Origin of the sequence: Limnohabitans sp. B9-3 (assembly GCF_002778325.1) — a bacterium.
Lineage (GTDB): Bacteria > Pseudomonadota > Gammaproteobacteria > Burkholderiales > Burkholderiaceae_C > Limnohabitans > Limnohabitans kasalickyi.
Genome location: NZ_NESI01000005.1, coordinates 114776 through 170467, shown reverse-complemented (window position 1 = coordinate 170467; position 55692 = coordinate 114776). Strand labels below are relative to the sequence as shown.

Genomic DNA, 55692 nt, shown 5'->3' with positions numbered 1-55692 from the left:
CAGTTCAAAAACTTTGATTACGTCAATCCGCTGGCCGCAAAAGGTGGTGAGTTGGTGTTAGTTCCGCCATCACGCTTGTCGAGCTTTGACAAATACAACCCCTTCACCCTCAAAGGCAATGCCGCGCCAGGCTTGGGCAGCTTGTTATTCGAATCGCTGCTCACCGGCACCTTGGATGAGTCTGCCACGGCTTATGGCTTGCTGGCTGAGGATGTGAGCGTGGCGAGCGATCGCCGCTCGGTTCAGTTTCGTTTGCGTCTAGAGGCTCGTTTCAGCAATGGTGACGCCGTCATGGCCGACGACGTGAAACACAGCTTTGAGACCTTGACCAGCAAGCAAGCGGCACCACAATTTCGCACTCTCTACAACGACGTTGCCGGCGTGGTGGTGATCAACCCACATACTGTCCGTTTCGACTTTAAAAGTGCCAATCCAGAGTTGCCGTTGATTGTGGGCGGCATGCCTGTGTTCAGCCGCGCTTGGGGTGTCAAGGATGGCGTTCGTCAACCCTTCGACAAAATAGTGACCGAGACACCGATTGGTAGCGGTCCTTACACAATTGGCCAAGTGGCGTTTGGCCGAGACATCAGTTACGAGCGTGAACCGAATTACTGGGCGAAGGATTTGAACGTGCGACTCGGGATGTTCAACTTTGACCGCATCACTTACCGACTCTACAAAGACAACACCGCACAACTCGAAGGTTTCAAGGCGGGGGAGTTTGATTTCATCCAGTCGTTCATCGCACGGGAGTGGGCGCGTGGCTATGTCGGTAAAGCGTTTGACAACGGCCAGCTGATCAAGCGCGAACTCAAGCACGGGAATGCGGGTGACTTTCAAGGATTCCTGTTCAACACCCGCTTGCCCAAGTTTCAAGACGCGCGGGTGCGTCAAGCCATCGGTTTGGCCATGGACTATGAGTGGATGAACCGACAGCTGTTTTACAACGCTTACCAGCGTGTGCGCGGCTATTTTGTGGCCAGCGACTTTGAAGCCAAGGGCTTGGCAGACGCTGCGGAGTTGGCCTTGCTCGAGCCACTGCGCCCACAACTGTCGCCTCAAGTATTCAACCAGCCTGTGCCTTTGCCCCCCTTCACCTCGCTAGACCCCAAGTCGGGCGACACCTTGCGTGACCATTTGCGTCAAGCCAAAGCCTTGCTCGCGGATGCCGGGTGGACCTACCGAGACGGTGCCTTGCGCAATGCTGCGGGTGAGGCGTTTCGCATTGAGTTTTTAGACAACTCGGGTTCTATGGGCCGCGTGGTGACCCCGTTTGCCAAGAACCTCGAAAAGCTGGGCTTTGTGGTGAATTACAAAGTGATTGACTTTGCTGTGCTCCAAAAGCGTTTGGACGTGTTTGATTTTGAAATCATCAGCAACCGCAACGTGGGTAGTGAGTCGCCGGGCACCGAGTTGTTGGAGCGTTTTGGTTCTCGCGCCGCTGTAACCGAGGGCTCGGGCAACTTCATCGGCTTAAAGGACCCTGCTGTGGATGCGTTGTTGGGCCATGTCACCGCTGCGAGAACGCGGCCCGAGTTGATCTCTGCTGCACGCGCGCTAGACCGTGTCTTGCGCCACGGCCATTACGCTGTGCCGCATTGGTATGGCGGCGTGCACCGCGTGTCTTGGCGCAGCGGCAAGTTTGAACAACCGGCCATCACGCCGCGGTTTTATCAGCCTGAGAGTTGGGTGACCTCTACCTGGTCAGCCACTTTGGATAACCGCGCTAACTTGGCTGCAGCGCAAAGGGCGGCGCGTTGACATGATGGCCTATATTTTCAAGCGCTTGCTGCTCATGGTGCCAACCCTGTTTGGGGTTTTGTTGCTGACTTTTGTCGTCATCCAGTTTGTGCCAGGAGGGCCTGTGGAGCAAATGGTGGCTCAGCTGCAAGGGCGCGACAGTGGCGGTGAGGGCGCTGCGGCTGGCGGTGCCGGCTATCGTGGCCGTCAAGGCGTGGATGCAGCCCGCATCGAAGAAATCAAGCAGCTGTATGGCTTTGACAAGCCCGCGCCCGAGCGTTTTTGGCAAATGGTCCAGCAGTTTGCACGTTTCGATTTAGGCAAGAGCTTTTACTATCCCAAAGACGTGTGGACCTTGGTGAAGGAAAAACTCCCTGTCTCGATCAGCTTGGGGCTGTGGACCTTCTTTTTAAGCTACCTCATATCCGTGCCCTTGGGTGTGGCCAAAGCCGTACGTTCTGGGTCACGTTTTGACACCTTGACGAGCTTGGTTGTGCTGACGGGCTATGCCATTCCCGGTTTTGTGCTCGGTGTGGCGCTGCTGGTGGTCTTTGGGGGGCAGTTGCAATGGTTTCCGTTGCGCGGTTTGACATCGACCAACTGGGAGCAACTGAGTTGGGGTGCGCGCATCGTTGATTACTTGTGGCACATCGTGCTGCCGATTACCGCCAGCGTGATGGGCGCATTTGCGGTCACCACCATGCTCACCAAAAACGCGATGCTGGAAGAGATCCGCAAGCAGTATGTGCTGACGGCGCGCGCCAAAGGTTTGTCGCAGCGTCGCGTGTTGTGGCGCCATGTGTTTCGTAATGCCCTGATTCCTTTGGTGACTGGGTTTCCCAGCGCCTTCATCGGTGCGTTTTTCACCGGCTCTTTGCTGATCGAAACTTTGTTTTCCTTGGACGGATTGGGGTTGCTGAGTTTCGAAAGTGTGATGCGACGCGACTATCCCGTGGTGTTGGGCACCTTGTATTTGTTCACGCTGATTGGTTTGGTCACCAAGTTGATCAGCGACCTTTGTTATGTCTGGGTGGACCCGCGTGTCAAATTCGACTGAACGTTCGGTATCGCCCAGCAGGCGGGCGTGGCAACGCTTTCGCACCAACCGTTTGGGGTTTGGCAGCTTGGTGTTGTTTGTGGCTTTGTTTGGCCTGAGCCTTTTGGCGGAAGTGCTGTCCAACGACAAGCCTTTGGTGGCGCGCTATCAGGGTCACTGGTATGCGCCCATTGTTCAAAACTTGCCCGAAACCACCTTTGGTGGTGACTTCGACAGCCCCACCGATTTTTTAGACCCCTTCATCCAAGCTCAGTTTGAGCAGCCCGGTAACTGGGCCTTGTACCCGCCCAATCCTTACCATCACACCACGCTGAACTACTTTGCCAAACAGCCCAACCCTGCGCCGCCGTCGTCGGACAACTGGTTAGGCACCGATGACCGAGGCCGCGATGTGGTCGCGCGTTTGTTGTATGGCTTTCGTTTGTCGGTGTTGTTTGCACTGGCCTTGACCCTATTTGGCACCGTGATTGGGGCGTTGACCGGCGCATTGCAAGGCTTCTTTGGTGGAAAGACTGACTTGGCGATGCAGCGCTTTATCGAAGTTTGGAGCGCCATGCCTGAGTTGTATTTGTTGATCATTTTCAGCGCTGTGTTTGACCCGAGCGTGACCTTGCTTTTGGTGCTCTTGGGTTTGTTCGGCTGGATGGGTTTGTCCGACTATGTGCGTGCCGAGTTCTTGCGCAATCGCCAACTTGATTACGTGCGCGCTGCGAGGGCCTTGGGCTTGTCCAACACACAAATTATTTGGCGCCATGTGTTGCCCAACAGTTTGACGCCGGTGGTGACCTTTTTACCGTTTCGCATGAGCGGTGCGATTTTGGCGTTGACGTCACTCGACTTTTTAGGCTTAGGCGTACCGCCGGGCACACCCAGCTTGGGCGAGCTCTTGGCTCAGGGCAAAAACAACATCGATGCATGGTGGATTTCTTTGTCCACCTTCGCTGTGTTGGTGGTCACGCTGATGTTGCTGACCTTCATGGGCGACGCCTTGCGCGATGCGCTCGACCCGCGAAAGGCGGACGCATGAAACTGCCTTTGCTTCAAGTGCGTGACCTTCATGTGCGTTTCGGTGGGAACGAGGTGGTGCATGGCGTGAATTTCAGCCTTGCATTGGGCGAAAAATTGGCGTTGGTGGGCGAGTCGGGATCGGGCAAAAGCGTTTTGGCTTTGAGCTTGGTCAAACTCGTCGAAGGTGCGCAGCTTTCGGGGCGGTGTTTGTGGACGGAACAAAACGTGGATGCACCGCACTTTGCCTCGGGAAACCCGTCAGACAAGGCCTCGGACGATGCCTCCGTCTCTGATCAGTCGGCGCCTGATCGCCTCGCACCTCAAATTCTCGATTTGGTGCAACTGACCGAACGTGAGTTGGTGCCCATTCGCGGGCAAGACATTGCGTATGTCTTTCAAGAGCCCATGACCGCACTCAATCCCTTGTTCACGGTGGGCGATCAAATTGCCGAGGTCTTGCGGGTCAAGCGCGGCTTGCGCCGCGATGAGGCCTGGCAAGAGGTGTTGGTTTTGCTGGAGCAAACGGGCATCCCTGAGCCCACGCGGCGTGCGCGGGCTTACCCGCACCAGTTGTCAGGCGGGCAGCGGCAGCGCGTTTTGATTGCCATGGCGCTGGCATGCAGACCGCGCCTGTTGGTGGCCGATGAGCCGACCACTGCGCTGGACGTAAGCTTGCGCGGGCAAATTTTGGATTTGCTCGACAGCTTGCAGCAGCGTTACGGCATGGCCGTTCTGCTCATTTCCCACGATTTAACGGCAGTGCGCCGTTTTGCCGACCGCGTGCTGGTCATGGAGCGTGGCTCGGTGGTAGAGGAGGGGGCGACGCACACGGTGCTTTCTTCTCCTCAGCACCCTTATACCCAAAAATTGCTCAACAGCCAACCCGTGCGTGATGTGCCTGCGCCGCTCAGCGACGCGCCCTTGGTGATGCAAGCGCAAGGCCTGCGTGTGAGTTACCCCATGCCACGGCCGGGTTGGCGGGGTTGGTTTGGGCGCGCTGAGTTTGTGGCGGTTCAAGGCGCTGACTTTGCGTTGGCAGCTGGGCAAACTTTGGGCGTGATGGGCGAGTCGGGCTCGGGCAAGTCCAGTTTAGCGTTGGCCGTCTTGGGGCTCATTCCCAGTCAGGGGCGTTTGAGCTTGGAGGGACAGTCGTGGTCAGGGCGCGCTGCAGCTGATTTGAATTTGAGACGTCGTGTGCAGGTGGTGTTTCAAGATCCTTATTCATCCCTGTCGCCACGCATGACCGTGGAGGCTTTGGTGGCGGAAGGCTTGACGCTGCATTTCCCCACGCTAGACGCCCCAAGTCGCCAGCAGCGCGTTCTGAATGCCTTGGCAGATGTGGGTCTGACCGAGATTGAATTTAAGGGGCTGTTGCAACGCTATCCCCACGAATTTTCTGGCGGCCAGCGTCAGCGCTTGGCCATTGCCCGCGCTTTGGTGGTGGAGCCGCAAATTTTGGTGCTCGACGAACCCACCAGCGCTTTAGATGTCACCACCCAAAAACAAGTGCTGCAACTGCTGCAGCAGTTGCAGAAGCAACGGGGTTTGAGTTACTTTTTGATCACCCATGATGTCGCTGTGATTCGTGCCATGGCACATCAGGTCTTGGTCATGCAATCGGGGCAAGTGCTGGAGGCGGGCGCTGTGGATCAAATCTTGCTGGCCCCCAAGCACGCCTACACCCAACTTTTGGTGAGCGCGTGAAGCAGAAAATCAGCTAAACCCTTGAAAATCAAGCATTTAGACGCTACAATGTGAGCTTCACGACCAAACGGGCGGGTAATTACCGCCCGTTTTTTTTGGTCGATCGTTTTTTGAACCCCACCATTTCAAGGCTTTTTGTCGACGTGAGCTTGCAGCAAACAGTAGAACAAACCGTGACCGGCTTAGGTTACGACCTGGTTGAGATTGAACGCTCAGCCGGTGGGCTTTTGCGCATCACCATCGACTGGCCGTGGCTGCCAGATGCCCCAGCTCAGATGATCAATGTGGAAGATTGCGAGCGCGTCACGCGTCAGCTGCAATTTGCCCTTGAGGTGGATGGTGCCGAATACAACCGGCTTGAGGTGTCCTCGCCTGGTATTGATCGTCCTTTGCGCCATGTGGCTGACTTCGAACGCTTTGTGGGTGAGGAAATTGACCTCACGCTGAAAGTGCCCATGGGTGTGGCGGCTGCAGGACAGGTGTCTGCCAATCGTAAAAAATTCCGAGGTGTCCTCGAGCGCACCGACGACGGCCAAGGCTGGCAAATCACATGGCGAGACGCTGTGAATGCCAAGCCAGGTCAAAAAATCAGTAAAAAAAGAGCCGAAACCCCGCTGCATGCGCTGGGTTTCACGCTGGACGAGTTGCGCGAAGCACGTCTGGCTCCGATTGTGGATTTCAAGGGCAGACAGCCCCGTTGAACTTTGGTCTTGAGAAGGAGTAGTCGTCATGAACCGCGAAATGTTGATGTTGGTTGAAGCCATCTCGCGCGAGAAAAACGTCGAGCGCGATGTGGTGTTTGGTGCTGTGGAGTCCGCCTTGGCTCAAGCCACCAAAAAGTTGTACGAAGGTGAAGTGGACATTCGCGTGGCCATGGACCGTGACAGTGGCGACTACGAAACTTTCCGTCGTTGGTTGGTGGTGCCTGATGAGGCGGGTTTGCAAAACCCAGAAGCCGAAGAGATGTTGATGGACGCCCGCGAGCGGGTGCCTGAAGCTGAAGAAGGCGAATACATCGAAGAAGCCATTGAGTCGCTCCCCATTGGGCGTATCGGTGCGATGGCTGCCAAACAAGTGATCTTGCAAAAAATTCGTGATGCTGAGCGCGAGATGTTGCTCAACGACTTCATGTCGCGCGGCGACAAGATTTTTGTGGGCACGGTCAAGCGCATGGACAAGGGCGACATCATTGTCGAATCGGGTCGCATCGAAGGCCGTCTGCGTCGCAGCGAAATGATCCCCAAAGAAAACCTCCGCAGTGGCGACCGTGTGCGCGCCATGATCATGGAAGTGGACTTGACTTTGCGTGGTGCCCCCATCATCTTGTCGCGTTCGGCGCCTGAGTTCATGGTGGAGTTGTTCCGCCACGAAGTGCCAGAAATCGAGCAAGGCATGTTGGAAATCAAATCATGCGCCCGTGACGCAGGTTCGCGTGCCAAGATTGCTGTGATCTCGCATGACAAGCGCGTAGACCCGATTGGCACTTGTGTTGGCGTGCGTGGCACCCGCGTGAATGCGGTCACCACCGAGCTCGCTGGTGAGCGCGTGGACATCGTGTTGTGGAGTGAAGATCCCGCCCAGTTCGTGATTGGTGCTTTGGCGCCAGCGAACGTCAGCTCCATCGTGGTAGACGAAGAAAAGCATGCCATGGACGTGGTGGTGGACGAGGAAAACCTTGCCATTGCCATCGGTCGTGGTGGTCAAAACGTGCGTTTGGCCTCTGAGTTGACCGGTTGGCGCATCAACATCATGGATGCGGCCGAATCGGCTCAAAAACAAGCGGATGAAACCCACACCATTCGCGCTTTGTTCATGGCCAAGTTGGACGTGGACCAAGAAGTGGCCGATATTTTGATCGACGAAGGGTTCACCAACCTTGAAGAAGTGGCTTATGTGCCATTGCAAGAGATGTTGGAAATCGAGAGCTTCGATGAAGACACCGTCAACGAGCTGCGCACACGTGCCAAGGATGCGCTGCTCACGCTGGAAATTGCACGCGAAGAGAGTGTCGAAGAAGTTTCGCAAGATTTGCGCGACCTTGAGGGCCTGAATGTTGAGCTCATTGCCAAGTTGGCAGAGGGCGGCGTCCATACCCGTGACGATTTGGCCGATTTGGCCGTAGATGAACTCACGGCCATCACTGGCCAGAGCGAAGAAGATGCCAAAGCCATGATCTTGAAGGCACGTGAACACTGGTTCACGGGTCAAGAGTAACGGTCATGGAGAGGAACACCACATATGTCAAGTACGACCGTCGCTGAATTTGCCAGCGAACTTAAAAAACCGACCGACACCTTGCTCGAGCAGCTCAAAGCTGCGGGCGTGTCGAAATCTTCGGCCAGCGATGCGCTGACCGACAGCGACAAACAAATGCTCTTGAGCCATTTGCAAGCCAGCCATGGCACCGTTTCTGCCGAGCGCAAAAAAATCACGTTGGTCAAAAAGTCGACCAGCGAGATCAAGCAAGCGGATGCCACCGGTAAAGCACGCACGATCCAAGTTGAAGTGCGCAAGAAACGCACCTTCGTCAAACGTGACGATGAGTTGGGTGATGCAGCTGCAGCTGCACCTGAGGCCTTTGAAGAGGCCGCTGCTCCTGCCATCGACCATGCTGAATTAGCCCGTCGTGAGGAAGAGGCTCGCCGTCAAGCCGAGTTGATTCGTCGACAAGAAGAAGAATTGGCTGAAAAACGCCGTCTGCGTGAAGCGCAAGAGGCCGCCGAGCGCGCCAAGGTGGCAGAAGCCAAAGCCGCGGCAGAAGCCGCACAAGCTGAGAGCGCGGCTGCTGCCGCCAAAGCAGCTGCCAGAGCCAACCCACCCGTGGTAGGTTCTCGCGTTTACGCCGAAACAAAACCTGAAGCGCCAGCCGCTCCCGCTGCACCTTCGCAAGCGCAAATCGATGCGCAAGCTTTGGTACAAGCCAAGGCTGATGCCGCTGAGACCGCTCGCCAAGACGCCGCTGCGGCCTCACAAGCCCGCGCCGATGAAGATGCTGCACGTGCCAAAGATTTAGACTCACGCCGTCGCAAAGCCTTGGCCGAAGCCGAAGCCATTCGCTTGATGATGAGCACGCCGCAAAAAGTGTTGGTGGCCAAAAAGCCGGAACCTGTGGCGGACCCTAAAGTGGTCATCAAAGGTACCTTGCACAAGCCTGCGGGTACACCGGGCGCCACACCGCGTCCAGGGACTGCACCGGCCGCAACCACCACGACGCCTGCAAACAAAGAAGTCAAAAGTGCCAAGCTGTCTTCCAGCTGGGCGGATGACCAAGCCAAAAAGAAAGCCATCAAAACACGTGGTGACACCAGTGGCGGCGTGGGGCGTAACAGCTGGCGTGGTGGTCCGCGTGGTCGCCGCGAACGCGGTGGGCGCGACGATGACCACACGTCGAACGCACAAACAGAAGCACGCGTGCTTGAAGTTCACGTGCCAGAAACCATCACTGTGGGTGAGTTGGCCCACAAAATGGCGGTCAAAGCCTCTGAAGTCATCAAACAGCTGATGAAGTTGGGCCAAATGGCCACCATCAACCAACCCTTGGACCAAGACACTGCCATGATTTTGGTGGAAGAGTTGGGTCACAAAGCGGTGGTGGCTGCACTGGATGATCCAGAAGCGTTCACTGAAGAAGAAGCATCAGGTCACCAAGCTGAATCCTTGACCCGCGCCCCCGTGGTGACGGTCATGGGCCACGTGGACCACGGTAAAACCTCGTTGCTGGACTACATCCGTCGCGCCAAAGTCGCTTCGGGCGAAGCCGGCGGCATTACCCAACACATCGGTGCCTATCACGTTGAAACGCCTCGCGGCATGATCTCTTTCTTGGACACCCCCGGTCACGAGGCCTTCACGGCCATGCGTGCTCGCGGTGCCAAAGCCACGGACATCGTCATCTTGGTGGTGGCGGCGGACGACGGCGTGATGCCACAAACCAAAGAAGCCATCAAGCATGCAAAAGCAGCAGGTGTGCCGATCGTGGTGGCGGTCAACAAAATTGACAAGCCTGGTGCCAACCCAGAGCGCGTCAAAGGCGAACTGGTGGCGGAAGAAGTCGTGCCCGAAGAGTTCGGTGGCGATTCACCTTTTGTCTTGGTCTCGGCCAAAACAGGTGTTGGCATTGATGACTTGCTTGAACAAGTTTTGCTGCAAGCCGAAGTGCTTGAACTCAAAGCGCCCGTCGACGCCATGGCCAAAGGTCTGGTGATCGAAGCGCGCTTGGACAAAGGTCGCGGTCCTGTGGCCACGGTGCTGGTTCAGTCCGGTACGCTCAATGTGGGCGATGTGGTCTTGGGTGGTCAAACCTATGGCCGCGTGCGCGCCATGTTGGACGAGAACGGCAAGACAATCAAGTCTGCTGGACCATCCATTCCTGTTGAGATTCAAGGTCTCACCGAAGTGCCGCAAGCGGGCGACGAATTCATGGTCATGTCCGACGAGCGTCGTGCCCGTGAGATCGCCACCTACCGTGCAGGCAAAGTTCGCAACACGAAGTTGGCGAAGCAACAAGCGTCCAAGTTGGAGAACATGTTCTCGGACATGACGTCCGGCGAAGTCAAACTCTTGCCCATCATCGTCAAAGCCGACGTGCAAGGTTCGCAAGAAGCTTTGGCTGCGTCCTTGCTCAAGTTGTCGACCGCAGAAGTCAAAGTTCAGTTGGTGTACGCCGCAGTGGGGGGCATCAGCGAAAGCGATGTCAACTTGTCGATCGCCTCTAAGGCCGTGATCATTGGTTTCAACACCCGTGCCGATGCTGGTGCGCGCAAGTTGGCCGAGAACAATGGCGTGGACATTCGTTACTACAACATCATTTATGACGCTGTGGACGAACTCAAAGCGGCCATGTCCGGCATGCTCACGCCTGACAAGAAAGAAGAAGTCATCGGTACCGCCGAGATTCGCCAAGTGCTGCGCGTCAGCAAGATTGGTGCGATCGCGGGTTGTATGGTCACCTCTGGTGTGGTCCGTCGTTCGGCCAAGTTGCGTTTGTTGCGCAACAACGTGGTTGTCTTCACTGGCGAACTCGACAGCTTGAAGCGATTCAAAGACGACGCCAAAGAAGTCAAAGAGAACTTCGAGTGCGGTTTGACCGTCAAGAACTACAACGATATCGTCGAAGGCGATGTGTTGGAATTCTTCGAAATCAAAGAAGTGGCACGTACGCTCTAAGGCGTGAGTGGCACTTTCACTAGGCAATCCAGCATGGCACGCAAACCGTCCAGCACTCCCAACCGCAGCTACCAAGTGGCCGACCAGATCCAGCGTGATCTGGCCGAGTTGATCGCGCGTGAGTTGAAAGACCCGCGCGTGGGTATGGTCACGTTGCAAGGCGTGGAAGTCACGCCCGATTACGCCCATGCCAAAGTGCATTACAGCGTGCTCACCGGCGACCCTGTGAAAACAGGCGAGGGCTTGAACCAAGCTGCAGGTTTCCTGCGCAATGGCTTGTTCAAGCGTTTGCACATCCACACCGTGCCTACCTTGCACTTTGTGTACGACCGCACGCCTGAGCGAGCCTCGGACATGAACGCCTTGATTGCCAAGGCAGTCGCTTCCAAAGCGAAGGACGACTGAGCATGAACGCGCCCCGCGTCAGGGTGCAGCGTCGCCCTGTACACGGGGTGTTGCTGCTCGACAAGCCCTACGGACTCTCCAGCAACGACGCCTTGCAAAAGGCGAAGTGGTTGTTGCGCGCCGAAAAAGCGGGTCATACGGGCACCTTGGATCCTTTGGCTACGGGCGTCTTGCCGTTGTGCTTTGGCGCTGCCACCAAATTCAGTCAATTGCATTTGGATGCGGACAAGTCCTACGAAGCCATTGCTGTTCTGGGCATTCAAACCAGCACCGGTGACCTTGAAGGTGAAGTCGTTCTTGAAAAGTCAGTGGATTTCACGCCTGAGCAATTGTTGGCCGTGCAAGCCCAATTCACAGGGCCGATCAGCCAAGTACCGCCCATGTACAGCGCCTTGAAAAAAGATGGCAAAGCCTTGTATGACTATGCGCGTGCAGGCATCGAGGTGGCGCGCGAAGCGCGTCCTGTCACGATTCATGCCCTGCAACTGGAAGAGATCGAACCTGAGAATGGCCATCGCCGTTTGAAGATCGTTGTCACGTGCAGCAAAGGCACGTACATCCGCACGTTGGGCGAAGACATCGCCATTGCCTTGGGCACCTGTGCCCATTTGGGCGCTTTACGTCGCACCGTGACCGGTCCTTTTGAGGCCAGTCAGTGCATCACCGTGGCTGAATTAGAAGCCCTCACCGAACAAGCGCGCGAAACGCGCCTGTTGCCCGTCGATGCCTTGCTCGACGGTCATACCCCTGTCACCTTGCCCCCAGAAGATGCGGGCAGATTCTTAAGCGGTGTGCGCCGCCGTGGCTCTTGGCCCGACAGTTCGCACATGGCTGTGTACGGTCAGACGCCGCACGCCCTCTTGGGCACTGCGCACGTCACGGCTGGTGAACTGATTCCCGGGCGCTTGTTGAGCCCGATCGAAATTCAAACCATATTGGAGTGTCAAGCATGAGTAAACAAATCCGTAACATCGCCATCATCGCCCACGTTGACCATGGCAAAACCACCATGGTCGACCAGTTGCTGCGTCAATCGGGCACCTTCGCCGATCACGAAAAAGTGGTCGACACCGTGATGGACAACAACGCCATCGAACGTGAGCGCGGCATCACCATCTTGGCCAAAAACTGCGCTGTGAGCTGGGAAGGCACCCACATCAACATCGTCGACACACCCGGCCACGCGGACTTCGGTGGTGAAGTGGAACGCGCCTTGTCTATGGTCGATGGTGTGGTTTTGCTGATCGACGCGCAAGAAGGCCCCATGCCTCAAACGCGTTTCGTGACCAAGAAGGCTTTGGCCTTGGGTTTGCGTCCGATTCTGGTCGTCAACAAAGTGGACAAGCCCGGTGCACGTCCTGACTTCGTGGTCAACGCCGCCTTCGACTTGTTTGACAAGCTCGGTGCCACCGACGAACAACTCGACTTCCCCGTGGTCTACGCCTCTGGCATCAACGGTTGGACCTCGATGGACGAAGGCACACCCGGTGAGCAGTGGGGCCCCGACATGTCGGCCCTGTTCAACACCGTGCTCAAGCACGTTCCCCCACAACAAGGTGACCCTGCCGCTCCTTTGCAATTGCAAATTTCTGCGCTCGACTTCTCGACCTTCGTCGGTCGTATCGGCGTGGGCCGTATCAGCCAAGGCACCATCAAGCCCCAAATGGATGTGGTGGTGATGGAAGGCCCAGACGGCAAAGCCATCAAAGGCCGTGTCAACCAAGTGCTCAAGTTCCAAGGTTTGGACCGCGTGCAAGTGACCGAAGCCGGCCCTGGCGACATCGTGTTGATCAACGGTATTGCTGACCTGAACATCGGTGTGACTGTGACGGACGTTGCCAATCCTGCACCTTTGCCCATGTTGAAGGTGGATGAGCCCACGCTGACCATGAACTTCTGCGTGAACACCAGCCCCTTGGCCGGTCGTGAAGGCAAGTTCGTGACCAGCCGTCAAATCTGGGACCGTTTGCAAAAAGAACTGCAACACAACGTGGCCTTGCGCGTCAAAGAAACCGACGAAGAAGGTATTTTCGAAGTCATGGGTCGCGGCGAATTGCACTTGACGATTTTGTTAGAAAACATGCGCCGTGAAGGCTACGAGTTGGCCGTGTCTAAGCCACGCGTGGTGTTCCGTGATGTGGACGGTGTGCGTCACGAGCCTATCGAGATGGTGACTGCTGACATCGAAGAAACCCATCAAGGCGGCGTCATGCAAGCCTTGGGCGAGCGCAAAGGCGAACTCGTGAACATGGAGCCAGATGGCCGTGGTCGCGTGCGTTTGGAATACCGCATTCCTGCGCGTGGTTTGATTGGTTTCACCAACGAGTTCTTGAACTTGACACGTGGTTCCGGTTTGATCTCCAACATCTTTGACAGCTACGAGCCTCACAAAGGTGACATCGGCGGACGTAAGAACGGGGTGTTGATCTCCATGGACGACGGTGAAATTTTCACCTACGCCCTGGGCAAATTGGACGACCGCGGCCGTATGTTCGTCAAGGCGAACGACCCTGTGTACGAAGGCATGATTGTGGGTATCCACAGCCGTGACAACGACTTGGTGGTGAACGCCACACGTACCAAGCAGCTGACCAACTTCCGTGTGTCCGGCAAAGAAGACGCGATCAAAATCACGCCTCCTATCGACTTGACCTTGGAGTACGGTGTTGAATTCATTGAGGACGACGAGTTGGTCGAAATCACACCCAAGAGCGTGCGTCTGCGTAAGCGTTTCTTGACCGAAAGCGAACGCAAGCGCAACAAGTAATCCTCTTTACCAAGCGCTTAAAGCAGATGCGTTGGACGCATGCCCGTGCAGTGTGGACCATGGTGGGGGTCACCGCCCTGTGGTCCATTGCGGGCATCGTGACACGTCAGCTAGAGAGTGCCCAGAGTTTTGAGGTCACGTTTTGGCGTAGCTTGTTCACCGTTGCTTCATTGCTGGTGATCTTGCCCCTCTATCAAGGCCGAGAGTTTTTCTCTCGGCTTTTTCACGCCCCGCGCGTCTTGTGGCTAAGTGGTGCTTGCTGGGCGGTGATGTTCACGGCCTTCATGGTGGCGCTCACGTTGGCTCCGGTGGCGGAGGTCTTGATCACCATGGCGGTAGGGCCGCTCATTTCTGCCCTTGTCGCCCGTATTTTCTTTGGCCAACGCATTGCTGCGCACACGGGTTTGTCGATTGCTTTGGCCTGCGCCGGTATGGCTTGGATGTTTGCAGGGCCGCTTGCAGATACCGGCTCACCCGGCGTCTCTTTGGGAACCTGGGTGGCCTTGTTGGTTCCCACGGCAGCTGCCGTGAATTGGAGTGTGGTGCAACACGCGCAAACCCGCGGGCAATCTCTGGACATGGTGCCAGCCGTCCTGGTCGGTGCAGTTTTGTCCGCCCTGTGTACCTTGCCTCTGGCATGGCCGCTGCGCGCCAGTGGATCCGATGTGGCCTGGTTGGCCTTGCTGGGTTTGGTGCAGTTGGCAGTGCCCTGTGTGCTGGTGGTGATTTGTGCGCGCGTGTTGCCCGCCCCCGAAATTTCTTTGCTGGCTTTGCTTGAAGTGTTATTCGGCATTGCTTTGGCGTGGCTGGGTGCGGATGAAGTTCCTAGTGCGCAAGTGCTCAGTGGTGGTGCCATGGTGGTTTTGGCTTTGCTGCTCAACGCTTGGTGGACACAGCGATCAACGACAGGACATAAAAAGACATGAACCTCTATACCGAAGATGTGCAACACCACTGTGTGGGCCACATTGGCTTGATTACTTTGAACCGTCCCAAGGCTTTGAATGCCTTGTCGTTGGACATGGTGCGTGAGTTGACCCATGTCCTGCAGATGTGGCAAAACGACCCTCAAGTTTGGGCCGTTGCGATTCGCGGCTGCAACAAAGAGGGACCTTTTGGCGCCTTTTGTGCAGGCGGTGATATTCGTTACTTTCACCAAGCCGCGCTGTCTGGCGACGCGAGTTTGGAAGACTTCTTCACGGAGGAGTACAGCCTCAATCATCTGATTCAGAACTATCCCAAGCCCTACATTGCTTTCATGGACGGCATTGTCATGGGCGGTGGCATGGGCGTGAGTCAAGGCGCGGCTTTGCGCATCGTCACGGAACGCACACTGATGGCCATGCCAGAAACGCATATTGGCCTGTTTCCTGATGTGGGTGGTGGCTACTTTTTGAGCCGCTGTGCCGGATCCATCGGCGAGTATTTGGCCCTGACGGGGCAGGTACTGCGCGGTGGCGAGGCTTTGACAGTGGACTTAGCCGATGCATGCGCAGCCTCCGCTGATTTGCCGGCCTTATGGCAAGGCTTGTCGGAAAAGAGTTGGTCTGATGCCGCAGCCATGTTGGCTTGGTTACGTGAGCAAACGCAGGCCACCACACAAGCAGCTGTCGCTCAGTCACCCGCTTGGAAGGCGCCAGCGCTGGATGCCGTTTTTTCCCTCCATACCATCACTGAGATGGTGCAGGCTCTGCAAGTTCAAATTCAAGATGAGCAAGCCAAAGCAACAGCAACAGATGATGGCAGCACTTGGGCCAGCCAAACTCTAGACGCTTTGCGTCACCGTTCGCCGCTGATGTTGCACGTCACCTTGGAGCTGGTGCGTCGCGGTCGCCAGATGAGCTTGGCTGAAGACTTACGCTTGGAGCGTGACTTGGTGCGTCACTGTTTCAACACGGACCATCTGGCTCGCCGTGGCGTGAGCAGCGAAACCGTGGAAGGCATCCGCGCTTTGGCGGTCGACAAAGACCGCCAGCCCAAGTGGCAGCCCAGTCGCATTGAAGAGGTCACCTCCGAGATGGTGCTCCCCTTTTTCGAAAGTCCTTGGCCCAGCAGTGCGCACCCTTTGCGCCATTTGAGCTGAAGCGTCCCGTTCAAAACTCAACCGTCCGTGTTGCGACGGGCGAAAAGTGGGCCAAGCGATGGCCCATGTCCCCGTGCCTAACGCGCCAACGAATGTAGCGGAATGTCTTTGCTCGCCGCCAAGCGGTCAAGCTGTTGGCGCGTTTGGGTGAGGAAGAAAGCTGCCAAGGCCTCATGCGTGGCCTTTTTCTGCATCTGTTTGGCAGGGTCTGTGCTGAGGCCTGCCGCTTCACACAAACGAGCGGCAAAGTGCGGTTCTAAAGCAGCCACGGCGACGCGACCGTTTTTGCAAGGGTAGACCTTGTAGCCAGCATGTGCACCGCCCACATCGCCTTGTGGCGTGGTCAAGCCCCAAGTGCGCGGCAGGGCCAAATAGGCGGCCGCATCACTCAGCGCGATTTCTTGAAACACGCCTTTGCCATGACTGCGTCCTGGGCGTTGGCGCAGCAGCAAAGCTTTTAACACCGCTTCGGTCGTGAGCAATGAGCCGCCCATGTCTGCATACAGCGTGGCCGGCAATTCGAGCCCTGTCACCAAGTGGTTTTCGGCCAAATACGTCAAATCATGACCAGGTTCTTCCGCCCGTTCGCCGGGTGAGCCCACGATCGCGATCATGCACAAAGCAGGGTAAGCGCGGTGCAAATCCGCCCAGTTCATTCCCAGTTTTTTCAGGGCCGAAGGGCGAAACGATGTGATCAAAACATCTGTTTGCGCCAGTTGTTTGTGCAGCGCCACTTGGCCACGCTCGGACTTTAAATCCGCCTGAACGACCTTCACACCTTGGTGCATCACCGCGTAGGCTTCAGGTTTGTAGAGCCCCATCGGGTCTAAGGTCGTGCCGCCAGCAGGAGGCAAGGGTTCGAGCTTGGTGCATTTGGCACCCATGGCCTGCAGTCGCATGACGGCAGCGGGGCCAGGCAAGTTCAGGGCAAGGGTTAAGACGCGCACCCCTTTGAGTGGGGTGATTGAAAGGGAGGGTGTGGCAGCAGTCATGCCGCCATTATCAATGTCAACGCGACGTCGCTGGATCTAAACCTGTCGCCCGCACGATGTTGGCCACAGCCGGCGAGGTGAAAAAACGCACCAAATGTTTGGCCGCTTCTTGCTCTTGCGAACCTTCCACCAAGGCGGAGGAGAAATAGATGGTTTGTTGCACCGACTCTGGCAAGGTGCCGATGAAGTCGAGTTCTTTGAAATAAATCAACTCACTCACTTGCTGAAAGCCCAACTCGGCATCGCCCCTTGCCACGACGGCTCCCACACGCTCGCTCATGATTTTCTTGGCCGTGTCTTTCAGCTGATCAGCCACGCCCAATTTAGGGAACAGCTCCGTCGACAAATAGGTGCCGCTCGCGCTGGCCGAATAGGCAATCGATTTGGCGTTGAGCAAGGTTTGCTTCAACGCATCCACCGTGCTGATGTCAGGTTTGGGGGTGCCTTTGCGAACTGCGGCGCCAATTTGAGAGCGCGCCAAATCGACACGGCTGCCTTTGACCAGCTTGCCATCCTTGGCCAAGGCTTCTAAGCCACCTTCAGACAAGATCACCAAGTCAAACTTTTCGCCACGCGCGAAACGGCTTGGGATGGAGTCAGGCGCATTGCCAATGGAGGCCCCAAATGCGCTGATCACTTTATGGCCAGACGCTTGCTCGTAAATAGGGATCAGTTGTTTGTAGGCTTCGGTGAATGCGCCCGAGGTGATGACGCGAATTTCGGCAGCGCTGGCGATTTGCGAGGCCAGCAGCAAAACGCCCAAGCCAAATAGTGCGGCACGTCGGGTGGTGTTTTGAAAGAGGGTCATGGGGTGTTTCGTGTTGTGTAGGTCAAGGTGATGCCATTTGAAAATTTATTCGCCCGTGATCTTGCGTTCCCGGATCACGCGGCCCCAAGTGGCTGTTTCTTTGGCCATGTATTTCGCCAATTCATCACGCGTACCTGGCAGTGGCGTCAGACCGTGGCTGTTGAGTTGCTCCACCACGTCGGGCGACTTCAACACTTTGACGAGCTCTGCATTCCAGCGATCCAAGATCGGTGCAGGCACTTTGGAGGAGGCCACAAAGGCATACCAGTTGGTGGCGCTGAAGCCAGGGTAGCCCGACTCTGCGATGGTTGGAATCTTGGGCAGCGATTTCAGGCGTTGCAGTCCTGTGCTGGCCAAAGGGATCAGCTTGCCGTTCTCAATGTAGGCCTGAGATGTTGACAAGGTGGAGTAGTAAGACGCCACCCGCTCGCCCAGCAAGTCTTGCAGCGCAGGTGCACCGCCTTTGTAGGGGATGTGCACCGTGTCGATGCCCGCCATGTCGTTCATCAATTCGCCCGCCAGGTGGGAGGCGGAACCGGGCCCCGTGGAGGCGAAGTCCAACTTGCCGGGGTTCTTTTTGGCGTAAGCGATGAATTCGGCAAACGTTTTGATACCCGTGCCCGCATGCACCACAAGCACGTTAGGAAAGTTCACACCCATGGTGATAGGTGCGAGGTCTTTGACCGGGTCGTAGGGCAGCTTCATCAAATGTTGCGCAATGGTCAGTGGACCCACGGAGCCAAACAAAATGGTGCTGCCATCGGTCGGGCCGTTGGCTGCGAATTGGTGGGCAATGTTGCCCCCAGCACCACCGCGGTTGTCAATCACCACTGACGCACCGATGTTGTCGCCCAATTTTTTGGCAATGATGCGTGCGGCTGTGTCTGCCGCACCGCCCGCTGCAAAACCGACCACCATAGTGATGGTTTTCTTCGGTGGAAATTCTTGGGCATGACCGCAAACGGCACTGAGGCCCAATGCCAAGGCCGCGCAGGTCCGGATGAAATGACGGGTGTTCATGGTCGGGTGTCCTTCTGAATTACTCACCGCCCAAGCCGAGTCGGTTGGGTTGACGTTTTTCAACGGCGAACCGCAGCAAGGCAGCCGTTCGGAAAATACCGTGGGCAAATTTGCCGTAGGGCAGGGTGGCAAATAGCGCCATCACAACGCCCAAGTGCAGTGCCAAGAGTGCAGGCATGGCATTGTGGCCTCTTGCCAACCAGAGGGCCAAGCCCGTGAGACTGGTCAAAAAGAGCAAGGCGATAAAGCCCAAGTCCATCGGCTTTTGTGCGGCATCGCTGTGCAAGGGGTGGCGTTGCAGTTTGAGCTTGAACAAGCCCAAAGTGCCCAGCAGCAAACTCACGCCGCCCACTGCGCCCAAAATTTTGGGCAAGCTGGGTAAGTCATAAGGCGCTTGCCAGCCGAACGCATAGTGATAGACCGTCGCCACACTGGTGGCCGCAAAGCACAGCATGAAGCCGTAGAAAGTGAGGTGGTGCGCGCGTTGGCGAGACAGGCTGAAGGCGTCGTCTTCGTTGTTACAACCTTCGCCGTGACCGCCGTCCAGATATTTCATGGTGAGCACAGCTTGTGTGGCCTCCTCGCCAGCGGGATAGCTGAGCGGTGCACCGCTGGTGGCTGGGGTGATGTCATGCCAAAAGCGCCGCACGCCCATGCCCAGCGCCAACGCTGCAAACAAAAAGACGGGCGCAAACATCGTGACCAGCAGGTTATGGGGAAACACGCTGTAAAAATTAGCGCCCACCTGCGCGGCAACTAAGGTGCCGTTCATGTGCAGTGCCAGCAGCAAAAACGCCGACAGCGCTGCGGCCAACGCCAGCGCAACAAACAAGCCATTGCGTTTGTACAGACCGCCCAACGCGGCAGGCCATGCGTAATCGGCGTAGGTTTGGCCACGCACTTGGGCCATTGCTTGCGGCACATTCACGGCAAATTCATGAGGAGGCGCATATTGACAGGCATGCAAACAGGCGCCGCAGTTGTGGCACAAATTGGCAAGGTAATGAATGTCTGCTTTGTCAAAAGCGAGTCGCCGTGTCATAGCCGGAAACATGGCGCAAAAACCCTCGCAGTATCGACAGGCGTTGCAGATTTGGAGCTGACGGGCCACCTCTGTTTCAGCGGCAGACAAAACCACGTCGCCGTTGGCCAAGGCGCGGGCGTCGCGCGTTAGTGCATCAAGCGTTTGCATGTGCGCCTCCTTGTGTCGTCAGGCGTGCGGCGGCTTGCGCTGCTTGGGTGCCCGCGATGCGACCAAAGGCGGTGCCAATCGACATGCCCACGCCCGCGGTGTAACCCTTGCCCAAAACGTTGCCAGACATCATTTCGCCCGCCACAAACAGGTTGTCGCTGGGCACATCGTTGAAGCGAACGGCAGTGGTTTCATCGGTTTTAAGGCCTAGGTAAGTGAAGGTGATGCCAGGTCGAACGGCGTAGCCATAAAACGGACCAATGTCGATGGTGCGTGCCCAGTGTGTTTTGGCCGGTGTCACGCCTTCGGTGTGGCAATCGTCCAAGGTGGTGTGGTCAAACGTGCCAACGCGACAGGCTTGGTTGTAGTCGTTCAGCGTTTGCATGAAGGTGTCGACCGGCAACCCGAGTTTTTGGGCAAGCTCAGGCAAGGTGTCGGCTTGAATGCCCGGGAAAACCGGTGGCATGAAACGACCAATGGCCTTGGCGTCAATGATGGAGTAGCCAATTTGGCCCGGTTGCTGGGCCACCAAACGGCCCCAAATGGCATAGCGCTTGGGCCAGAAGTCTTCGCCTTCGTCGTAAAAGCGTTCGCCATTGCGGTTGACCACGACGCCCAGCGACACACAATCGATGCGGGTACAAATGCCACCGTCGTACAGCGGTGCGCGCGCATCGATGGCCACCATGTGGGCTTGCGTTGGGTCGCCGATGCGATCTGCACCTTGCTCCAGCATATGTTTGAGCAACACGCCTTGGTTGTACTGCGTGCCTCGGATGAGGAAGTTGTCGGCAGGCCATTCACCTAGGGCGTTTTGCCCCCAAGCTTCACGCAGCCATTCAAGGTTGGACTCAAAACCACCTGCGGCCAAGACACAGGTTTTGGCCGTGATACGTTCATCGCCCATGTAGGCCGCCACAAAGCGCCCATCTTGGATGTCCAATCGATCCACGGTTGCGTTGTAACGGATTTGCACACCCAGCTTTTCAGCGCTACGGTAGTAGGCGTTGACCAAGGCTTTGCCGCCGCCCATGAAAAACGCGTTGGTGCGCGCCACATGCAGTGCACCAGAGAGTGGCGGCTGAAAGTGAACACCGTGGCTGCGCATCCAGTCGCGGCAGGTGGACGAGGCGCGAATGGCCAAGCGTGCCAGCTTTTCGTCCGTCAAACCACCCGTGACTTTGAGCAAGTCTTGCCAATATTCTTCTTCGGGGTAGGCGTCGATCAGCACGTCTTGGGGGGCATCGTGCATACAACGCAAATTGCGGGTGTGGCCCGAATTGCCACCACGCCATTCACGCGGGGCCGACTCCAGCATCAAGACACTTGCGCCAGCCTCTGCAGCCATCAGTGCCGCACACAACGCGGCGTTGCCACCACCAATCACCAGCACATCAGGGTGCATTGCTTTTCCTTAAGGTTTAGCTTGCTATTTTCTCTTTAAAAACCGCATGCCAGGAAAGCGCAATTTGGGACGATTTTCATTTGATTCCCACAGCGCGCGGCTTGGTGGGTGGTTCGGCCTGCCCGTTGTCGCGCGGGGCTTATTCCCCGAAGTTGAGGGGTAGGCCCACATAGTTTTCGGCCAACGCGCGGGATGCTGATTCGCTGTGGATCAGGTAGTCCAGTTCGGCTTCTTGGATTTTTTGACCAAAGCCAGCCGTTTCTGGAAACTGGTGCATGAGCGAGGTGAACCACCACGAAAAACGCTCGGCACGCCAAATGCGTCGCAGGCAACGTTGTGAATAGTGGTCGATGCCGGCGGGGCTCTTTTCGCCGTAATACTCGGTGATGGCATCGCTCAAATACTTCACGTCGGTGGCGGCCAAGTTCAGGCCTTTAGCCCCTGTGGGCGGCACGATGTGAGCGGCGTCACCGGCTAAGAACATGCGACCAAACCGCATGGGTTCTGCGACAAAGCTGCGCAAGGGCGCAATGCTTTTTTCAATCGACGGGCCGGTCACCAAGGATTCGCGGGCTTCTGGGTCGAGGTGATCTTTGAGGTCAGCCCAGAAGCGCTCGTCAGACCAAGCTTCCACTTTGTCGGTCAAAGGCACTTGCACGTAATACCGGCTGCGCGTGGCGCTGCGCATAGAGCACAAGGCAAAGCCTCGCTCGGTGTTGGCGTAAATCAATTCGTGCGAGACGGGCGGCACATCGGCCAACACGCCCAACCATCCGAAGGGGTAAACCTTTTCGTACTCTTTGATCGAGCCTTCCGGCACGCTGGCACGGCATACGCCGTGGAAACCATCACAACCCGCGATGAAGTCGCATTGCAGCGTGTGGCTTTGGCCATCTTTGGTGTAGGTGACCGAAGGGTTGGCGCTGTCAAAGTCGTGCACTTGCACGTTCTCGGCTTCGTAAATGGTGGTGAGGCCTTTGGCGGCACGGTCGTCCATCAGGTCGCGGGTGACTTCGGTTTGGCCATAGACCACGACCTGTTTGCCACCGGTGAGTTGGTGCATGTCGATGCGGTGGCGTTTGCCTGCAAACAGCAACTCAAAACCGCCATGCACCAAGCCTTCTTTGTGTAAGCGTTGGTCGACGCCGACTTCTTGCAGCAAGTCCACGGTGACTTGTTCCAGCACACCCGCGCGAATACGGCCCAACACATAGTCACCGCTTTGGCGCTCGACAATGACCGTGTCAATTCCCGCTTTGTGGAGCAAAGCGCCCAGCAAAAGCCCTGAGGGTCCCGCGCCAATGATCGCTACTTGTGTTCGCATGTATGTCTCCCAATTTAGATGGTGAAAGCATAGGGTTGATCTGCGTTAAATGAGGTGTCTTGCATTGAACCTTGTGCGATCATCGGCATGAATGTGCGATGATCGCGCAAAGCGTGGGAGTGTCAATGGCGATTGCAAAAGCAGATTTAATCGAGGGTATGGTCAAAGGCATGGCGGTGCTGGAGAGTTTTGACACCGAACGCCAGCGGCTCAACGCCACATTGGCGGCTCAGCGTGCGGGCATCACCCGGGCTGCGGCGCGTCGGCATTTGCTAACCCTCAGTCACTTGGGCTATTTAGAAACAGACGGCAGCTATTTTTGGCTAGCCTCCAAGGTGATGCGCTTTTCGGGCAGTTATTTGGCGTCATCACGCTTGCCGCGTGTGGTGCAACCCACCTTGAACCGATTGGCAGTGCAATCGGCGCACTCATTCTCGGCAGTGGTACTGGACGATGAAGAGGTGGTCATCGTGGCGCGTAGCGATGTGGCGCGTGTCATGGCTTATGGTTTGCATCTTGGTGCGCGTTTACCTGCGCATGCCACCTCCACAGGGCGTGTGCTTTTGGCAGCGCAGACCAAGACGGCTTTGAATACTTGGCTGAAAGGGCGGGTGCTGACGCGATTAACAGGGCACACCGTGACCGACCCCAAACTTTTGCGTGCTCGCCTTGTGCAAGCGCAAACCGATGATTTCGTCATCAGTTGCGAAGAGCACGAGTTGGGTGTGAGTGCCATGTCTGTGCCCTTGCGCAACGCACAAGGCAAAACTGTGGCGGCTTTGAATGTGGTGTTGTCTTCGGCAGAAATGAATGTGGGCCAAATCCAGCAGCGTTTTTTACCGCTGCTGCAAGGTGCTGCACAAGAGTTGCGGGCTTTGCTTTGAGGTGTGAGTGGCAACTGCAGGTGGATGCACGCCTGCCCTTGTTTCCACGTCCCCTCAGTTCAAGCGCGTAGTTTGAAGCGCTGAATCTTGCCTGTGGCGGTTTTGGGTAGCTCGGCGACGAACTCAATCCAGCGTGGGTATTTGTAGGGGGCCAATTGCGCTTTCACATGATGCTTCAAATCTTCAGCGCTGACGTTCTCGCCAGCTTTGAGCACCACATAGGCTTTGGGTTTGATGAGTTCGTCGGTGTCTGCAATGCCCACCACCGCGGCTTCCAAGATGCTGGGGTGCGTCATCAACGAAGCTTCGACTTCAAAGGGCGACACGTAAATGCCGCCGACTTTGAGCATGTCGTCGCTGCGCCCGCCGTAGGTGTAGTAACCGTCGGCATCACGGATGTACTTGTCGCCACTGCGGGTCCATTCACCGGCAAACGTGTTTTTTGTTTTCTCGCGGTTGTTCCAGTACATCAGCGCTGCACTCGGGCCGTTGATTTGCAATTCACCCAACTCGCCGTCACCACAGATTTGGCCATCATCGCCCACGATACGGAGCGCATAACCGGGTACCGCTTTGCCCGTGGTGCCGTAGCGCACTTCACCAGGGCGGTTGCTCAAAAAGATGTGCAACATTTCTGTCGAGCCAATGCCATCCAAAATTTCGCAACCGTATTCGGCGTTCCACTTTTTTCCGATTTCAGCGGGCAGGGCTTCGCCTGCGCTGGTGCACACGCGCAGGTTCAGAGCGGATTTGGGCGGGCGCTTGGGGTCTGCCATCAGGGAGGCGTACAGGGTGGGTACACCGTAAAAAATGGTGGGCTGGTGTTTTTCAAGAATGGCGAACACGTCTGTGGGGGTAGGGCGAGCGGGCAGCAGCACGGTGGTCGCGCCCGCAAAGAGCGGAAACGTCAAGGCGTTGCCCAAGCCATAGGCAAAGAACAGCTTGGCGGCCGAATACACCACATCGCTTTCTTGAATGCCCAGCACGCCACGGCCATACAACTCAGCGGTTTGCATCATGTGGCTGTGCAAATGCACGGTGCCTTTGGGCGATCCGGTGGATCCGCTGGAGTAAAGCCAAAAACACATATCGTCGGCGCAAGTGGCGACGCATGAGATTTCAGCTGACGCATTGGCCAAGAGCGTGTCAAGCGACAAATGCGGATGCGTGTCCGTCCCGCCTGCCACGATCACACGTTTCAAATCGGGTACTTGACCGATCAACGCTTGGAAAGCGGGCAGCAGCGCCGCAGACACCACCAAGCCGCGTGCGCGTGAGTCCCGCAGCATGTAATCAAAGTCTTTGGTCGTTAATAGCGTGTTGGTGGCAACAGGCACCACGCCAGCGAGCATGCAACCCAGAAACACCACGGGCCATTGCGGTGTGTCGAGCATGCACAGCATCAAACGGCTTTCGGGCTCAAAACCTTGCGCACGCAACACATTGGCAAAGCGGTAGGCTTGTGCGTGGAGTTGGGCAAAGGTGAGGGTGCTGCCGGATACGGCATCGATGAACGCGATTTTGTCAGCGCGTTGGGTGTTGCGTTCTAGCAAAGCCTGGGCGGCGTTGTATTGGCGAGGGATGTTGATGATCGGTTGCATTGCGTCTCCTGCATTAAATTGCAACTCTACAGACTTTCGGCAATATATTGCATCATGGTTTCCCCGTGTTATTTTCAGGTTACAATCGTTAGCATCGGGGCGTAGCGCAGTCTGGTAGCGCATCTGGTTTGGGACCAGAGGGTCGTAGGTTCGAATCCTATCGCCCCGACCATTTTATGAAAAAGGCTCCCCTTGGGAGCCTTTTTTTATGTCTGCCCGTAGCTCAGTTGGATAGAGCAACAACCTTCTAAGTTGTGGGTCACAGGTTCGATTCCTGTCGGGCAGGCCAAGCTTTAATGGGTCAATTCGGCCTAATTTAAGAAAGTATCCATGTCTGAACTCATTCAAAAGCTCCAATGGCGCTACGCCGCCAAAAAACTCGACGCCGCCAAAGCCGTGTCCGAAGACAAAGTGGCCCTTATCTTGGAAGCCGCACGCTTAGCCCCCACGTCCAGCGGTTTGCAACCCTTCGAGATCGTTGTCGTCAAGAACAAAGCGGTGCTGGAGCAAATCAAGCCCAAAGCCTTTGGGCAACAACAAGTGACCGATTGCTCGCACCTTTTGGTCTTTGCGGCTTGGGACAACTACACCGCCGAGCGTATCAACCACATGTTTGACTTGACCAATGCGGAGCGCGGCGGCACCAACGAAGGTTGGGAAAACTACCGAAAGATGCTGTTGAACAACTACCCTGCGCGTGACGCTGAAGTGAACTTCCAGCATGCTGCACGTCAGGCCTACATCGGTTTGGCTGCTGCCATGATGTCTGCAGCCTTCGAAGACGTCGATTGCACCCCGATGGAAGGCTTTGAGCCCGCCGCTGTTGATGAAATTTTGGGCCTGCGTGCTCGTGGCTTGCGCAGCGTGGTGATTTTGCCGTTGGGCTACCGCGAAGCCGACAAAGACTGGTTGGTGAACTTGAAAAAAGTGCGCCGTCCCAACGCTGAGTTCATCACCGAAGTGAACTGATCCTCCGCGATTCAGCACTTGCCATTCAAAAGCCCCCTCAGGCCAACGGCCTGAGGGGGCTTTGTTTTTTGTACGTATTGTGTGGGCCAGCGAACGGATTCTTTGGTTCGAAAAGCCTAAATTCAACCCATCTTTTTAAATGAGGTTGACCATGCTGAGAACCGTCTTGTTGGTACTTTTAATTTTGATGTTGTTGGGTGCCATTCCGACATGGCCGCACAGCCGAGATTGGGGCTATGGGCCGAGTGGTGGTTTGGGCCTTGTGCTGATCATCTTCTTAATTTTGATCCTAACAGGGCGTTGGTGAGCCTCTGCGTCGTATTCAGTCCGCGCTTGCGCTCCAGCGATCGTTCCAAGCATGTTCGATTTGACGTCGATCGCGTTTCGTAGGCCGGCCATGCTCAATGCTGTGAGCCGGCTCGCGTGAGAGCCGATTTTGTTCGGCCTCCCGGGTGCGTTTGGCTAGACTTTCGGGCGTTTCTTCGTACAGCAATTGCGCAACTGGAGCAGGGCCACGCACGGCGCTGATCGCTTTGACAACCACCGTTTTTTCGATCGGTCCTTGACGCATAGAGACCGTGTGGCCCACCTTGACTTCGCGTGACGGTTTGGCGTCTTGTCCGTTGATTTGAACCCGGTTTTTATTGACCTCATCGCTTGCCAAGCTGCGAGTTTTGTAAAACCTGGCTGCCCAAAGCCATTTGTCGATCCGAAGACTGTCCATCTCAGTTGAACAACCAGTCGGGATTGACAGCCACATAGCAGCTTTTTTCACCCAGGAGCTGCCCTTGGGGCGATACGCAAAATGATGCTCTGCGGTATTTGCGCTCATCCGTCAATACGTAGGAGCGATAAACCTCTTGGCTTTTTTTGCCAGTTTTGTCTTTGGGGTACAGCATCATGACGCGGGTTGAACCGCACTCGCCGTTCTTGATGCAAGCCTTGGCTGCCGACTCATCGACGTAAAACTCGATGTAAATCGCCCCAGGGAACTTGGTGCTAGCTTTTGCCACCTTGACCATACACGGCGTGTCTTGTGCACGGGGCAGATCCATGCGATCGGCGAAGGTGTTGATTTCGTCGAGCACCGTGTCGCGGTATTTGTCCGAGATGGTCTTGCGACATAAAAAATAGTCTGCATAAGCATTGCTCTGGACCGCTTTGGTAAAAGGACGGTGAGTGGCATCAAGTTTGATGACGTTGGCGTCATAGACGGCACTGGTGATGGGCTCTGGGGCTTTGGCTTTGCCATGACCACCACCGTGAGCATCGCCTCCTTTTTTATCTTCTTTTTTCTTTTCTTCTTTTTTAGGATCGCCCTTGGTGTCGTCTTTTTTTTCTACCTTTTTGTCACCATGTGCGTCGGGTTTACCGTGTCCATCGCCCTTAGCTTGTGCTTCTTTGGGCGCCACTACTGGCTCTGGGGCCGGTTCCCAAATTTTGGGCTGGGGTTCGCCGTCGATGGTTTTTAGGGCGCGTTTGTAAACATAGCCGCTGCGCCCCGCCTCACCCGCTTCGTTGGCGTATTTGAATTTTTTGCCTTCTTCTTCGACCACCACAGTTTTTTTGGGCTCGCTCGCCCAAACAGGCGTGAGCCAACCCACAGCTGACATGAACAGCACAACGAGCAGGCGCGGGAGGAAAAAACGAGGGGAGGGCGTCATGACAAACACTAACTAAGGTCTCATAGGATCGACACCGCAGGCAAGGGCTTTAACGTGCCCACCCAAATAATCAAGGTACTGTGTAGCAGGTGGTGTCGCTGTGCAACTTGCCTTTGTCCGTGACGCAATGCTGTGCGATCAATTTACGCGACATGTCAGACAAAAAGTAAGAGCGGTACAACACCAAGTCTTTGGGAATCAAGCTGATGCTGCGAAACACGGGGCACTGTTCGCTGCGAATGCAAGCGGACAAACGTTGCGTGTTGGTGTAGAGGTGAACGCTGATGCGCCCGGGCGTTAAGCTTTTGGCGGTGGCAATGCTCACCACGCAGGCGTCACCTTTAACAAAGGGCAACTCTGACAGTTCTGCAAAGTAGTTCATTTCAGCCACAAGGAGCGCACGAAACCAAGGTGCCACGATGCCATCACAGTCGAAATACTCGAGTTTGGTCGTCTGTGCAATCGGCTCAGTCATGGGGCGATTTTTAGCGGCCAACAAGAGCATGGGTTCATTGCCCGATTGCGGGGGCCTGGCCAAAATGGCGCGAGGCGCCAAGGCATCGGTCGGTTTGTCGCTCGGTTTATTAGCCTGTTTACTGGCGGATTCGGGCGGCGTTTTGTATTGCAACTCAGGTTTGCCCTGCGCAAACGCATTGGTGCAAAGCACACACAGCAGGCAAATAGAAAGGCAAAACTTCTGAAACATGGTTTTGAAATACATCCGTTAGAACAGGATAACTTTATCAGCAACTGTGAACCGCCTCAGCGGTGTCAAGTAAAGTGAATTCAAACCGATGAAGATCCTTATGAAAAACATGTTTTACGGATGCTTGGTATGGCTAACACTCACGTTGACTGGGTGTGGAGGCGGTGGCGCTGGACCAGATGCCAAATTTACGCCGACGCCTCTAGGTGTTCTTTCTACCTCCTACGCCAACAAGAACCTCATCGTGGCCGCTTTGGATGTGTCACAAATTCCCGTGATCGCAGCCGATGTCTCACTGTGGACCCAAGTGCCTGAATCGTTGGCGTTTGGCGATTTTTTCCAAGAAGGCAAATATTCCGCCTTTGTTGCAGCGAACCAAGCGAACGGTTTAGCCAAGGCATATTTTTTGAAAAAGAATGAGACAGGTACTTGGATCGATGCCACTGCCGATGTTCTGACCAATCGCAGCATTTGTAATAAAGTGGTTCAAGCCATCTCTGCCGATTTCAATGGTGACGGTAAACCCGATATTTACGTGGCATGTGGTGGTTCTGCTGGTGCGATGAAACAAGTTTTCTTCATGAGTCGCACTGGCTCAGGACAGACTGCCTACGATCGACAGGAAACCAGCTTTGATTTGCAATCTTGGGGCGCTGCAGCGGGTGACATCGATGGTGATGGTGATATTGATTTGGTGGTGACCGATAACAATTTAAGCGTGGCTTTGCTCAATGATGGGCAAAAAAATGGAGCGTCTAGTTTTACCAAAGACACCACCTTGAGAGTCCCCGTAAGTGGTGGTCCCCCTATCAATGGCGTTGTGCCCAGCTTCCCTACCCTGCATCGCAAGGTGTTCTTGATCCCGCAAGCCAACGCCAATCCCGACTTGGTGATTGCTGGAACGGGTGCTGGCATCAACTCCACTGCGATTTATTTGAAGAACAACAACGCCAGTGGTACTCAGGGTCGTTTCTTTGTCAGCCCATCCACCGGCATGTCTGCCATGTTTGAAGACAAACTCATCAACGGTGTGGCGGTGAAGTTTTACGACGTGGTAGCTGATAGCCTATCGTTGTATGTGTTGGCCAAAAATGTAGGCGTGGAATCGGCCCAACCCGCCTCGGAAATGGTTGTTTTGAAATATGAAGGCCCCAGCACGATCAGCTCTTTAAACGTCTTGCTCAATTTACAAGGCGGCAATAACGGGGTGTTGCCGTTGCCCAGCGGTTATTCACCCACCGACGGTTTTATCTCGCAATTCAAAATCAACACAGCCGGCCGTTTGGTCGCCTTTGACGGCGCATGTCCCAGCAGCTCTCAGCGGTGTACTTTTAACATCGCGCCTTAAACGACCTCTGCTCTGAGCAAGCGCTTGAGCACCTTGCCATTGGCGTTGCGAGGCAAGGGCTGGTCCAGCCAAGTGATTGATTCGGGCACTTTGTAATCGGCCAACGATGCGCGGCAATGCGCGATGACGTCAGCTTTTTGTGGCGCATCGTTGGGCGCATAAACAAAGGCGTGCACCCGTTCGCCCAACACGGGGCAGGGCTTGCCCACGATTGCCGCTTCCAAAATGCCATCGATGCTGGTGAGGCAGTTTTCAACCTCGACCGAGTAAATTTTGAACCCGCCTCGGTTGAGCATGTCTTTTTTACGGTCAAAGATGCGCACAAAACCTTGCGGGTCAACCGAGCCCAAATCGCCCGAGTGCCAATAGCCGGCGGTGAATGACTGCATCGTGGCTTGTGGGTTGTTCCAATAGCCGGGCACCACCATAGGGCCACTGATCCACAGCTCACCGGTCTCACCTGCGGCGACTTCGCAGCCCTCGTCGTCCATCACGCGTACATCGCCGCAAGGCAACACGGCTCCCACGGTGTCGGCATGCAAACTGTTTGCCCCTGCTGGCATCAGCGTGACGGGGGAGGTGGTTTCGGTGGCGCCGTAAGCGTTGCGTAGGTCAAGCTGCGGCATCTCGTGTGCCAATTGCTCAATCACATGCACCGGCATGGGCGCGCCGCCGTAGCCGCCCAAGCGCCAGCTTTGCAACGTGGCTGCTTGAAAGTTGGGCGACATCAAGCATAGGTTGTACATGGCGGGCACCATCAGGGTATGCGTGATTTTTTCGCGAGCTACGGTGTCTAAAAACGACGCCGCTTTGAATTCAGGCAACACCACCACTGAGCCGCCTACATGCACCATCGTGGCGATGATGGCAATCAATCCAGTCACATGGCTGGCAGGTACGGCCAAGGCCGATTTGTCATCGCAGGCCAAACCCATGCCATGTTCAAAGTGCATCACCGAGTGTGCGATGTTTTGCTGGGTCAGCATGGCCCCTTTGGGGTTGCCCGTGGTGCCTGATGTGTACAGGATGACGGCCACGTCAGCGCCTTGTGCCGTGTGGCTGGTGAGTTCGGTGTTGTTGACTGATTGACCCAGAGAAGACCACAGGATGATGTCGTCGGCCACCACATCGTCCAAGCTCAAACGGGCCTGCAAACTGGGCACATCGGCTTTACTTGGAATCCGATCGGCCAGCAGACCATCAAACACAACGGCTTTGGCCTCACATTGGTTCAAGATAAAGGCCAAGCCCGGACGCTGCTCTCGGGTGCCCACAGGCACGGCAATCGCGCCCAAGTACTGAACCGCAAATAAAACAAAAATGAATTCAGCTCGATTGCTGACAAATAGGGCCACGCGATCGCCCGATTCGATCCCTACGTTGTGCAGGGCCTGTGCGGTGCGATGAACCTCGTGCCACATTTGCGCATAGGTCCAACGCTGATCGCCATCTATGACGGCATCGCGTTGCCCATGCAGTTCGTGGGCATTCAACAGCATCGCCATCAACGACGTCGGGCGTTGCACAAAACAACGCACCAAGCGATCGTTTCCCCAAGCTTCGACGCGCTGTGCGGGAAGCGATTGCGTAGGCCAGTGCATCAGGCCGATGTGCTTATGTTTGCGCCGCGTTCAATCACCACGGTGTGGTCGATCAAACTGCTGGAATGGTTCAAATCCGATTGCGAGATCAAGACTGATAAATCGTTGCCTCGAAGACCCGAGATGACCTCGCTCAAACGCATGGAAAGAGCAGGGGCCACGCCCTCAAACGGCTCGTCCAACATCAACAGCTGCGTGCCAATGCCAAGAGCACGCGCCAGGGCTACCAACTTTTGTTGACCGCCGGACAGCAGCAGCGCTTTGCGTTGTGACATGGTCTTGAGTTCAGGCAGCACCTCGTACACAAACGCCAAGCGTTGGTCGACGTTCAAATTTGGTGAGACCCACAGAGGAATCAAAATATTTTCTTCGACCGTTAGCTCTGGCACCAAGCCGCGATCTTCGGGCATGTAGCCAATGCCTAGGCCGGCACGCGCTTCAGGCGGCAGTGCGGTCAAGTCTTGGCCCTTGAAGGTGATGCGTCCTTGCTGAGCGGGCAAATGCCCCATCACGCTGCGCATCAAACTGGTTTTACCGGCACCATTGCGTCCGACCAGCCCCGTCATTTTTCCGAGTGGAACTTGCAGACTGATGCCACGCAATACTTGTACAGATTCGATGGCCACATGCAGATCTTGGACTTCAAGCATGCGCCACCTCTTGACGTAATTCACCCGTGACGTATCGGCGCACATCATCGGTGGCCAGTGCCTTTTCGGGGGTGTCGTCGGCGATCACGCGTCCGCTGTAGAACGCAATGATGCGGTCTGCATGGCGGCGCACAATGTCCATGTCATGCTCCACAAACAAAGCTGTCAGAGGCTCGTCCCCGAGCCCGCGCATGACGGTTTCCATCATCGGAAATTTCTCTTCAGCAGACACACCACTCGTGGGTTCATCCAATAACAGCAACTTCGGTGAGCCCGTCATGGCTAGGGCGATGTCTAGCAATTTACGCACACCGCCTGGCAGCTCGCTGACGCGGCGGTGCCGGTGTTGAATCAATTCAAACCGCTCCAGCAAGGCTGCACCGCGTTCGATGTGCTCAGCTTGTGCCGCAGGCCGCCACACAGACAGTCGATTGCCGTGACAGGCCATGGCCACCAGCATGTTGTCCATCACACTCAAGGTCGGGTAGAGCTGTGGAATTTGGAAAGAACGTGCCACACCCAAACGTGTGATCTGCCGTGGCGACATCGGTGTGATGTCGGTCTCGGCCAAATAAATGCTGCCTTGATCGGGTTTGAGGTAGCCGGTGATCATGTTGACGAAGGTGGTTTTGCCGGCACCATTGCTACCGATCAAACTCACACGTTGGCCAATCGCAATGTCAATGCACAAATCTTGCGCGGCAACCACCGCACCAAACTGTTTTTGCAAGTGCCGTGCACTCAGCAAGATGGGGGCGGTCATGCACGCTCCTTGTGTTGCTTGTTGCTCCAAAGTGAGCCAATGCCAAATGGTAAAAATCGAATCACAAACAGCAAAAACAAACCTAAAACCAACTGCCATGTGTTGGGGAAGTAAGAGCTAGAGAACGAGCGCACGGCCTCCAAAATCAACGACGCCAACATGATGGCCACAACGCTTTGCGAGCCCGCCAAAATGGCTACAAACACAAATTCGCCGGAGGTGGTCCAGTAACTGAAGGTGGGGTCGATGTGTCCCAGCGCCATGACGGCCAAGGCGCCACCGCAGCCACCCAAAAATGCGGCCAAGACAAAATTAAGGGCCATCGTATGGCGCACAGAGCCCCCCAAATATTCCACCCGCAACTCGTTGTCGCGAATGGCTTGGGTGATCAAGCCGCGTGTCGAATCAAAGTAGATACGGCACAGGTAAGACATCACCACTGCAAAGCACAAAGCGAGGGCATAAAGTGCATAGCCCACGCCATCGTCTGACAGTGCTTGACCTGCGAGGGTGATGCGGCCCAAGTTAAACCCGTCAGAGCCCCCCAAGCGTTCCGTCTTCACCAAAATACCGTAGCCCACCATGGACAAAGCCAAGGTCAGCATGGAAAAGAAAATGCCTCGGTAGCGTGACAACAGAGGGGCGAATGGTGCGGTCAGCAAGGTGGCCGTCAAACCGCCCAACAAGGTCAGCGCAATGCCGTCCTTGAAGCCCAATTGTTGGAAAACCAAAGCAGCGGTGTAGCCTCCGATCGCAGACATCAAACCTTGTCCGAAAGCCACTACGCCACCGCGCATCAACATCACGATGCCTAACGACACCAAGCCGTTGGCAAATGCCATCGTGCACATAAACAGCAACCATTTAGGAAGGAGCAAGCCTACGCCTAAAAGAGCAGCTGTGCAGGCCAGCATGCACAGCGTTAAATTCCGAATCGAGAGGTGCATGGTCAAATTTTTCGTGCTTGGATGCGTTGAAATAAGCCTTCGGGTTTCACCACCAAAACCAAAGCCATCACAACGTAGATAGAAAACAACTCGGCCACTGGGACCACGTGAACAGCGAATGCGCGGGCCAAACCCACGATCAAAGCGCCAATCGCTGCCCCTTCAATGCTGCCTAGTCCGCCAATGATGACCACCGCAAATGAGACGATGATCACGCCAACAGACAGCCCCGGTTGCACTGAAATCATAGGAGCGGTGAAAGCGCCGCCGAGTGCTGCTAAAAACACCCCCACACCAAATGCCAACATGTAAACCTTGGACACCTTCACGCCCATACTGCTGGCAATTTCAGGGCTGTGAATGACAGCAGTCACGATCTTGCCTTGGCGTGTGCGGTTCAAGCCAAACCACACCACCGAGCCCACAATCACGGCAATCACGATCAGCAAGAAGTCATAGCCCACGTAAATTTGTTTGCCAATTTCGACGTTGCCAAACAAACTGTAGGGTTCAGAGACGTAATAAGGATTGGCTCCCCAAATGAGTTTGGTGATGTCTTCCATGCACAAGAAAAGCGCATAGGTGACCAGCACCAAGAGCACTTCGTCGTGACCATAAAAGAATCTGAGCAAACCTTTTTCGGTCAATGGTGCGACCAAAACGGCTATCGCGATCGCCGCCATGAACATGGCCACCAAGGTCCAGCCTGGTGCCCACTGCATGGTGGCGACCCAACCGACAAACGTGGCGGCTGCGTAGGCGCCGAGGGCATAAAAACTGCCGTGAGCGATGTTGAGAATTTTCAACACCCCAAACACCAGCGTTAAGCCCAAGGCGACAATAAACAGCCACGACGCATAGGTCAAGCCATCAATGAAAATGGTGATGGCAAGTTCCATGCGCTACTCCTTCAATTGCACTTCGCGCCAGGAAATCCGGCCTTCAGCCAGTCCTCAGACTTCATGTTGGCGGGTGGGTTGACGCAGTCAGCAGGGAAGCGTTGGATGTCTTCGATCATCACCATCTTCTTTGCTGCGTCCCAACGTGTGCGGCCAATCGCTGTTTCTTGAACGGCTTGGTTACCGCCACCCAAGGTCATGCGAATTTTGCCGGCAGGAGAATCCCACTCGCTGTTTTTCAGCGCCGCTGCCAATTGCTCAGGCGTCGGCTTTTTGCCACCGTTAGCAGCCATGGCCTTTTCAACAGCCAATTTCAAACCTAACAGCGCTTGGGCCATGCGGTAGGGGGCTTGCACGGGGTAAACGTTGTTGGCTTTTTGGTAGGTCTCCCACCACCAGTCGTTCAGTGCTGATTTAGGTGCCATCAAGCCATAAGCGCCACGCGCACCCAAGATGGTGCCGTCAGGTACTTTTTCGCCCAAGGTTGGCAACACATGGTCACCCGCAGACAAAACCACTTGAGAACGCTTGAACAAACCGCGTGGTGCTGACTGCATGATGAGCGCTTGCAAATCACCGCCCCACAAACTGGAATGCACCAAGTCCGCTGGTTTGGCCATCAAGGCTGAAATTTCAGTGCCGTATTGACCCGCGCCAAATTTGGGCAGCAAGTCTTCGCCTGGCTTGGCGTCTGGATACAACTTCTCCATCGTCAGCATGAAGTCTTTGCGTGAGTCTTGGCCCCACGCATAGTCTTGGTTGATCATGTTGAAGCTCTTGACCGGAACGTTGCGAGCCTTCAAGTAACGTGCCAAGGCCACGTTGTCCATCGTGGCGTGAGCCGCTGTGCGGAACACGTAGTTGTACTTGCCGTCTTCAAAAATACGAGGCGTGCCGCAGTCGTACAAGATCAAAAACTTCTTCATCTCTTCGGCGACTGGTGCAACGGCCAAGCAGTCGCCTGATCCGACGTAACCCACCACGGCATCGACTTTGTCGCGGTCATACAAGTTGCGCAGCTCTTGCACTTGTTTGGTGGCGCCACCGTTTTCATCAACGTAAATGGGTTCGATGGTCAAGCCACCAAAACCTTTTTTGTTGTAAGGCGCAGGTGCCTGACCTTTGTTGAAGGCATCGACCAATACCTTGGCACCGTTGACCGCTGGAATGCCAAAACTTTCCGCCGCTTGGCCCGATAAAAAACTCACCACACCGACCTTGAAGGTCTCTTGTGCCGAGGCACCGAATGTGGACGCTACGAGCGCTGTGGCCAGCGCGATGCTGCGCCATGGCATTTTGGATTGAGGGGTCATCATCTGCGGAGTCTCCTTAAGTTGGGTGCGCGAACTATCAACCGAATTCAAGGGTTCTCTGAGGGGGCTAACCCTAGTGAGGTGTTGCCTTAGCGACTCTTGTATTGACCCTTGCCAAACAAAATTTCTTTGGCTTTGTCGTCGTGGAGGGGCTTGCGCAAATCGGCCAGCACTTGCACGCCGCGTTGCACGGCAGGGCGCGCGGCAATCGTGTCGAACCATTGCTTGAGCACGGGGTAATCGGCCCAATCGATGCCTTGGTTTTGCCAGCTGCGCAGCCACGGGAAAATGGCAATGTCGGCAATGCTGTAGGTGTTGCCAGCGATGTACTTGGTCTTTTCGAGTTGCTTGTTCATCACCCCATACAAGCGCTTGGCTTCGTTGGAGTAGCGGTCGTACGCGTAGTCAATTTTTTCGGGGGCGTAAATGCGAAAGTGATGCGCTTGACCCAGCATGGGGCCAACGCCGCCCATTTGGAACATCAACCACTGCATCACCTCAAACTTAGCGCGGTCGCTCTTGGGTAAAAACTTACCCGTCTTGGCCGCCAAGTACAACAAAATCGCACCTGATTCAAACAGGCTGATGGGTTTGCCATCTGGCCCATTTGGATCGACCATGGCGGGGATTTTGTTGTTCGGACTGATCTTCAAAAACTCAGGGGTGAACTGGTCGCCTTGCCCGATGTTGATCGGATGGGCTAACCAGTCACGCCCTAGTCGAAAACCACACTCTTCGAGCATGACGTGGACCTTGTGGCCATTGGGCGTGGGCCATGAGTAAATGTCGATCATCGTGTGTCCTTAAGAGCCGCGTGTGATGGGCATTTCAACGTCTTGTGGCGCTGAAGCAATGTGGCGTGCCAGCTCGAGCTTGGCGATGGCATTGCGGTGCACCTCATCAGGACCGTCGGCCAAACGCAGGGTGCGTTGATGCGCATACGAGTAGGCCAATGGGAAGTCGTCGCTCACGCCGCCTGCGCCGTGCGCTTGAATGGCCCAGTCGATGATTTGGGTGGCCATGTTGGGGGCAATCACCTTGATCATGGCGATCTCTGCGCGGGCCACTTTGTTGCCCACGGTGTCCATCATGTAAGCCGCTTTGAGGGTGAGCAAACGGGCTTGCTCGATCATGATGCGTGCATCGGCCAAGCGCTCGTGCCACACGCCTTGTGCGGACACGGGTTTGCCAAATGCCACGCGGCTGTTCAGGCGACGGCACATCAATTCCATGGCGCGCTCTGCGGCACCGATGGTGCGCATGCAATGGTGAATGCGTCCAGGGCCTAAGCGACCTTGTGCAATCTCAAAACCACGACCCTCACCCAGCAGCATGTTGCCCACTGGCACGCGCACGTTGGTCAAGGTCACTTCCATGTGGCCGTGGGGTGCATCGTCGTAACCAAACACGGTCAAGGGGCGCACCACTTTCACACCAGGTGTGTTGGCGGGCACGATGATCATGCTTTGCTGTGAGTGGCGAGGTGCCTCGGGGTCTGTTTTGCCCATCACGATGTAGACCGCGCAACGGGGGTCACCCGCGCCCGAACTCCACCACTTGGTGCCGTTGATCACGTACTCGTCGCCATCGCGCTCAATGCGGCATTGGACGTTGGTGGCATCAGACGAAGCAACAGCGGGTTCGGTCATCAAAAATGCAGAGCGTATCTCGCCGCGGAGCAAAGGCTCTAACCATTCGTCTTTGAGTTCTTCGCTTGCATAGCGCTCAAAGGTTTCCATGTTGCCGGTGTCGGGGGCCGAGCAGTTGAAAATTTCTGCGGCAAAAGGCACGCGGCCCATGATTTCGCACAGCGGTGCGTATTCCAAGTTGGTCAGACCTTGAGGTGCACGTGGGCTATGTGGCAAAAACAAATTCCACAAACCAGCAGCGCGGGCTTTGGGCTTGAGTTCTTCCACGATCTTGGTGGGAATCCAAGCATTGCCGTTGGCACGGTTTTCGGCGATCTCTGCAAAGAAACGTTTTTCGTTCGGGTAAATGTGCTCGTCCATGAAGGCGAGCAAGCGCGCTTGCATGTCCTTGACTTTGTCGGTGTAGTCGAAATTCATGAAGGTCTCCTTGGGGTGAAATAGAAGTTGTTTTAAAAGTTAGGCGAGTTGTGCAAATTTCCAAGCCAATTCGGCCATGGGGCGCGCACCTGCGCCTGATGCTTTGGCCTGCGCGCTCGAAGCCGTTCCAGCCTCCACACGTTTGGCGATACCCTGCAAGATGGCCGCGATGCGGAACATGTTGTAGGCCAAATAAAAATTCCAGTCGGCCTTGAGGTCGTTCGGAGTGGCCAAGCCCGTGCGGTCGCAATAGCGGTGGATGTATTCGGACTCTGTGGGAATGCCCAGAGACGCCACGTCCACACCGCCCAAACCACGGAACGTGCCCGGTGGAATGTGCCACGCCATGCAGTGGTAACTGAAGTCAGCCAGTGGGTGCCCAATGGTGGAGAGCTCCCAATCCAGCACGGCCAACACACGTGGCTCCGTGGGGTGGAACATCAAGTTGTCGAGGCGGTAGTCGCCATGCACGATGCTGATCTTGCTGGCATCGAGGGCACTGGCAGGCATGTTCGCGGGCAGCCATGCCATCAAGTGGTCCATTTCAGGGATGGGCTGCGTGACGGAGGCGACGTACTGTTTGCTCCAGCGACCAATTTGTCGCTCGAAGTAGTTGCCGGCCTTGCCGTAATTGGCGAGGCCACGGTCGGCAAAAGGCACCGTGTGCAAGGCTGCAATGACGCGGTTCATTTCGTCGTAAGTGGCCGCACGCTCAGCGTTGTTCATGCTGGGCAGCGACTGCTCCCACATGACACGGCCTTCGACAAACTCCATCACGTAAAAGGCGCGGCCAATGACCGATTCGTCTTCGCACAACACATGCATTTGTGCCACGGGAACATCGGTGCCGTACAAGCCCTTCATCACAGCGAACTCTCGTTCGACGGCATGGGCCGAGGGCAGCAATTTAGCGACGGGGCCTGGCTTGGCACGCATCACATAACTCTTGGTGGGCGTCACCAATTTGTAGGTGGGGTTAGATTGCCCGCCTTTGAACATTTCAAGCGTCAAGGGACCCTTGAAGCCTGGCATGTTTGCACACAACCAGTCATCGAGCACCGCAGTGTCGACGCTGTGCGCCTCACTCACGGGCCGGGTTCCAACAAAGTTATCGTCCCGGCTCATGCGTGGGCTCCTGTCAGTGATCGGCTTCGCTGATGTGCAGCAAGGCCTCTCGGTTGCGAATCACCAAGCCACCTGGCTCGATGCGAATAGCTTCCTCGCGCTCCATGGCTTTGAGCTCTTGGTTCACGCGTTGGCGTGAGGCCCCCAAAAGCTGCGCCAATTCTTCTTGCGCCAAATGCAAACCAATGCGAATCTCTTCGCCGTGCGTCAAACTCTGCACCCCGTAGCTGCGTGCCAAATGCAGCAGTTGCTTGGCCAAGCGTGAACGCAAGGGCAGGGTGTTGAGGTCTTCCACCAAACCAAACAACTGACGAATGCGACGTGCTTGCAAGCGCAGCATGGCTTCGTAAAATTCCACGTGCTGCGTGAGGATTTTTTGAAAGTCTGCTTTGGCCACACAAAGAATCGTGGTGTCGCCGTGCGCGTACGTATCGTGTGTGCGTCGATCCCCGTCCAAGATCGCCACGTCGCCAAACCAAATGCCAGGCTCCACATACGTGAAGGTGATTTGTTTGCCCGACAGCGATGTCGAGCTCACGCGCACCGCGCCTTTGGCGCACGCCATCCACTCCTCGGGCGCGTCGCCGCGCGCCGCGATCAAGTCGCCGTCTTTGCATCGTTTGACATAAGCGCATCGAAGAATGTCGTGTCGTAGTGAAGGTGAGAGAGATGAAAACCATCGACCTGAGTTGATGGCCTCGCGTTCTTCGATGTTAAGAATTGGATCGTCCATAGCCTGTCTTTTGTGTGACCTGAAAGTGAGAATTAGTCGCCCGTGTGACCCGCATGCTGTCGCGCGTGCGGCGGTGCTTGCGTTTATTTGTAGACCGGTTTTTCTTTGTTAAGAAATGCAGCGATGCCGATGCCTGCGTTCGGGTGGTGCAAGTTGTTCACGAAGAAATCGCGCTCTTGCGCCAAGTGCGTGGTGAGGTTGTGTGTGCCCGCATCGTTGATCAATTCTTTGATGCTGCTCATGGCGTTGGGCGCGCGTGCGTTGATGCGATCGGCCAACTGCAAGGCGTCTGTCAAAGCGTGGCCAGGTTCGCTGATGCGGTTGACCAAACCCAGCGCTTGTAAGCGCTCAGCACCGATGCGTTCACCCAACAGCAACAACTCGGAGGCCAGTTGACGCGGCAGGCTTTGGCTCAAGCTCCAACTGCCGCCGCCATCTGGCGAGAGCGCGATGCTGCTATAGGCCATCACAAAGATACTGTCGCGTGCTGCCACGATCATGTCGCACATCAAAGCCAGTGAAAAGCCTGCGCCTGCGGCCGCACCTTCGACCGCGGCAATCACGGGCTTGGGGCAGGTGCGGATGGCTTCCATCCAACTGTGCAAGCCTTCGATGCTTTGGGCTTGCGCCTCGCGCGGTTTGTCACGGTTGCCTTGCAAGCGCTGCAAATTGCCGCCTGCACAAAAGTGGCTGCCTTCGCCGGTGATGATGACGCTGCGAATTTCGGAGTTGGTCTCCGCCACGTTCAGCGCTTCAATGCCTGCGGCATACATGTCGGGGCCGAGCGCGTTGCGCATGGCGGGGTCGGACAGCGTCAAGATCAGGGTTTGACCATGGCTGGTACTTTTGAGTTGGGCTGTCATTTAAGACTCAACGTGGGTCAGGCTCAGGCCAATCGCGCCACGGCGGCGCAGCCATGGGCTGGGGCGATAACGTGGGTCGCCGTAAACGGTTTGCACGTTGAACAGCACTTCCAAAATCTCGGTCGGGCCAAACTTGTCACCCATCATCAAAGGACCCATGGGGTAACCCAAGCCGAGGGTGACAGCCGTCTCTAAATCTTGTGGGCTGCAAATGCCTTGCTGGCAAATGTCACAGGCAATGTTGACGATGTTTGCCACCACCCGTTGCGTGACAAAACCACCGCTGTCGCGAATCACGCTGACCGCTTTGCCATCGCGGGCAAAGAGGGCGTGTGCCGCATCGCGCATGTCACTGCGTGTGGCGGGGTTGGTGGCGAGCACGCGGCGCTTGGTGAGTTTGTCATCGATCAGCAGGTCGATGCCGACAGTGCGAGAAGGATCAAGGCGCTCAATGATGGCGACGGTGGTCACATCAAAACCCAACGGCGCCACGATGGACAGTGCTTGCGCCGAAGGCGAGGCACCGGTTTCGATCTTGGCGCCCAAGTCTTTCAGCAATTGAAGCAACTCAGAGCGACGCGCAGCACGGCTAGACAACCAAACCGGTGGCATGTCAGCCACCACAGGCACGGCAGGCTCAGGCGCAATTTGTGCCACACCGGCTATGTATTTGTAAAAGCCTTCGCCGACTTTTTTACCCACCACTCCACCTGCTAAACGCTGAGCAGTGATGACGCTGGGGCGGTAACGTGGTTCCTCGTAATACTGTTGGTAGATGGACTCCATCACCGGATGCGACACATCAAGTGCAGTCAAATCCATCAACTCGAAGGGGCCTAATTTGAAGCCCACTTGGTCTTTCAAAATGCGGTCAATCGTGGCGAAGTCAGCAATGTTTTCCGACACGATGCGAAGTGCCTCGGTGCCATAGCCACGTCCTGCGTGGTTGACGATGAAGCCTGGTGTGTCTTGGGCTTGCACGGGGGTGTGGCCCATTTGTTTGGCATAAGCGGCCAAGTCTTGGCAAATGCTGGGTTTGGTTTTGAGGCCGGCAATCACCTCGACCACTTTCATGAGTGGCACGGGGTTGAAGAAGTGGTAGCCCGCAAATTGCTCAGGCCGCTTAAGTGCTGCTGCGATGGCTGTGACGGACAGCGAAGAGGTGTTGGTTACCAGCACGGCGGTGGGTTGCACCAAGGCTTCGAGTTCGGCAAAGAACGATTTTTTGATGTCCAAGCGCTCCACAATGGCTTCCACCACCAGGTCGCAATCGGCCAAATCGCTCAAAGCGGAGGCGCCTTGCAGTTGTGATTTGTAGAGCGCCGCTTGTTCGGGTGTGATGCGGTTTTTCTCGGCCAGTTTGTCCCACTGTGCGCCCATGGCTTGTGTGGCGTGGGTCACGGCGGCGGCTTGTGTGTCGAATAATTTGACGGTGCTGCCTGCTTGGGCAGCGATTTGTGCAATGCCTCGGCCCATGGCGCCAGCACCCACAACCCCTACGGTTTTATAAATGGAATTCATCCAAATATTATGACTGAGCGACGAGCGTTTTTTGAGCTGCGCCTGCGCGACACACCGAGGGTTAAGGCTAAGCGTTTCCCCTTGGATGCTGTGCAAGAATAATTTGAACTTATTCATTTTGGAGCGCTTTCATGACTCTCAAACTCTGCGGCTTTTCGGTCAGCAACTATTACAACAAGCTCAAAATTCAATTGCTGGAGAAGGGTGTTGCGTTCGAAGAAGACTTGGTCTGGGTGAATCCTATCGATCCGGCCACCTTGTTGCGTTCTCCCATGGGCAAAGTGCCTTTTTTAGACACGCCTCAAGGATGCATCACCGAATCGGCTGTTTGTGCCGAATACATCGAGCAGGCTTACCCCCAGCATGCTTTGTTGCCTGCCGATCCAATGGCCGCAGCCAAGGTGCGTGAGCTGATCACATACCTAGAGCTGCACATTGAGCTGGTTGCCCGTGAGTTGTACCCACAAGCCTTTTTTGGCGGCAAGGTGAGCGAAGGCACTCAAGAGCGTGTGCGCAAGCAACTTGCTAAGGGCGTGGAGGGCTTCACCAAGTTGGCCAAGTTTTCGCCTTATGTTGCGGGTGACACCTTCACGTTGGCCGATTGCTCTGCGATCGTGCATTTGCCTTTGGCTAGCCTAGCCAGCAAATTGGTGTTGGGCGAAGATTTGTTGGCGGGCTTGCCCGTCAAAGAGTACGGCAAGCAAATGGCCGAACGTGCCTCGGTGCAAAAAGTCAATGCTGACCGCAAAGAAGGCACGGCCTTGATGGCAGCGCGTTACGCGAAGTTGTCGTCGGGTGGTTAATCACCAAGCGGCTCAACGCACAGGCGCAAGCAGCGCCGTATGCAAGCAGGGCTAAACACGATCCCTTTGCGTTGAAGCCCTAAGTCACGCGAGCGCGATGGGCTCTGCGTGTGGCGCGCGCCGCCAGCAGGCTCACAACCAAGGCGAGCAACACGCCGATCCAACCAAACCAATGCAGTTCGGCCATGCCGTCGTGGGTGATGAGCCATGCACCGCCCGCTGAGCCAATGGCTTGGCCAAGGTAAATGGCAGAGGTGTTCAAAGCCACAGAGCCTGACGCGAGTTCGGGCGAGATTTGAATCAGCCGCGCTTGCTGTGCCGAGTTGGCGGCAAACATGCCCAACCCCCAAGGTGTCAAGATCAAGGCGGCCAGCCATAAGTTGTGCCCCAGTGGCCACAGCAACAAGCTGAACGACATCAGCAGCAAGCAGAAGTTCACGGCTTTGGCCGCACCCACGCGGTCCACCTTGCGCGACAACAGCATGTTGCCCACAAGACCGCAGGCGCCGAACCAACCAAATAACAGACTCAAGTCTGTAGGTGACGTGTTCAAAGTTTGTTTGAAGTAGGGTGCAAAGTAGGCCGTCAGCACAAACTGGCCAGAGGCGCTGATGACGGTCACCAACACGGTGTACATCAAGGGTTTCGAGCTGAGAGTTTGTCGCCACGCAGCCAACGACATCACGGGCGGCTGAAGCCCGTTGGGTAACACGCACCACACCCAAGCCGCGCTGATCAGCGACAACACGGACAGTGTGCCAAACACCGTGCGCCAACCGTAAACCTCGCCCATCCAGGCGGCAATCGGCATGCCTACCACCGACGCAACCGACCAACCTAAAAAGACAAAGGTGATGGCACGTCCACGTCGTTCAGGCGCTGTCAATTGCCCAATGCAGGCTGCAGCTTGCGGTGTGAAGATGGCAGGGGCGACCATGGCCAGCACGCGTACCCAAAGAATTTCGTTGAACCCGGGCATCACCAAGGTCAGTGCGTGCGTGGCGCCGTACCACAGCATGACCCATGTCAACAGCTTACGACGGTCGTGTTTGGCCAAAACGGTGGCAAAAATGGGGGCGCTCAAACACATCAGCACCGAACCCGCCGTGATCAAAAAGCCGGCTTGTGCCACCGACACTTGAAGGTCGTGGCTGATGTCGTTGAGTGAGCCCGGCACCATCAACACGCCGAAGCCGATGACAAAGTTGCCGAACAGGAAACACCACAGCACAGCGGGCGAGGCGCGGTGCATCAACAAACTTTCATGGGTGATGTTTACCGACGAACCTGAAGCGCGCCAGGATTCACGATGTTGGTGGGGGTGCCTTTGATGAAGTTCACCACGTTGTCAAACGCGGTGCCAAAGTACAACTCGTAGCTGTCTTGCTCGACGTAGCCAATGTGTGGCGTGCAAATGCAATTTTCCAAACGCAAGAGCGCGTGGCCCTGCAAAATGGGTTCGCTTTCAAACACGTCAATGGCGGCCATGCCGGGGCGGCCACGGTTGAGGCCAGCCAACAAAGCGTCGGGCTCAATCAACTCAGCGCGCGAGGTGTTCACCAGCAACGAGGTGGGTTTCATGCGCGTCAAATCGGCCAAGGTGACGATGCCACGCGTGGTGTCCGTTAAGCGCAAATGCAGGCTGAGGATGTCGGCTTCCTCAAAGAAGGCTTCGCGTGACTCGGCAATGTTCAAGCCGTCTTTGGCGCCCAATTCGCGAGAGGCTTCGCTGCCCCACAGCAAAACGCGCATGCCAAAAGCCTTGCCATAGCCGGCGAGCAATTGACCAATCTTGCCGTAACCCCAAATGCCTAAGGTCTTGCCGCGCAAGACTTGACCCAAACCAAAGTTGTTGGGCATGGAGCCCGCTTTCAGACCCGCTTGTTGCCAAGCGCCGTGTTTCAAATGCGTGATGTATTGCGGAATGCGTCGCATGGCCGCCATGATCAGCGCCCACGTCAACTCAGCGGGCGCCGTGGGTGAGCCCGTGCCCTCGGCGACCACAATGCCGCGTTCGGTGCAAGCGGCCATGTCGATGTGACCACTGACTTTGCCGGTTTGCGAAATCATTTTGAGTTTGGGCAGCTTTTCGATCAGCTGGCGTGTGATCTGCGTGCGTTCGCGAATCAGCACCAAAATTTCGGCGTCTTTGAGACGCACAGACAGTTGGCCCACACCTTTGATGGTGTTGGTGTAAACCTTGGCTGGGTAAGCTTCTAATTTGGAGGCGCAAGGCAGCTTGCGTACGACATCTTGGTAGTCGTCTAGGATGACAATGTTCATCCCCCAATTGTGCCTTGTCCCTATCTTGGGATTTTTGATTCCGGAGTAATTTATGACCATCTCGATGTCGTCGGCAAGCTTGCCTGTCTTTCAAACCGCGCTGACCAACCTCAGCCACTTGTTGGCCAAGGGCCAAGCCCATGCGGATGCTAAAAAGTTTGATTCTTTGGTGTTGGCGCAATACCGTTTGGCACCCGACATGCTGCCGTTCACGCGCCAAGTGTTGATTGCGTGCGATGCGGCCAAACTCTGCGTCGCGCGACTGGCTGGGCTAGAGGCTCCCAAGTTTGACGACACCGAAACCACGCTGGCTGATTTGATCGGCCGAATTCAAAAAACCTTGGAATGGTTGCAAACAGTGCCCGCTTCGGCTTTGGATGGCACTGAAGCCAAGAGCATCACCTTCCCCATGGGCAAAGACAAAACGCGCACCATGCTGGGCGAGGATTACCTCAAACACTGGGCCATCCCGAACGTGTTCTTTCACGTCACCACGGCCTACGTGATCTTGCGACACAACGGGGTCGACGTGGGCAAGGGTGACTTTTTGCTGGGCTCCAACGCTTAAGGGCTTAGCCACCCGCCACTGATTCAGTGGCGGCTTTCCAATTCGGCCAAACGGTCGAGTTCGGCGCACACATCGGCCATGCGGCCTGAAATCACCATACGACCTGCACTGTGGCGATTTTGTTGGGCATCGACCACGCGAGCCACACGCAAAGGTAAGTGGCGAGTGGCGGTGCTCTGTAAAGCTTGGGCGGGCAAAAAGCCACGGACAACGTTTTGCAGCGGATTCAGGAGGCGGTAAGCGCCAAAAATTGCGAGGCTCATGGTCGTACTTTCTTTACATCAACATGGTGCTGCGAATCAGGCCCACAGCGAGGCCTTCGATTTCAAAGGGCTCACCGGGTTCGACCACGATGGTCTTGAAGTCGGGGTTTTCTGGCAATAACTCAATGCGGTCTGGGGTGCGGCGGTAGCGCTTGACGGTCACGTCATCGCCCAAGCGGGCCACCACGATTTGGCCGTTTTTGGCATCGCGGGTCGATTGCACAGCGAGCAAGTCGCCGTCCATGATGCCGGCGTCACGCATAGACATGCCCCGCACGCGCAACAAGTAATCGGGCTTGCGCTGGAACAAGCTGCTCTCCACGTAATAGGTCTGGTCCACATGCTCTTGGGCCAAGATGGGCGAGCCAGCGGCCACGCGCCCCACCAAGGGCAGCGAAAATCCAGAAATGGTTTGGTTGATCGTGTTGGCCATGTTGTCTTGCATGGCGCGCAGGTTGTTGCCTTTGAGGCGAATGCCGCGTGAAGTGCCGCTGACCAATTCGATTGCGCCTTTGCGGGCCAAGGCTTGCAAATGCTCTTCAGCCGCGTTGGCGGATTTAAAACCCAGCTCATTGGCAATTTCTGCACGGGTAGGGGGTGAGCCGGTGTTGGCGATGGCCGATTGAATCAGCTCCAGAATTTGCTGCTGGCGGGGCGTAAGTTTTGGCATCTCGATCATCGTTGCGACTCCTGCACAATGGGGGTGGACTGGTTAAGCTGTTTGGGCATCCAGTACCTGTATTTTTAACCAGTTTTTGAGTTCTGCACCACATGAATGGAAAAAAAAGTCAAAAAGTTGTGGTTTTAGCCACAGGCGGCACCATCGCCGGCACAGCGGCCAACGGCAGTGACCACACCGGTTATACCGCTGCGCAGCTGGGCGTACAGCATTTGCTCGACGCCATTCCCACGTTGAATGACGCCCTGCAAGGTGACGTTTTGGTGTGCGAGCAAGTCGTCCAGCTCGACAGCAAAGACATGGACCACGCCACGTGGCAGACACTCGCCCAGCGTTGTGCGTACTGGCTGTCTCAGCCCGATGTGGGCGGCATCGTCATCACCCACGGCACCGATACGTTAGAAGAAACCGCGTGGTTTTTACAAATGGTGTTGGGTCCGACCAAGCCAGTGGTGCTCACCTGTGCCATGCGCCCAGCTACAGCGCTGATGCCTGATGGCCCACAAAACTTATGGGATGCCATCGCTGTAGCGCGCGATGTCATGGTGCACGGTGTGATGGCTGTTTGCGCAGGTCGGATTCACAGCGCGCGCGATGTTCAAAAGGTTCATACCTACCGACTTGATGCTTTCAGCTCTGGCGACGCAGGCCCGCGTGGTTGGGTCGAGCAGGGGCGCGTGCGCTGGGCCGATCCTGGTAGTTGGCCTTTGAAGCATGCCAACGCCCACCAGGTGCTCGAGCGTCCTGTCGCCCAATGGCCTTGGGTGGCCGTGTTGCACAACCACGCGAATCCTGATGCCCGCCAAGTGCATGCTTTGATGGCGGCTGGCGTGCAAGGCATTGTGTTAGCTGGCACGGGCAACGGCACCGTGCATCACAGCTTGTTGGCAGCGCTGACCCAAGCGCAAGATCAAGGTGTGGCCGTGCGCTTGACCACCCGCTGCGCCGAAGGGCAAATCGTGGGGGCGGTCTCTGAATTGCCAACTGCGCCGCGTGGCTTGAATGCGTTCAAGGCGCGGGTCAGTTTGATGCTGGATTTGATGGGCTAAGTCCGCCGAGTAAGGCTTTCAAAGAAAGCGCATGTTGATCCAAAAACCACAAAGCCCCGCATTGCGGGGCTTTGTAGTTTGAAAAACTGAAAAGAATCAGTTAGCCAGAGCTGCAAACGCCCGTGTGGTGATCTCTTCCACGCTGCCTGTGCCGCTGATGGCGCGGTACTGGGGGGCCGCGGTGGCGTCAGCCTTGGCCCAGTTCGAGTAATAGTCCACCAAGGGGCGGGTTTGGTCGCTGTAGACCTGCAGGCGTTTTTTGACGGTTTCTTCTTGGTCGTCGGCCCGTTGCACCAGAGCTTCACCGGTCACATCGTCCACGCCTTCGACTTTGGGTGGGTTGAATTTAACGTGGTAAGTGCGACCGCTGGCCACGTGGGCACGGCGACCGCTCATGCGTTCGATGATGGCATCGAAAGGCACGTCGATTTCAAGCACGAAGTCCAGTTTCACGCCGGCTGCTTTCATGGCATCGGCTTGAGGAATGGTGCGGGGGAAACCGTCGAACAAAAAGCCTTGTGCGCAATCGGCTTGTGTGATGCGTTCTTTCACCAAGTTGATGATCAGGTCATCGCTGACCAAACCACCCGCATCCATCACTTTTTTGGCTTCGATGCCCAAAGGGGTGCCAGCTTTGACGGCTGCACGAAGCATGTCACCTGTAGAAATCTGGGGAATGCCATACTTTTGGCAAATGAAAGTGGCCTGAGTACCCTTACCGGCACCTGGTGCACCCAACAGAATCAGTCTCATGCTTTGTGTCCTAATGATGAATTAGTGTTGATATTTTGAAGTCAAGGATAGCATGCGTACCCCCCAGAATGCTTACGCCTGCGCTTCAAAGTGGGCGCGAACCCGTGTCAAGTCTTCGGGCGTGTCGACGCCGGGACCTGGCGAATGTGGGCTGATGTGCACCGCAATGCGATGCCCGTGCCACATGGCGCGCAATTGCTCCAGCGATTCGGTCACTTCCAGCGGCGAAATCGCCAACTTGGGGAATTCACGCAAAAACCCCACGCGGTAGCCGTACAAACCCACATGACGCAGTGGGGCGGGGTCCGGCAGAGCCGTGATGCCGCCATCGCGCCACCAAGCAATCGGAGCACGGCTGAAATACAGCGCGGTGTTGCGGGCGTCGAGCACCACTTTCACCACGTTGGGGTTGGCAAAGTCGGCCACGTTATCGATGGCGTGGGCCAGCGTGCTCATGCTGCAGTCGTCGCGTTCTTGCAGCAGCTGGGCGGCGGCGTCAATGGAATCGGGGTCGATCAAGGGCTCATCGCCTTGCACGTTCACCACCACGTCGGTGTCGTTCAGGCCCAGCAAGTCGCAGGCTTCGGCCAAACGGTCGCTGCCCGAGGGATGGTCGGTGCGGGTCAGCACGGCTTCGATCTGATGGGCTTGGCAGGCCTGCACGATGCGCGCATCGTCTGCAGCCACCACCACCCGCGAGGCGCTAGACAGCAGCGCACGTTGCGCCACGCGCACCACCATGGGCACACCGCCTAAATCGGCCAAGGGTTTGTCAGGCAAGCGCGAGGAGGCCATGCGGGCCGGAATCAAGACACAAAACGACATCAAAGCCCCAATTCTTCGTCCGTCAGCGTGCGCGCCTCGTTTTCCAGCAAGACCGGAATGCCGTCGCGCACGGGGTAAGCCAAACGCGCGCTGCGCGAGATCAGTTCTTGACGCTCGCGGTCAAATTCGAGCGGGCCTTTGGTGACAGGGCAGACCAAGAGTTCAAGCAATTTAGTGTCCATGGGGTGATGATAACTTTGGGTTCTTCGTGGATGGAAGTGCTGTGTCAATGGCCTGCAACAGGGCGCTGGGTAATTCGGTCAAAAGCGGTACCGCCCAAGCTTGCGGGTGTTGGGCCCAGAGTTTGACGGCATCTTTTTCGGTACACAGCACATCGCCCCAAGCTAGGTTGAGGGTGAGGCCGCGCACATCGGCGTGGTCGGGCAGGGCTTGGGTGTGCGCCAGCTGCAGCCCTTGGGCGCGCAGCATGTCAAAAAACACCTCGGGTTTGGCAATGCCCGCCAGCGCTTGCACAGGGGTGTTGACCCAGCTTTGCAAACTGCGTTGGGTGCCGTCGGCTTGTCGTGCAAACGTGGCCAATTCACGGCGCACGGTAAAAGCGCCTGGTGGCGTTTGCCCTGAGGTTTGCACCACCCACATTGGCACATCACGTCTTGTGACGGGGTGCCGCCAAGCGCTGCGTGGCCAAGGCTCGCGCAAGGGTCCGGCAGGTAACAAACAACCGTTGCCAACGCCGCGTTCGTCAAACACGCACAGTTCCAAGTCGCGCGCCAGCAGCCAGTGCTGCAAGCCGTCGTCGCAGACCAATACGTCCACGTCCGGATGTTGTTTCAGTAACGCCAAGCCCGCTGCCGCGCGGTTCGAGCCCACCCAAACCGGCACTTGGCAGTTGCGGGCTATCAGCAAGGGCTCATCACCCACGTCTTGCGCGGCGCTGTCTGGCAGCACGGGGCGAATGTCGGGCTGTTTTTTGTCTGAGTTGGGCAAGCGTCCGTAACCGCGAGACAGCACGCCCACGCGCCAGCCTTGGTGCGTCAGGTGCTGCACCAGCGCCATGACGATGGGGGTTTTGCCCACGCCACCGACCAGCACATTGCCCACCACCAGCACCGGCACAGGCAAAACATGTTGTTTGAACCCCCCCAGCCTGTAGAGCGCTCGCCTGAGCCAAACCAATGCGCCAAAAACCGCACTGATGGGCCAAAGTGCCATCGCCAGCCCACGGTCTTGCGCACGTTGACCGACCCAAGCTTGCATGAGTGCACGGCGCAAGCTGTTCATCATGTGGCCCAAGGCAAAAGGTTTGTCATGGCAAAGGCCTGCGCGCTTGGCAGGGCTCAGTCGGCTTTGGCCGACGACGATTGGGCCGCAAACGTGAGTTGGTTCAAGTTGCTGCGCCTGGCCGCTTCCATCACCATCATCACGGATTGGTGGGGGGCTTGCGCATCGGCGCTGATCACCACCATGGGGTTCTCCACGCCTTGCGACGCGCTCACCATGGCGCGTGACAGGGCGGGTACATCGCGGCCATTCAGGGCTTGGCGGTTCACACTGAACCGCCCATCACGGGTGACGGACACTTTGAGCTCGCGGGGGTGTTGCTGCTTTTGGGCGGTGTCAGCGATTGGCAAATTCATTTGAATTTCGGTGAACTTGCTGTAGGTGGTGGAAAGCATCAAAAAGATCAACACCACCAACAACACGTCAATGAACGGGATCAGGTTGATTTCCGGCTCAGGGCTAGGTGCACGTTGAAACTTCATGACGAGCGGCTCAACGCAGTTTGCTGCGCAAAATCAGCAAATGACGCAGAAAACGGTCTGCATCCAACTCCAAGCCCAGCACATAGGCATCGACGCGGGCGCGGAGGTAGCGCCAAAACATCAGGGCAGGGATGGCCACGATCAAGCCAAACGCCGTGTTGTACAGCGCGATGGAAATGCCGTGCGCCAACTGCACGGGGTTGGCGGCAGCGCCTTGGGCTGATTGCGCGCCAAAAATCTCGATCATGCCCACCACGGTGCCCAACAAACCCAACAGGGGTGCGGCCGACGCAATGGTGGCCAGTGCGCCCAAGTGTTTGTCTAGGGTGTGAGCGGCTTGACGGCCTGCAGCTTCCATGCTCGCGCGCAAATCGTCGTCGCTGATGCGGGGCTCAGCCTGCAAGGTCTGCCAACCGCTGGCCAAAACACCCCCCAAAACGGAGTGTGCGCTGAATTTCATCACCACGTCTTGTGTGGGCAAGCTCTGTTGGGACGCTTGAATGGCCTCGTTCAACAAGCCCACTGGCGCGACCAAGTGGATGCGCAGACTCAGCAAGCGTTCAATGATCACCGCCAACGCCACCACAGAACAGCCCAGCAACGGCCAAATCGGCCAACCTGCCGCTTGTATGATTGAAAACAAACGCTTACTCCCTCTTTAAAACGCAGTCGGATTATCGCTGAGTGAAGATTCACATTTTCTGTGGATAACTTTGTGGGTAAGTTGGTCTGAGACCCGTCCAAACCCGCATGAATACGTGTTTTTGACAGATTGACTGAATTTTCAGCAGTAAAAAACCTAATAAAATCAATCACTTGCTATGAGAAATCGACAATCTTGCAATTTTCGTATTTACGCATTGACCGCTTTTCAAATTTGTGGATGACTGTCGCATGCCCCTCACCGAATCGCCCAGTTTGACGCCCCGAATCTGGGCAGTTGGGGCGCTGTGCCGCGCCGTTGCTGATGCTTTGGAGGCGCGCTTCAACCCCGTCGCCGTGCGCGGCGAGATCACGGGCTTCACGCGTGCCGCCAGCGGTCATTGCTACTTCACCATCAAGGACGCGGGCGGGCAACTGCGCTGCGCCATGTTCAAACGCGCTGCCCAATTGCTCGACTTTCGCCCCGTTGATGGTGAACTGGTCGAGTTGCGCGGTCGCTTGGGTGTGTATGAGCCACGAGGCGAGCTGCAACTGATCGTCGAAAGCTTGCGCCGTGCGGGGCAGGGCGCTTGGTTTGAGCAGTTCTTGCAACTTAAAGCCAAACTTGATGCCGAAGGTTTGTTTGACCCCGACCGCAAACGCCCCATTCGCACCATGCCGCGTCGCATTGGCATCGTCACGTCTTTGGGCGCGGCGGCACTGCACGACGTGTCGACCGCGTTGCAACGCCGTGTTCCGCACATTCCTGTCGTCTTGGCCGCCTCACCCGTGCAAGGGCCTGACGCCGCGCCGGGCTTGGTTAAAGCTTTGCAGCAACTCAGTCAGCAGCCCGAGATGGACGTCATCTTGCTCGTGCGCGGCGGAGGCTCGATGGAAGACCTCTGGGCCTTCAACGACGAAACCCTGGCCCGCACCATCGTCAACAGCCCCGTGCCCATCATTTGTGGCGTGGGCCACGAGACCGACTTCACCATTGCCGATTTTTGTGCCGATCTGCGCGCCCCAACGCCCACGGCTGCCGCAGAAATGTGCGCCTTGCCGCAGGCCGATTTGCTGGCCAACCTCGGCCAATGGCACGCTGCCCTTGAGGGCTTCACCCACCGCTACTTAGACACCCAAGAGCAGCGCCTTGACCGAGCTCAGGCCCGCTTGGGTCGCCCGTCACAGGGCATCACCACCGAAAAAATGCAACTGTTGCGCCTGCAGCAGCGCCTGCACAGTGCCGTGCAAACCCGGACCCAACGTGGCCACAACGACGTCAGCAACTTCGCAGCCCGCTTGACCCGTGGCGTGCAACAGACCCCTGCCAAGGCCCGCGAGCGCTTGCAACGCGCCGCATTGAGACTCGATTTGCTCGATCCAAAGTTGGTCTTGCAACGCGGTTTTGCGTGGCTCAATGACGCGCAAGGCCAGGCCATCACCTCGGTGGACCAAACCCAAGAGGGCCAAGCATTACAGGCCACCCTCGCCGATGGCGTGGTTGATTTGCGGGTTGCTGCACCCAGTCGCATTTAGTTTTTACAATTCAGCTTTCTTGTTCAGATTTTTTACTCAGAGGACTCCATGGAACACACACTCCCCGCACTGCCTTACGCCATCGACGCATTGGCCCCCCACTACTCGCAAGAAACCTTGGAGTTTCACCACGGCAAGCACCACAACGCTTACGTGGTCAACCTGAACAACCTGCAAAAAGGCACCGAATTCGAAGCCATGTCGCTCGAAGAGATCATCAAGAAGTCCAGCGGCGGCGTGTACAACAACTCTGCCCAAATCTGGAACCACACCTTTTTCTGGAATTGCATGAAGCCACAAGGCGGTGGCGAGCCCACAGGTGCCTTGGCTGACGCCATCAACGCCAAATTCGGCAGCTACGCAGCCTTCAAAGAAGCCTTCGTCAAGAGCGCCGTCGGCAACTTCGGTTCGGGCTGGACTTGGTTGGTCAAAAAGGCCGACGGCACCGTTGACATCGTCAACATGGGCGCCGCTGGTACACCTTTGACAACAGGCGACACAGCCTTGTTGACCGTGGACGTGTGGGAACACGCTTACTACATCGACTACCGCAACATGCGCCCCAAGTTCGTTGAGACATTCCTCAGCAACTTGGTGAACTGGTCGTTCGCTGAAGCCAACTTCGCTTAAAGCGCGCTAATTTCTTCAAAAGCCTGCACGCCTTGGCGTGCGGGCTTTTTTTCTTTAAGGCTTAAACGCCACCCCAGCCAATCGGCTGCCCGCCTTCAGCCCTTTTTTTGCAAACCAGCCTTGGTTCATCTCCAGCACAAAGCGCACGGGCTTGGTCGAGCAATGTGAATCGGTGGTTTGGGGCTTCATATCCGCCAAGTTCACGATGGTGCCGTCGTCGGCCACAAAAGCGGCGGTCAGGGGCAGCAGGGTGTTTTTCATCCAAAAACATTGCACGCTGGGTTGTTCGAACACAAACAGCATGCCTTCGTGCGTAGGCATTTCTGCGCGAAACATCAAGCCAATGCTGCGTTGATCAGGCGTTTGCGCTACTTGCACATCCATTTGGTGCATGCCTGCTTGCAGCTTGATGCGGGGCAGGTTGGTTTGGGGCGTGTCTTGGGCGTTGGCTGTTGCGGCGCTCAACGCCATCAGCAAAGTGAGAAAAAGTCGTTTCATAGCTAACAAATATAGCTGAGGCTTGAGGACGTATTTTTCTTCTGCCGACCGCTGGGCTGCGCGTCTCAGTGCGAGTTAGCCTGCACCTAAAATTATCTGACATAACTAAATCTCATCGGAGCTTCTCGCATGTCTTACCAGCACATTCAGGTGCCGACCCAAGGTCAAAAAATCACCGTCAACGCCGACATGTCGCTGAACGTGCCCCATCAGCCCATCGTGCCTTTCATTCAAGGCGATGGCGTTGGCCAAGACGTGACCCCCGTCATGCGCAAAGTGGTCGACGCTGCCATCGCCAAAGCCTACGGCGGTGAGCGCCAAATTCAGTGGATGGAAGTCTTTGCAGGCGAAAAATCCACCCAAATCTACGGCCCCGACGTGTGGCTGCCCCAAGAAACCGTCGACGTTTTGCGCGACTACGTGGTGTCCATCAAAGGTCCGCTCAACACGCCTGTGGGCGGCGGCATTCGTTCCCTCAACGTGGCTCTGCGCCAAGAGCTCGACCTCTACGTGTGCTTACGCCCTGTGCAGTACTTCAAAGGCGTGCCTTCGCCCTTGAAAGAGCCCGAAAAAACCAACATGGTCATCTTCCGAGAGAACTCGGAAGACATCTACGCCGGCATTGAGTTCGCCGCCCAAAGCGACGAAGCCAAAAAGCTCATCGGCTTCTTGGTCAACGACATGGGCGCCACCACCATCCGTTTCCCCAACACCTCGGCCATCGGCATCAAACCCGTGTCCATTGAGGGCACCGAGCGCTTGATTCGCAAAGCCATTCAGTACGCCATCGACCATGACAAACCCAGCGTCACCATCGTGCACAAGGGCAACATCATGAAATTCACCGAAGGTGGTTTCCGTGATTGGGCCATGGCCTTGGCGCAAAAAGAGTTTGGCGCCACCCTCATCGACGGCGGGCCTTGGTGCAAGTTCAAAAACCCCAAAACGGGCCAGCAAATCATCATCAAAGACGTCATTGCTGACGCCTTCTTGCAGCAAGTCTTGATGCGTCCTGCCGAGTACTCAGTTCTGGCCACCCTCAACTTGAACGGCGACTACATCTCTGACGCCGTGGCCGCGCAGGTCGGCGGCATTGGCATCGCCCCCGGCGCCAA

At 56.3% G+C, this 55692-nt stretch carries 55 protein-coding genes and 2 tRNA genes (2 of these 57 only partly in view); 24 read left to right on the top strand and 33 right to left on the bottom strand.

Annotation, left to right across the window (positions count from 1 at the left end; all coding sequences use genetic code 11):
* From B9Z42_RS09925 to B9Z42_RS09870, 12 genes are all read left to right on the top strand, one after another.
* Positions 1 to 1761, top strand: the 3' portion of a protein-coding gene (locus tag B9Z42_RS09925; RefSeq protein WP_233203598.1) for an extracellular solute-binding protein. The gene continues 60 nt to the left of window position 1, outside the view; only the last 1761 of its 1821 coding nucleotides appear in the window; its start codon lies off the left edge, out of view; its stop codon occupies positions 1759 to 1761.
* Between the two features lies 1 nt (position 1762).
* Positions 1763 to 2797 (top strand): microcin C ABC transporter permease YejB, encoded by a 1035-nt coding sequence (locus B9Z42_RS09920; RefSeq protein ID WP_100133214.1) that lies wholly within the window; start codon positions 1763 to 1765, stop codon positions 2795 to 2797.
* A complete protein-coding gene (locus B9Z42_RS09915) occupies positions 2781 to 3824 on the top strand; it encodes an ABC transporter permease (protein ID WP_233203597.1) in 1044 nt (347 codons plus the stop codon). The genes B9Z42_RS09920 and B9Z42_RS09915 overlap by 17 nt, the downstream gene beginning before the upstream one ends.
* Complete coding sequence (locus B9Z42_RS09910; RefSeq protein ID WP_100133212.1) at positions 3821 to 5509, top strand: ABC transporter ATP-binding protein; 1689 nt, start codon at positions 3821 to 3823, stop codon at positions 5507 to 5509. The genes B9Z42_RS09915 and B9Z42_RS09910 overlap by 4 nt, the downstream gene beginning before the upstream one ends.
* A gap of 143 nt (positions 5510 to 5652) precedes the next feature.
* On the top strand, positions 5653 to 6210 hold the full coding sequence (rimP, locus tag B9Z42_RS09905) for a ribosome maturation factor RimP (RefSeq protein WP_100133291.1): 558 nt from the start codon (positions 5653 to 5655) through the stop codon (positions 6208 to 6210).
* A 28-nt stretch (positions 6211 to 6238) separates the two neighbouring features.
* Entirely contained in the window at positions 6239 to 7723 is a 1485-nt protein-coding gene (gene nusA / locus B9Z42_RS09900) for a transcription termination factor NusA (RefSeq protein ID WP_100133211.1), read from the top strand.
* A gap of 24 nt (positions 7724 to 7747) precedes the next feature.
* A complete protein-coding gene (gene infB, locus B9Z42_RS09895; RefSeq protein WP_100133210.1) occupies positions 7748 to 10675 on the top strand; it encodes a translation initiation factor IF-2 in 2928 nt (975 codons plus the stop codon).
* A 33-nt stretch (positions 10676 to 10708) separates the two neighbouring features.
* Entirely contained in the window at positions 10709 to 11080 is a 372-nt protein-coding gene (gene rbfA, locus B9Z42_RS09890) for a 30S ribosome-binding factor RbfA (protein ID WP_100133209.1), read from the top strand.
* Positions 11081 to 11082: 2 nt separating this feature from the next.
* The gene (gene truB / locus B9Z42_RS09885) at positions 11083 to 12033 is read left to right on the top strand and encodes a tRNA pseudouridine(55) synthase TruB (protein WP_100133208.1); all 951 of its coding nucleotides are present in this window, start codon (positions 11083 to 11085) and stop codon (positions 12031 to 12033) included.
* Complete coding sequence (gene typA, locus B9Z42_RS09880; RefSeq protein ID WP_100133207.1) at positions 12030 to 13847, top strand: translational GTPase TypA; 1818 nt, start codon at positions 12030 to 12032, stop codon at positions 13845 to 13847. The genes truB and typA overlap by 4 nt, the downstream gene beginning before the upstream one ends.
* Before the next feature lie 26 nt (positions 13848 to 13873).
* Positions 13874 to 14773 (top strand): DMT family transporter, encoded by a 900-nt coding sequence (locus B9Z42_RS09875; protein ID WP_100133206.1) that lies wholly within the window; start codon positions 13874 to 13876, stop codon positions 14771 to 14773.
* Positions 14770 to 15930, top strand: coding sequence for an enoyl-CoA hydratase/isomerase family protein (locus B9Z42_RS09870; RefSeq protein ID WP_100133205.1), 1161 nt, complete (start codon positions 14770 to 14772; stop codon positions 15928 to 15930). The genes B9Z42_RS09875 and B9Z42_RS09870 overlap by 4 nt, the downstream gene beginning before the upstream one ends.
* Positions 15931 to 16007: 77 nt before the next feature.
* On the opposite strand, the gene B9Z42_RS09865 is transcribed toward B9Z42_RS09870, so the two are convergent.
* From B9Z42_RS09865 to pobA, 6 genes are all read right to left on the bottom strand, one after another.
* Complete coding sequence (locus B9Z42_RS09865) at positions 16008 to 16922, bottom strand: CoA transferase (protein WP_100133204.1); 915 nt, start codon at positions 16920 to 16922, stop codon at positions 16008 to 16010.
* A gap of 16 nt (positions 16923 to 16938) precedes the next feature.
* Positions 16939 to 17730: a substrate-binding domain-containing protein gene (locus B9Z42_RS09860; RefSeq protein WP_100133203.1), complete on the bottom strand. Its 792-nt coding sequence runs from the start codon at positions 17728 to 17730 to the stop codon at positions 16939 to 16941.
* Positions 17731 to 17775: 45 nt separating this feature from the next.
* A complete protein-coding gene (locus B9Z42_RS09855) occupies positions 17776 to 18750 on the bottom strand; it encodes a tripartite tricarboxylate transporter substrate binding protein (RefSeq protein ID WP_100133202.1) in 975 nt (324 codons plus the stop codon).
* Positions 18751 to 18769: 19 nt separating this feature from the next.
* Complete coding sequence (gene tcuB, locus B9Z42_RS09850) at positions 18770 to 19942, bottom strand: tricarballylate utilization 4Fe-4S protein TcuB (RefSeq protein ID WP_100133201.1); 1173 nt, start codon at positions 19940 to 19942, stop codon at positions 18770 to 18772.
* A complete protein-coding gene (gene tcuA / locus B9Z42_RS09845; protein WP_100133200.1) occupies positions 19929 to 21347 on the bottom strand; it encodes an FAD-dependent tricarballylate dehydrogenase TcuA in 1419 nt (472 codons plus the stop codon). Before tcuA ends, tcuB begins: the two co-directional genes overlap by 14 nt.
* A 139-nt stretch (positions 21348 to 21486) precedes the next feature.
* Positions 21487 to 22671, bottom strand: a complete 1185-nt coding sequence (gene pobA, locus B9Z42_RS09840; RefSeq protein ID WP_100133199.1) for a 4-hydroxybenzoate 3-monooxygenase — start codon at positions 22669 to 22671, stop codon at positions 21487 to 21489.
* Positions 22672 to 22796: 125 nt separating this feature from the next.
* On the opposite strand from pobA, the gene B9Z42_RS09835 reads away from it, so the two are divergent.
* Positions 22797 to 23555 carry an IclR family transcriptional regulator C-terminal domain-containing protein gene (locus B9Z42_RS09835; RefSeq protein ID WP_100133290.1) on the top strand — a complete coding sequence of 253 codons (759 nt, stop codon included), beginning with the start codon at positions 22797 to 22799 and terminating at the stop codon, positions 23553 to 23555.
* 59 nt (positions 23556 to 23614) lie between these two features.
* Here the strand turns inward: B9Z42_RS09835 and B9Z42_RS09830 are convergent, their stop codons facing one another.
* Entirely contained in the window at positions 23615 to 25156 is a 1542-nt protein-coding gene (locus tag B9Z42_RS09830) for a benzoate-CoA ligase family protein (RefSeq protein WP_158235935.1), read from the bottom strand.
* Positions 25157 to 25251: 95 nt separating this feature from the next.
* On the opposite strand from B9Z42_RS09830, the gene B9Z42_RS09825 reads away from it, so the two are divergent.
* The 4 genes from B9Z42_RS09825 to B9Z42_RS09810 all read left to right on the top strand — a co-directional run bounded on the left by B9Z42_RS09825 (position 25252) and on the right by B9Z42_RS09810 (position 26432).
* Positions 25252 to 25328 (top strand) — tRNA-Pro (locus B9Z42_RS09825).
* Positions 25329 to 25368: 40 nt separating this feature from the next.
* Positions 25369 to 25445: transfer RNA gene (locus B9Z42_RS09820), tRNA-Arg, on the top strand.
* Positions 25446 to 25486: 41 nt separating this feature from the next.
* A complete protein-coding gene (locus B9Z42_RS09815; RefSeq protein WP_100133197.1) occupies positions 25487 to 26125 on the top strand; it encodes a nitroreductase family protein in 639 nt (212 codons plus the stop codon).
* Between the two features lie 151 nt (positions 26126 to 26276).
* Positions 26277 to 26432, top strand: coding sequence for a DUF3309 family protein (locus tag B9Z42_RS09810; RefSeq protein ID WP_100133289.1), 156 nt, complete (start codon positions 26277 to 26279; stop codon positions 26430 to 26432).
* A gap of 15 nt (positions 26433 to 26447) precedes the next feature.
* Here the strand turns inward: B9Z42_RS09810 and B9Z42_RS09805 are convergent, their stop codons facing one another.
* The 3 genes from B9Z42_RS09805 to B9Z42_RS09795 all read right to left on the bottom strand — a co-directional run bounded on the left by B9Z42_RS09805 (position 26448) and on the right by B9Z42_RS09795 (position 28495).
* A complete protein-coding gene (locus tag B9Z42_RS09805; RefSeq protein WP_100133196.1) occupies positions 26448 to 26849 on the bottom strand; it encodes an RNA-binding S4 domain-containing protein in 402 nt (133 codons plus the stop codon).
* Between the two features lies 1 nt (position 26850).
* On the bottom strand, positions 26851 to 27789 hold the full coding sequence (locus B9Z42_RS09800) for a hypothetical protein (RefSeq protein ID WP_143474071.1): 939 nt from the start codon (positions 27787 to 27789) through the stop codon (positions 26851 to 26853).
* A 70-nt stretch (positions 27790 to 27859) separates the two neighbouring features.
* Complete coding sequence (locus B9Z42_RS09795) at positions 27860 to 28495, bottom strand: hypothetical protein (RefSeq protein WP_143474070.1); 636 nt, start codon at positions 28493 to 28495, stop codon at positions 27860 to 27862.
* 100 nt (positions 28496 to 28595) lie between these two features.
* On the opposite strand from B9Z42_RS09795, the gene B9Z42_RS09790 reads away from it, so the two are divergent.
* A complete protein-coding gene (locus tag B9Z42_RS09790; protein WP_158235934.1) occupies positions 28596 to 29843 on the top strand; it encodes an FG-GAP-like repeat-containing protein in 1248 nt (415 codons plus the stop codon).
* Here the strand turns inward: B9Z42_RS09790 and B9Z42_RS09785 are convergent.
* The 12 genes from B9Z42_RS09785 to B9Z42_RS09730 form a co-directional block, all read right to left on the bottom strand.
* Positions 29840 to 31444, bottom strand: a complete 1605-nt coding sequence (locus B9Z42_RS09785) for a class I adenylate-forming enzyme family protein (RefSeq protein WP_100133192.1) — start codon at positions 31442 to 31444, stop codon at positions 29840 to 29842. The two genes, B9Z42_RS09790 and B9Z42_RS09785, sit on opposite strands and share 4 nt — an antisense overlap.
* Complete coding sequence (locus B9Z42_RS09780; RefSeq protein WP_100133191.1) at positions 31444 to 32094, bottom strand: ABC transporter ATP-binding protein; 651 nt, start codon at positions 32092 to 32094, stop codon at positions 31444 to 31446. The genes B9Z42_RS09785 and B9Z42_RS09780 overlap by 1 nt, the downstream gene beginning before the upstream one ends.
* Positions 32087 to 32857 carry an ABC transporter ATP-binding protein gene (locus tag B9Z42_RS09775; RefSeq protein ID WP_100133190.1) on the bottom strand — a complete coding sequence of 257 codons (771 nt, stop codon included), beginning with the start codon at positions 32855 to 32857 and terminating at the stop codon, positions 32087 to 32089. Before B9Z42_RS09775 ends, B9Z42_RS09780 begins: the two co-directional genes overlap by 8 nt.
* Positions 32854 to 33804, bottom strand: coding sequence for a branched-chain amino acid ABC transporter permease (locus B9Z42_RS09770; protein ID WP_199172019.1), 951 nt, complete (start codon positions 33802 to 33804; stop codon positions 32854 to 32856). Before B9Z42_RS09770 ends, B9Z42_RS09775 begins: the two co-directional genes overlap by 4 nt.
* Positions 33805 to 33806: 2 nt before the next feature.
* Entirely contained in the window at positions 33807 to 34703 is an 897-nt protein-coding gene (locus B9Z42_RS09765; RefSeq protein ID WP_100133188.1) for a branched-chain amino acid ABC transporter permease, read from the bottom strand.
* Positions 34704 to 34714: 11 nt separating this feature from the next.
* Positions 34715 to 36019, bottom strand: a complete 1305-nt coding sequence (locus B9Z42_RS09760; RefSeq protein WP_199172018.1) for an ABC transporter substrate-binding protein — start codon at positions 36017 to 36019, stop codon at positions 34715 to 34717.
* Positions 36020 to 36105: 86 nt separating this feature from the next.
* Complete coding sequence (locus B9Z42_RS09755) at positions 36106 to 36810, bottom strand: glutathione binding-like protein (RefSeq protein ID WP_100133187.1); 705 nt, start codon at positions 36808 to 36810, stop codon at positions 36106 to 36108.
* A gap of 9 nt (positions 36811 to 36819) precedes the next feature.
* A complete protein-coding gene (locus B9Z42_RS09750) occupies positions 36820 to 38082 on the bottom strand; it encodes an acyl-CoA dehydrogenase family protein (RefSeq protein WP_100133186.1) in 1263 nt (420 codons plus the stop codon).
* Between the two features lie 39 nt (positions 38083 to 38121).
* A complete protein-coding gene (locus tag B9Z42_RS09745) occupies positions 38122 to 39207 on the bottom strand; it encodes a phosphotransferase (RefSeq protein ID WP_100133185.1) in 1086 nt (361 codons plus the stop codon).
* Between the two features lie 13 nt (positions 39208 to 39220).
* The gene (locus B9Z42_RS09740; RefSeq protein ID WP_100133184.1) at positions 39221 to 39940 is read right to left on the bottom strand and encodes a Crp/Fnr family transcriptional regulator; all 720 of its coding nucleotides are present in this window, start codon (positions 39938 to 39940) and stop codon (positions 39221 to 39223) included.
* A gap of 83 nt (positions 39941 to 40023) precedes the next feature.
* Positions 40024 to 40803 (bottom strand): oxepin-CoA hydrolase, alternative type, encoded by a 780-nt coding sequence (locus tag B9Z42_RS09735; RefSeq protein ID WP_100133183.1) that lies wholly within the window; start codon positions 40801 to 40803, stop codon positions 40024 to 40026.
* The gene (locus B9Z42_RS09730) at positions 40804 to 42324 is read right to left on the bottom strand and encodes a 3-hydroxyacyl-CoA dehydrogenase (RefSeq protein ID WP_100133182.1); all 1521 of its coding nucleotides are present in this window, start codon (positions 42322 to 42324) and stop codon (positions 40804 to 40806) included.
* Positions 42325 to 42455: 131 nt separating this feature from the next.
* On the opposite strand from B9Z42_RS09730, the gene B9Z42_RS09725 reads away from it, so the two are divergent.
* Complete coding sequence (locus B9Z42_RS09725; protein WP_100133181.1) at positions 42456 to 43127, top strand: glutathione S-transferase; 672 nt, start codon at positions 42456 to 42458, stop codon at positions 43125 to 43127.
* Between the two features lie 79 nt (positions 43128 to 43206).
* Here B9Z42_RS09725 and B9Z42_RS09720 read toward each other — a convergent pair whose 3' ends face one another.
* Both B9Z42_RS09720 and B9Z42_RS09715 read right to left on the bottom strand, forming a co-directional pair.
* On the bottom strand, positions 43207 to 44379 hold the full coding sequence (locus tag B9Z42_RS09720; protein WP_199172017.1) for an MFS transporter: 1173 nt from the start codon (positions 44377 to 44379) through the stop codon (positions 43207 to 43209).
* 23 nt (positions 44380 to 44402) lie between these two features.
* Complete coding sequence (locus B9Z42_RS09715) at positions 44403 to 45410, bottom strand: D-2-hydroxyacid dehydrogenase family protein (protein ID WP_100133180.1); 1008 nt, start codon at positions 45408 to 45410, stop codon at positions 44403 to 44405.
* Between the two features lie 52 nt (positions 45411 to 45462).
* Between B9Z42_RS09715 and B9Z42_RS09710 the strand changes: the two genes are divergently transcribed.
* Positions 45463 to 45978 (top strand): DUF1993 family protein, encoded by a 516-nt coding sequence (locus B9Z42_RS09710; protein ID WP_100133179.1) that lies wholly within the window; start codon positions 45463 to 45465, stop codon positions 45976 to 45978.
* A 23-nt stretch (positions 45979 to 46001) separates the two neighbouring features.
* Here the strand turns inward: B9Z42_RS09710 and B9Z42_RS09705 are convergent, their stop codons facing one another.
* A complete protein-coding gene (locus B9Z42_RS09705; RefSeq protein WP_100133178.1) occupies positions 46002 to 46241 on the bottom strand; it encodes a hypothetical protein in 240 nt (79 codons plus the stop codon).
* Positions 46242 to 46254: 13 nt separating this feature from the next.
* The gene (lexA, locus tag B9Z42_RS09700; RefSeq protein WP_100133177.1) at positions 46255 to 46920 is read right to left on the bottom strand and encodes a transcriptional repressor LexA; all 666 of its coding nucleotides are present in this window, start codon (positions 46918 to 46920) and stop codon (positions 46255 to 46257) included.
* 92 nt (positions 46921 to 47012) lie between these two features.
* Here lexA and B9Z42_RS09695 point away from each other — a divergent pair, with 92 nt between their 5' ends.
* Positions 47013 to 47969 carry an asparaginase gene (locus B9Z42_RS09695; RefSeq protein ID WP_100133176.1) on the top strand — a complete coding sequence of 319 codons (957 nt, stop codon included), beginning with the start codon at positions 47013 to 47015 and terminating at the stop codon, positions 47967 to 47969.
* A 96-nt stretch (positions 47970 to 48065) separates the two neighbouring features.
* Here B9Z42_RS09695 and adk read toward each other — a convergent pair whose 3' ends face one another.
* The 6 genes from adk to B9Z42_RS09665 all read right to left on the bottom strand — a co-directional run bounded on the left by adk (position 48066) and on the right by B9Z42_RS09665 (position 51914).
* Complete coding sequence (gene adk, locus B9Z42_RS09690; RefSeq protein ID WP_100133175.1) at positions 48066 to 48722, bottom strand: adenylate kinase; 657 nt, start codon at positions 48720 to 48722, stop codon at positions 48066 to 48068.
* Between the two features lie 72 nt (positions 48723 to 48794).
* A complete protein-coding gene (gene kdsB, locus B9Z42_RS09685; RefSeq protein WP_100133174.1) occupies positions 48795 to 49547 on the bottom strand; it encodes a 3-deoxy-manno-octulosonate cytidylyltransferase in 753 nt (250 codons plus the stop codon).
* Entirely contained in the window at positions 49547 to 49729 is a 183-nt protein-coding gene (locus B9Z42_RS09680; protein WP_100133173.1) for a Trm112 family protein, read from the bottom strand. Before B9Z42_RS09680 ends, kdsB begins: the two co-directional genes overlap by 1 nt.
* Positions 49719 to 50792 carry a tetraacyldisaccharide 4'-kinase gene (gene lpxK, locus B9Z42_RS09675; protein WP_233203596.1) on the bottom strand — a complete coding sequence of 358 codons (1074 nt, stop codon included), beginning with the start codon at positions 50790 to 50792 and terminating at the stop codon, positions 49719 to 49721. Before lpxK ends, B9Z42_RS09680 begins: the two co-directional genes overlap by 11 nt.
* Positions 50793 to 50845: 53 nt before the next feature.
* A complete protein-coding gene (locus tag B9Z42_RS09670) occupies positions 50846 to 51271 on the bottom strand; it encodes a biopolymer transporter ExbD (RefSeq protein ID WP_100133172.1) in 426 nt (141 codons plus the stop codon).
* Between the two features lie 10 nt (positions 51272 to 51281).
* Positions 51282 to 51914, bottom strand: coding sequence for a MotA/TolQ/ExbB proton channel family protein (locus tag B9Z42_RS09665; protein ID WP_100133171.1), 633 nt, complete (start codon positions 51912 to 51914; stop codon positions 51282 to 51284).
* Positions 51915 to 52165: 251 nt separating this feature from the next.
* Between B9Z42_RS09665 and xseA the strand changes: the two genes are divergently transcribed.
* Positions 52166 to 53449, top strand: coding sequence for an exodeoxyribonuclease VII large subunit (xseA, locus tag B9Z42_RS09660; RefSeq protein WP_233203595.1), 1284 nt, complete (start codon positions 52166 to 52168; stop codon positions 53447 to 53449).
* Between the two features lie 48 nt (positions 53450 to 53497).
* Positions 53498 to 54079: a superoxide dismutase gene (locus B9Z42_RS16445; RefSeq protein ID WP_233203594.1), complete on the top strand. Its 582-nt coding sequence runs from the start codon at positions 53498 to 53500 to the stop codon at positions 54077 to 54079.
* Between the two features lie 54 nt (positions 54080 to 54133).
* Here B9Z42_RS16445 and B9Z42_RS09655 read toward each other — a convergent pair whose 3' ends face one another.
* Entirely contained in the window at positions 54134 to 54577 is a 444-nt protein-coding gene (locus B9Z42_RS09655) for a DUF192 domain-containing protein (protein ID WP_100133170.1), read from the bottom strand.
* A gap of 129 nt (positions 54578 to 54706) precedes the next feature.
* Between B9Z42_RS09655 and icd the strand changes: the two genes are divergently transcribed.
* Positions 54707 to 55692, top strand: the 5' portion of a protein-coding gene (gene icd / locus B9Z42_RS09650) for an NADP-dependent isocitrate dehydrogenase (RefSeq protein WP_100133169.1). The gene runs 271 nt beyond the window's last position; 986 of the gene's 1257 nt are visible here — the first part of the coding sequence; it begins with the start codon at positions 54707 to 54709; the stop codon falls past the right edge of the window.

Bases quoted from the DNA above. Each gene is read 5' to 3' on its own strand.
- pobA (WP_100133199.1), bottom strand. From the start codon at position 22,671: ATGCGAACACAAGTAGCGATCATTGGCGCGGGACCCTCAGGGCTTTTG.
- B9Z42_RS09740 (WP_100133184.1), bottom strand. From the start codon at position 39,940: ATGGACGATCCAATTCTTAACATCGAAGAACGCGAGGCCATCAACTCA.
- B9Z42_RS09865 (WP_100133204.1), bottom strand. From the start codon at position 16,922: ATGACTGCTGCCACACCCTCCCTTTCAATCACCCCACTCAAAGGGGTG.
- B9Z42_RS09680 (WP_100133173.1), bottom strand. From the start codon at position 49,729: ATGGACACTAAATTGCTTGAACTCTTGGTCTGCCCTGTCACCAAAGGC.
- kdsB (WP_100133174.1), bottom strand. From the start codon at position 49,547: ATGTCGTTTTGTGTCTTGATTCCGGCCCGCATGGCCTCCTCGCGCTTG.
- tcuA (WP_100133200.1), bottom strand. From the start codon at position 21,347: ATGCACCCTGATGTGCTGGTGATTGGTGGTGGCAACGCCGCGTTGTGT.
- truB (WP_100133208.1), top strand. From the start codon at position 11,083: ATGAACGCGCCCCGCGTCAGGGTGCAGCGTCGCCCTGTACACGGGGTG.
- B9Z42_RS09800 (WP_143474071.1), bottom strand. From the start codon at position 27,789: ATGACGCCCTCCCCTCGTTTTTTCCTCCCGCGCCTGCTCGTTGTGCTG.
- B9Z42_RS09670 (WP_100133172.1), bottom strand. From the start codon at position 51,271: ATGAAGTTTCAACGTGCACCTAGCCCTGAGCCGGAAATCAACCTGATC.
- B9Z42_RS09770 (WP_199172019.1), bottom strand. From the start codon at position 33,804: ATGCACCTCTCGATTCGGAATTTAACGCTGTGCATGCTGGCCTGCACA.
- B9Z42_RS09720 (WP_199172017.1), bottom strand. From the start codon at position 44,379: ATGCACCGCGCCTCGCCCGCTGTGCTGTGGTGTTTCCTGTTCGGCAAC.
- B9Z42_RS09780 (WP_100133191.1), bottom strand. From the start codon at position 32,094: ATGCTTGAAGTCCAAGATCTGCATGTGGCCATCGAATCTGTACAAGTA.
- B9Z42_RS09810 (WP_100133289.1), top strand. From the start codon at position 26,277: ATGCTGAGAACCGTCTTGTTGGTACTTTTAATTTTGATGTTGTTGGGT.
- B9Z42_RS09705 (WP_100133178.1), bottom strand. From the start codon at position 46,241: ATGAGCCTCGCAATTTTTGGCGCTTACCGCCTCCTGAATCCGCTGCAA.
- B9Z42_RS09765 (WP_100133188.1), bottom strand. From the start codon at position 34,703: ATGGAACTTGCCATCACCATTTTCATTGATGGCTTGACCTATGCGTCG.
- B9Z42_RS09775 (WP_100133190.1), bottom strand. From the start codon at position 32,857: ATGACCGCCCCCATCTTGCTGAGTGCACGGCACTTGCAAAAACAGTTT.
- B9Z42_RS09710 (WP_100133179.1), top strand. From the start codon at position 45,463: ATGACCATCTCGATGTCGTCGGCAAGCTTGCCTGTCTTTCAAACCGCG.
- B9Z42_RS09755 (WP_100133187.1), bottom strand. From the start codon at position 36,810: ATGATCGACATTTACTCATGGCCCACGCCCAATGGCCACAAGGTCCAC.
- B9Z42_RS09910 (WP_100133212.1), top strand. From the start codon at position 3,821: ATGAAACTGCCTTTGCTTCAAGTGCGTGACCTTCATGTGCGTTTCGGT.
- tcuB (WP_100133201.1), bottom strand. From the start codon at position 19,942: ATGCAAACGCTTGATGCACTAACGCGCGACGCCCGCGCCTTGGCCAAC.
- B9Z42_RS09725 (WP_100133181.1), top strand. From the start codon at position 42,456: ATGACTCTCAAACTCTGCGGCTTTTCGGTCAGCAACTATTACAACAAG.
- B9Z42_RS09735 (WP_100133183.1), bottom strand. From the start codon at position 40,803: ATGACAGCCCAACTCAAAAGTACCAGCCATGGTCAAACCCTGATCTTG.
- B9Z42_RS09655 (WP_100133170.1), bottom strand. From the start codon at position 54,577: ATGAAACGACTTTTTCTCACTTTGCTGATGGCGTTGAGCGCCGCAACA.
- lexA (WP_100133177.1), bottom strand. From the start codon at position 46,920: ATGATCGAGATGCCAAAACTTACGCCCCGCCAGCAGCAAATTCTGGAG.
- nusA (WP_100133211.1), top strand. From the start codon at position 6,239: ATGAACCGCGAAATGTTGATGTTGGTTGAAGCCATCTCGCGCGAGAAA.
- xseA (WP_233203595.1), top strand. From the start codon at position 52,166: ATGCCCCTCACCGAATCGCCCAGTTTGACGCCCCGAATCTGGGCAGTT.
- rbfA (WP_100133209.1), top strand. From the start codon at position 10,709: ATGGCACGCAAACCGTCCAGCACTCCCAACCGCAGCTACCAAGTGGCC.
- lpxK (WP_233203596.1), bottom strand. From the start codon at position 50,792: ATGATGAACAGCTTGCGCCGTGCACTCATGCAAGCTTGGGTCGGTCAA.
- adk (WP_100133175.1), bottom strand. From the start codon at position 48,722: ATGAGACTGATTCTGTTGGGTGCACCAGGTGCCGGTAAGGGTACTCAG.
- B9Z42_RS09830 (WP_158235935.1), bottom strand. From the start codon at position 25,156: ATGCAACCGATCATCAACATCCCTCGCCAATACAACGCCGCCCAGGCT.
- B9Z42_RS09695 (WP_100133176.1), top strand. From the start codon at position 47,013: ATGAATGGAAAAAAAAGTCAAAAAGTTGTGGTTTTAGCCACAGGCGGC.
- B9Z42_RS09785 (WP_100133192.1), bottom strand. From the start codon at position 31,444: ATGCACTGGCCTACGCAATCGCTTCCCGCACAGCGCGTCGAAGCTTGG.
- B9Z42_RS09730 (WP_100133182.1), bottom strand. From the start codon at position 42,324: ATGAATTCCATTTATAAAACCGTAGGGGTTGTGGGTGCTGGCGCCATG.
- B9Z42_RS09760 (WP_199172018.1), bottom strand. From the start codon at position 36,019: ATGATGACCCCTCAATCCAAAATGCCATGGCGCAGCATCGCGCTGGCC.
- B9Z42_RS09795 (WP_143474070.1), bottom strand. From the start codon at position 28,495: ATGTTTCAGAAGTTTTGCCTTTCTATTTGCCTGCTGTGTGTGCTTTGC.
- B9Z42_RS09855 (WP_100133202.1), bottom strand. From the start codon at position 18,750: ATGAACACCCGTCATTTCATCCGGACCTGCGCGGCCTTGGCATTGGGC.
- B9Z42_RS09805 (WP_100133196.1), bottom strand. From the start codon at position 26,849: ATGGACAGTCTTCGGATCGACAAATGGCTTTGGGCAGCCAGGTTTTAC.
- B9Z42_RS09715 (WP_100133180.1), bottom strand. From the start codon at position 45,410: ATGAACATTGTCATCCTAGACGACTACCAAGATGTCGTACGCAAGCTG.
- B9Z42_RS09870 (WP_100133205.1), top strand. From the start codon at position 14,770: ATGAACCTCTATACCGAAGATGTGCAACACCACTGTGTGGGCCACATT.
- typA (WP_100133207.1), top strand. From the start codon at position 12,030: ATGAGTAAACAAATCCGTAACATCGCCATCATCGCCCACGTTGACCAT.
- B9Z42_RS09875 (WP_100133206.1), top strand. From the start codon at position 13,874: ATGCGTTGGACGCATGCCCGTGCAGTGTGGACCATGGTGGGGGTCACC.
- B9Z42_RS16445 (WP_233203594.1), top strand. From the start codon at position 53,498: ATGGAACACACACTCCCCGCACTGCCTTACGCCATCGACGCATTGGCC.
- B9Z42_RS09860 (WP_100133203.1), bottom strand. From the start codon at position 17,730: ATGACCCTCTTTCAAAACACCACCCGACGTGCCGCACTATTTGGCTTG.
- infB (WP_100133210.1), top strand. From the start codon at position 7,748: ATGTCAAGTACGACCGTCGCTGAATTTGCCAGCGAACTTAAAAAACCG.
- B9Z42_RS09920 (WP_100133214.1), top strand. From the start codon at position 1,763: ATGATGGCCTATATTTTCAAGCGCTTGCTGCTCATGGTGCCAACCCTG.
- B9Z42_RS09815 (WP_100133197.1), top strand. From the start codon at position 25,487: ATGTCTGAACTCATTCAAAAGCTCCAATGGCGCTACGCCGCCAAAAAA.
- B9Z42_RS09835 (WP_100133290.1), top strand. From the start codon at position 22,797: ATGGCGATTGCAAAAGCAGATTTAATCGAGGGTATGGTCAAAGGCATG.
- B9Z42_RS09745 (WP_100133185.1), bottom strand. From the start codon at position 39,207: ATGAGCCGGGACGATAACTTTGTTGGAACCCGGCCCGTGAGTGAGGCG.
- B9Z42_RS09790 (WP_158235934.1), top strand. From the start codon at position 28,596: ATGAAAAACATGTTTTACGGATGCTTGGTATGGCTAACACTCACGTTG.
- B9Z42_RS09750 (WP_100133186.1), bottom strand. From the start codon at position 38,082: ATGAATTTCGACTACACCGACAAAGTCAAGGACATGCAAGCGCGCTTG.